Here is a 57,136-nt window from a genome sequence, read left to right as displayed (position 1 = left end):
CCGCCGCTGGCTCGCCCCGGTCACCTACCAGTCCTGGCCGGACGATCTGCTGCCCGCCGAACTCCGCGACAACAACCCACTCGGCATCCCCCGCCGCGTGGACGGCGTGCTCGGCACCCACTGAGACCCCGGCAGGCCTCCGTTCCCCCGAGACGGGGCCTGCCGTGTTTTTCTCGACCGGGTGAGCGGGAGGGGCCGCCACTAGAGTCACCGGGAACCGACTCGTCGACGTACCCGGAGAGGTCATGTACATCTCGCAGGTCACGCTGCGGAACATCAAGGGGTTCCACGGCGCCCGCGAAGTCGACCTCGACCTCACCGCACCCGGCTGGACCGTCATCGCAGGCCGCAACGGGTCCGGCAAGACCACTCTCTTGCGCGCCATCGCCCTGGCGATAGCCGGGCCGGGACTGGCGCGCACCCTGATGCCCGATTTCGACAACTGGGTTTCGATCGGAAGCGACCGAGGATCGGCATCGGTCGCCATCGCGGGAGCCCAGCCGGTGGATCACCTCGCGGACCCCCTCGGCCCTCCACGCGTTGCCGAGCTCCACTGGGGGGCGGGCTCGCTCCTGGTCGACTTGCAGAAGGGCGGGCCGTACAACGGTCCCTGGTTGCTCAAACCACGCGGATGGTTCTGCGCGGCGTACGGCCCGTTTCGACGTCTTGCCGGCGGCTCGAACGACGTTCAACGCCTCATGGGCAAGCCAGGCGTCCTGGCGAGGCTGACCAGCCTGTTCCACGAAGACGCCTCTCTGGCCGAAGGTGTCACCTGGCTCATCAGGCAGCACCTCCGCGAGCTTGAAGGGCACGCCGACGCGGCACTGCTCAAACGAGCCGCCTTGAACCTGCTCGGCGATGGCCTCCTGCCGGACCACTACCGGATCGACCGTGTCGATTCGGACGGGCTCTGGGTCTTCGGCGGCGAACACCACTTCCCGCTCAGGGAGATGAGCGACGGCTACCGCTCGGTGGTCGCGCTCGTCGTCGACCTGGTGAAGCAACTCCACGAGTGCTACGGCGAACTCACCACGAACGGCACGAGCGTCACCGCCCCCGGCGTGGTCATCATCGACGAGGTCGACGCCCACCTCCACGTCTCGTGGCAGAAGGCCATCGGTGGCTGGTTGAAGGCGCACTTCCCGAACATCCAGTTCATCGTCACCACCCACAGCCCGTACGTCTGCCAGGCCGCGGACCCCGGCGGCCTGATCCGCCTCCCCGGCCCCCAGGAGAACTCCGCACCGCAGGTGGTGGACGACGACCTGTACGAGCGAGTCGTCTACGGCAGCGGCGACGACGCTGTGCTCTCCGAACTGTTCGGCCTGGAAACGCCCTACTCGGACCAGGCCGTCAAACTCCGCTCGGAACTGGTGGACCTCGAAGTCGCGGTCATCTCGGGCACCGCCACCGAGGAGCAGACCCGTCGCTACGACGAACTGAAGGAAACCCTCACCAGTTCCCCGAGCGCACGTGCCCGTGAGGTGGAAGCCCGGCTGGGGCGAACCGAGACGTGATCCGGATCGTCCGCCCCTCGTTGAATCAAGAACTGGCCGATCGACTTCCACCGCTCACAGCCGAGATCGCCGCCGCCGCGAGAAGAGCTGAGACGGCTCGACTCGTGTGGAAGCGCACCTCGGTACGGCAGAACGTCCACGCGTCCCTGCGGCAAGTGCTCGCGGGCATGGCTCCCGGCATCGAGTGCTGCATGTACTGCGGTGACAGCCAGGGGGCGGACATCGACCACTTCGAGCCCCTGGCCCGCAATCCGCTGCGCACGTTCGACTGGCTCAACCACCTCCTGGCCTGCTCGACGTGCAACAGCCACAACAAGGGGTCGCGGTTCCCCCTCGACCTCGACGGAAGTCCGCTCCTGATCGACCCCACGACCGAGGACCCGTTCGACCACCTGCTGCTCACACCCACGCTCGGCGAATACCGCGGTCTGACCCCGAAGGGCAGCGCGACGATCGAGGTGTGCGCCCTCAACCGCCCCACCCTGACCAGGGGGCGCCAGCAGGCTCACCGCGTGGTGCTGATGTGCCTGAAGCAGTGGTCCGAAGCGTTCGAGCACGATCCAGGCGCCATGCGCGAAGCGGTCATCACCGTGCGCGAACAGCCCTTCGCCGACGTGTGCCAGTCGCTCCTGCGCCTGGCGCTGAGCCCCGGCGCGGCCAAGGTGATCGACGACCTGCACGTGCTGGACCTGCTGCGCAGGGCCGAACTGCGCCAAGCCCTACTGTCCTGACGCCTGCCGAGCCCGGTACGCCTTCTGCTGGCACGCCCGTGAGCAGTACTCCTTCGGCCGTCCGGTGGCCGGCTTCTCGACCGGCCGACCGCACGTGACGCAACCCGCCGCAGTTTCATCACGATCCGGGGTTTCATCACGCCCCTGGACGAGCACCGCGATGCCGTCCAGCACCCGCCGCAGCCCGAACTCGAAGTCGTCCACCATCCCGTCGTACCCGCCCGCCATCCACACGCGGGCCAGCGTCGGGTAGCGGTCCTCCGTCAGGTGGCCCCACAGCGAGACCCGCGAGCTCCACCACTCCTCCATGCTCACGCCGGTGGTGCGCTCCGCCTGCTGCGCCTCCGCGGCGCGGCGGGCGGCGCCCTCGACGTACTGGGAGACGAGGTTGGCGACGGCCATGGTCTCGCGGCCGCTGAGGCCGGTGCGCTCCAGCACCCGCAGCCGGGCCTCCAACTCGGCCATGTAGTGCGGCCCCGGCACGCTCCGCGTGGACGTGACCTGCACCATCCACGGGTGCCGCTGGTAGAGCTCCCAGTCCTGCCGGGCGGAGAACGTGAGTCCCTCGCGCCAGTCGAGGCCGCGGTCGGGCAGGACGATCTCGGCCGCGACGGCGTCCTGCATGAGGTCCAGCAGCTCGGCCTTGCCGGGCACGTACCGGTACAGCGACATGGTGGTGAAGCCGACCTTCTCCGCGACCCGCCGCATGGACAGCGCGGACAACCCCTCCTCGTCGGCGACCTCGACGGCCGCGGCGACGACGCCGTCCAAGGTCAGCGCGGGTTTGGGCCCGCGACCGGGCAGGGGCTTGTCGCCCCAGAGCAGCTCGACGCTGCGCTCGGGATCACCCGCTTCCAGGACCACCTCGACTCCTTCCACCTTGACACAGGGGCACCGAACTGTCTATACAGTACACAGGGTGTACGACATACACAGTTTAGGAGGTTGTCGTGAGCTCACCTGTTCTCTTCGCTGAAGGCCTCCGCAAGCGGTTCGGCGGGTACTACGCACTGGACGGATTCGACCTGTCGGTCCCAGCGGGAACGGTGTGCGGGCTGCTCGGCCCGAACGGCGCAGGGAAGACGACGGTGCTCCGCATCCTGTCCACCCTCATGCGACCCGACGGGGGCCGCGCCACGGTCAACGGATTCGACGTCGCACGACAAGCAGCGGAGGTCCGCAACCACATCGGCATGATCGGGCAGCAGTCCACCGTCGACGACATCCTCACCGGACGCGAGAACCTCGCGCTCTGGGGCAGGCTCTACCACCTGAGCGCGGCCAACGCGCGGCGTCGCGCGGACGAGCTGCTGGAGCAGTTCGGCCTCACGGCCGCTGGCAGCAAGCAGGTCAAGCACTACTCCGGCGGTATGCGCCGCCGACTGGACCTCGCGTCGAGTTTCATCACGGCGCCCAGCGTCATGTTCCTCGACGAACCGACAGCGGGCCTGGACCCCCGCAACCGCATCGAGATGTGGTCGGCCGTCCGCGCGCTGGCACTGGGCGGCACGACCGTGCTGCTCACGACCCAACTCCTGGACGAGGCGGACCAGCTCGCCGACCAGATCGTGCTGATGGACGGCGGTCGCGAGATCGCCAGCGGCACGCCGGACGAGCTGAAGGCCCGCACCGGCGGCGACTGGATCGACGTCACCGTCCGCAACATCGCCGAGATCCCGGCCGCGGCGGGCGTGATGGCGCGGACCGCTGGCGGCAGGCTCCAGACCACCCCCGCCGAGAACCGGGTCAGCGCGGCCGTCACCAACCGGCAGCACGCGCTCACCGACGTCACCCGAGCCCTGCACGCCGCGGGGATCGACGCGGAGGACGTCACGCTGCGCAGGGCGACCCTCGACGAGGTGTTCCTCCTGCTGACCGGCCAGGACCTCGAAGGGGAGGAAGCATCGTGAGCCTGACCCTGCCCCCCATCACCCCGGCGCCGATGCCGAGGGCGCCGCGCAGCGTCCTCCAACGGCTCCGGTGGCTCATCAGCGACTCGTGGAACGTCGCGTCCCGCGACCTCATCCACTGGATCCGGCAACCCGTCCGGCTCTTCAGCAGCGTCATGTACCCGGTCGTCTCGATCCTGATCTTCGGCTACGTGTTCGGCAACGCGGTCATGGTCGTCGGCGGCTGGAACTACCGGGAGTTCCTGATGCCCGGCCTGTTCGGGCAGAGCATCGTGCTCGGCGTCGGCGTCACGCTGGTGGCCATCGCCGAGGACACGAACCGGGGCGTCAACAACAGGTTCCGGACCATGCCGATGTCCCGAGCGGGGTACCTGGCGGGTCGCAGCATCGCGGACCTGCTGAACTCGACGCTCGACATCGTGGTGCTGATGCTGTGCGGCGTCGCGGTCGGCTGGACCTGGCACCTCGGGTTCGGCAACGTGCTCATCGCGTTCGGGCTGCTGATGCTGCTGCGGGTCGCGATGATCTGGCTGGGGATCTTCCTCGGGCTGATCATCAAGCCGGAGAACACCTCGGTCGTGTGGACGGTGCTGCTGCCGCTGACGATGTTCTCGGACACGTTCGTGTCGCCGCAGATGATGCCCGAGTGGCTGGGGACCATCTCCGAGTGGAACCCGCTGTCGGCCACGGTCGGCGCGATCCGGGAGCTGTTCGGGAACCCCGGCTGGCCGGGTGACTCGTGGGTGTCCACGCACCCGATGGTGATGGCCGTGGTGTGGCCGTTGGCGATCATCGCGGTGTTCTGGCCGCTGTCCGTCCGCCGGTACCGCAGCATGAGCTGACCTGCCCCGATCCCACCCCGTAGCCGTCGAACCGGTCCCGTGCCGGTTCGACGGCTACGGCCGTTCATCACCTGGTCAGGGTGTCGTGGGAACAAACCGGGCGAAATTGTCGGTGCTCCGACGCATCATGTGCGCATGGCAGACGCGATCGTGGCCGAAGGGCTGGTCAAGAAGTACGGGTCCGTCGTCGCACTGGACGGGCTCGACCTGGTGGTGCCCGAGGGCAGCATCATGGGGTTGCTCGGTCCCAACGGCGCGGGCAAGACGACAGCGGTGCGGGTGTTGACCACGCTGTTGGAGTTCGACTCGGGCCGCGCCGCCGTGGCGGGGCTCGACGTCGTGAAGGACGCGCGGGAGCTGCGGAAGCGGATCGGGCTGTCCGGTCAGTACGCGGCCGTCGACGAGACGCTGACGGGGTTCGAGAACCTGGACATGGTGGGGCGGCTGTACCACCTGGGGCGCCAGCCGAGCCGGGACCGGGCGCGGGAACTGCTGGAGCGCTTCGACCTCGTCGACGCCGCGGACCGGCAGGTGAAGGGGTACTCCGGCGGGATGCGGCGGCGCCTGGACCTCGCCGCGGCGCTGGTGGCCAAACCCGTGGTGCTGTTCCTGGACGAGCCGACGACCGGGCTGGACCCGCGCAGCAGGCTGGGCATGTGGGACGTGATCGAGGAACTGGTCGCGGGCGGCACGACGGTGCTGCTGACCACCCAGTACCTGGAGGAGGCCGACCGGCTGGCCGACCAGATCGCCGTGATCGACCACGGCCGGGTGATCGCCGAGGGCACGTCGGACCAGCTCAAGGCCCAGGTCGGCGGGGAGCGGCTGGAGCTGACCGTGGCCTCGGCCCGCGACGTGGCGGCGACCCGAGCCGCGCTCGGCCCGCTCGCCATCGCGGAGATCTCCGTGGACGAGCGGAGCCACCACGTGGTGGTGCCCGTGTCGGGTGGGGCGGACCTGCTCGTGGAGGCCGTGCGGCTGCTCGACGCCGACGCGGTCAAGGTGCTGGACATCGGCCTGCGACGGCCGACGTTGGACGACGTGTTCCTGACGTTGACCGGCCACTCGGCCGAGGACGAGAAGAGCGAAGAGGAGCGTGGGGCGTGAACGGGTTCGTCGAGGCGTTGGCGGACGGGGCGGTCGTCGCCAAGCGGAACCTGATCAAGGTGAAGCGGGTGCCGGACCTCATCGTGTTCGCGACCCTGTCGCCGATCATGTTCGTGCTGCTGTTCGCGTACGTGTTCGGCAGCGCCATCGAGATCCCCGGCATGAACTACCGGGAGTTCCTGATGGCCGGGATCTTCGCCCAGACCGTGGTGTTCGGGGCGACCATCACCGGCACCGGGCTGGCCGAGGACATGCAGAAGGGGATCATCGACCGGTTCCGGTCGCTGCCGATGGCCCGGTCCGCCGTGCTGATCGGCAGGACCACCAGCGACCTGCTCAACAACGTGATCGTCATCGTGGTGATGTCGGTGACGGGCCTGATCGTCGGGTGGCGGATCCACTCGTCGTTCCTGGAGGCGTTGGCGGGCTTCGGGGTGATGCTGCTGTTCGCCTACGCGATCTCGTGGGGGATGGCCGTGGTGGGGCTCGCCGTGCGGTCGCCGGAGGTCGTGAACAACGCCTCGTTCATCGTGATCTTCCCGTTGACGTTCATCGCCAACACGTTCGTGGGGACCACGAACCTGCCGGGGCCGTTGAAGGCCTTCGCCGAGTGGAACCCGATCTCGGCCGTCACGCAGGCCGCTCGGGAGCTGTTCGGCAACACCAGTCCCGGTTTCCCGGCGCCGGACGTGTGGCCGTTGCGGCACCCCGTGCTGGCGTCGGTGCTGTGGAGCCTGGTGATCCTGGCCGTGTTCATCCCGCTGGCGATCCGGCAGTACCGGAAGGCCGTGAGCCGCTGAGTGAGGGCAAAGTCGTTAGGCGGTAAGGAAATCACCACCTAGCCTTGGTCCATGGCACCCATCACGATCCCCGGCGACGGGGTGGACATTCGCTTGTGGACTCGACCTGAGGAGGTCGAGGAGCAGGCGATGCGGCAGTTGCGGAACATCTCCGCGCTGCCGTGGGCGGTCAAGCACGTCGCCGTGATGCCGGACGTGCACTACGGGCGCGGGGCGACCGTGGGGTCCGTCATCGCGCTCCGCGACGCCGTGTCGCCCGCCGCCGTCGGCGTCGACATCGGGTGCGGGATGACGGCCGTGCGGACGTCGTTGACGGCGTCGGACCTGCCGGACAGCCTGCGGTCCCTGCGGAACCGGATCGAGGCCGCCGTGCCCGTCGGGTTCCAGCAGCACGACGAGCCCGCGTTCGGCGACGGCGACGCAGGCGACTGGAAGGCGTTCTGGCGCGGCTTCGAGGACCTGACTCCCGCTGTGCACGCCCGTGCGGAGAAGGCGTTGCGGCAGATCGGGACGCTGGGCGGGGGCAACCACTTCCTCGAGGTGTGCCTGGACACCGACCAGCAGGTCTGGGTGATGCTGCACTCCGGGTCGCGCAACATCGGCAACGAGCTGGCGCAGCACCACATCTCGGTGGCGCGGAAGCTGGCGCACAACGCCGAGCTGCCCGATCCGGACCTCGCGGTGTTCCTGGCCGGGACGCCGGAGATGGCCGCCTACCGGCACGACCTGTACTGGGCGCAGGACTACGCGCGGCGGAACCGGTCGGTGATGCTGCGCCTGGTGTGCGACGTGCTGCGCGGCGAGTTCGAGCGGGTGCGGTTCGACGAGCCGATCAGTTGCCACCACAACTACGTCGCGGAGGAGACGCACTTCGGCGAGGACGTCCTGGTGACGCGCAAGGGCGCGATCCGGGCCGGGCTCGGCGAGTTGGGGATCATCCCCGGCTCGATGGGCACGGGCTCCTACGTCGTGCGCGGCTTGGGGAATCCCGAGTCGTTCCTGTCCGCGTCGCACGGCGCCGGGCGGAAGATGTCGCGGACCAAGGCGAAGAAGTTGTTCACCGCCAAGGATCTCGCCGAGCAGACGGCCGGGGTCGAGTGCCGGAAGGACGCCGGGGTGGTGGATGAGATCCCCGGTGCCTACAAGGACGTGGAGAAGGTCATCGCCTCCCAGTCGGACCTCGTCGAGGTCGTGGCGAAGCTGAAGCAGGTTGTTTGCGTGAAGGGCTGAACACGGTGCGCGACGGGCGCATCGACGACCTCAGTGGTCGTCGATGCGCCTTTTGCGTCAGCGGGTTGCTCCATCCGCAACAGGATGTTTATCCCTGTGGCACAAGGGAACCCAGCCTTCGTCTCACTCCCCCAGACCAAAGGAGGCTGCGATGTCCACCGGCGCCATCATCGGCATCGTCGTCGTGCTGGTCGTACTGGCTGTGATCGCAGTCCTGTTGAACAAGTACCTCCAGCGGAAGCGGCTCCAGGACAGGTTCGGCCCCGAGTACGACCGCGCGGTGCAGGGCAACGAGAACCGCACGGCCGCGGAACGTGAACTGGTCGAGCGCCAGAAGAAGCACGCGGAACTCGAACTCCGCGAGCTGAGCCCGCAGTCGCGGGAGAGCTACGGCCGCCACTGGACGCGCATCCAGGAGCAGTTCGTCGACGCGCCTGCCGGCGCCGTGGCCGAGGCCGACGTCCTCGTCACCGACCTGATGTCCGAGCGCGGCTATCCCACCGGAAGCTACGAGAAGCAGGCGGAGCTCCTCTCCGTCGAGCACTCGCGCACGCTGGAGCACTACCGCTCCGCGCACGAGATCTCGCAGCGCGACCAGTCCGGTGACGCGACGACCGAGGACCTCCGCAACGCGATGGTCCACTACCGCACCTTGTTCCAGGACTTGCTCGGCAGCACCGACGACCGGGCCCACGACGACCGGGCCCACAAGGCCTGACGAGAAGGAGCGAACGCCATGACGGAGCGCCAGGACCTGCGGCCCCTCAGCACGGAAGACCTGCTGCCCGAGCACGACCGCGACCGCACGACCCACACGGATGAGACCCGCGCGGACGACCAGCTCCGCGCCGACGGCTACCACGACTCGGCCGTCGACCGCGCGGACGACACGGCGGGCAGGCACGACGACGGGTTCCACGACTCCGCCACCGGCCGCGTGGACGAGACCGACCGTTCGGTGGTCTCCGACGAGTACGACGACGTCGAGACCGACGCCGACCGCAAGCACGACGGCACCGACCAGTACGACGAGCAGCCCGCCGCCCTGGAGGACGAGAGGCTCGTCGAGGACGAGACCCTGCACGACGAGACCGTCGTGGCGCACGACGAGCCGGCGCAGAAGAAGCCGACGGCGGACACCGACGACGGCGCGCTCGCCCTGTTCAGCTCCGAGGAGGTCGACCAGTTCCGCACCGAGTGGCGCGGGCTCCAGTCCGACTTCGTCGACAGCCCGCGCGACGCCGTGCAGCACGCCGACCAGTTGGTCGCGCAGGTGATGCAGAGCCTCGCCACCACGTTCGCGGACCACAAGAAGTCGCTCGAAGGCCAGTGGAGCCAGGGCGAGCAGGTGGAGACCGAGGAGCTGCGGGTGGCGCTGCGCCAGTACCGCGCCTTCTTCGACAAGCTGCTGACCGTCTGATCCGGGTTCTCGACCACACCCGTTGCGCGTTCGACCGACCACCGGACGCGCAGCGGGTTTTCCCGTGTCCGCGTCACCCCGGCAGTTCGCGGATCTCCATCTCCAGGACGTCGATCTCGTCGTTCACGGCCTCGTCCAGGAGGTCGTCCAGCAGGGCACCGCAATCGGTGTGGACGACCCCGAACGTGGGCACCTTCTCCCACCAGACGGCCGGGTTGTTCCAGAACGATCCTGACCCTTGGTCGACGCCCGCCAGGCAGCGCAACCGAGGGTGGTCCTCCGGCAGGTGGCGGACGTACTCGATGAACCTCGCCAACGCGGCCGGATGGCTCACGGGAACCACGCCGTGACCGCGCAGGCAGTCTTCGAGTTCGGCGAGGAACTCCGCTTTGAACGTCACGGCACACCTCTATCCGTCCGCTCCGCTGCGAACGCCGCGCCACTGCAACCCCACAACGGTACCTCCGCCGGGGACGGCGAAGCTCCTGCGAACGGGCGGTTGTCGGCCACGAGTCGGCAACGGCGGCCCTTCCACCGTCCTCAGTGGACGGGGTGGGTCACTTCTCGGCGGTCAGCCTGGCCACGAAGCTGAACCGGTCGCCCCGGTAGAGGGACCGGACGCGCTCGATGGGCTCACCCGCGGTGTCGTAGGAGACGCGGTGCAGCAGCAGCATCGGCAGCGCGGGGTTGTTGCCGACGAGCAGGGCCTCCCTCGGTGTCGCCAGCACCGTTTCCAGGCGTTCCTCGGCCTCGTCGAACACGACGCCGAAGCGGTCGGTCAGGCAGGAGTAGAGCGAGGTCGTCGCGTCGAACACGTCGAGCAGGTCGGGGAACCGGGCGACCGACAGGTAGGTCGACTCCAGCCCGATGCGCTCCTCGTCGGCCAGCAGCACCCGTTCCAGGTGCACGACCGGGGCGCCGAGGTCGAGCCTGAGGTCGTCCGACAGCACCTCGTCGGCGGGCAGCAGCTCACAGGTGATCACGTTGCGGGCGGGGTGGACGCCTTGGCGCAGCATGCCCTCGGTGTAGCTGACCAGCGACAACGGTTGCACGAGCTTCGGTGGGGCCACGAAGGTCCCGCTGCCTTGGCGACGCTGCAACTTGCCCTCCAGGACCAGTTCACCGACCGCCTGCCTGAGGGTCACCCGCGACACGGAGAAGCGTTCGGCCAGCTCGCGCTCGGAGGGCAGCGCGGCGCCGACCCCGAGCGCGTCGACCAGCCACAGCAGTTCGGTCTTCACGGCGTAGTAGCGGGGGATCCGACCGTGCTCGGGGATACCGGCACGAACCGGGCCGTCCGCCCGGTGAGGGGGGACGCGATGCATAGCAGTCACGACCAGTGAGCCTACGTCGCGCACAGTACGCATACGAGTGAAACCAGAGTGTGGACCGTCTCAGGAGGAGACCTTCGGCGGCTCGGGGATCACGTACCCTGACGGGCCGACGTTCCGCTCGATGACCTTCTTCCACTCACCGCTGTCGATCATCTTCCGCACCGCCTCGGTGATCTTCTTCTTGCCCTCGGCGTCACCCTTGCGGATCCCGATGCCGTACTCCTCCTTGCTGAACGGCTTGCCGACCACCCTGAGCAGCTCGGGGTTCTGGGCGGCGTACCCGGCGAGGATCACGTCGTCGGTGGTCATCGCGTCCGCGTTGTCCGCCAGGACGGCGGTCACGCAGTCGCTGAACTTCGGATACTCAACAAGTTTCACGTTTTTCGCGAACTCGGTCTTCACGTACTCCGCGGAGGTCGTTCCCTGAACCGAGCACAACCGCAGAGCAGCGTCGTTGTTCAGCGATTCGGGACCGCTGATCCGGCTGTCGTCCATTCGGACCAGCAGATCCTGCCCCGCCAGGAAGTACGGACCGACGAAGTCGATGACTTCCTTCCGCTTCTCCGTGATCGAGTAAGTGGAGAGCACCAGATCGACCTGGCCGGAGGTCAGCAACTTCTCGCGATTCGCGGGTTGCGCTTCCAACCAGGAGATTTTCGTCTCAGCGACGCCCAACTCGTTCGCGATGTAGCGCGCGACGTCGACGTCGATGCCCCGGAAAGATCCGTCCAGTCTTCGTACACCCAGTCCTGGCTGGTCAAATGAGACGCCGATGATCAAATCGTCCTTGCCTGCCACCGAGGTGGCGTCGCCGGAGGAACAGGAACCGACGAAAAGCAGCGCAGAACAGGCCGCGACCAGGCGCAACAGCAAAACCGGCACTATTCTTCCCCTCTACCGGGCAACTTCGGCGGATACACGGCGTCACGTGTCCGATAATCGAACGCGTGCGGCGTCTATGGCACGCCGTGCTGGGCGGGAATCTAGGCCGATAAATGTCCCGAGTCCAGGGCTGAACGCAAGAATGGGCGTCGGGATCGGTCCAGTAAAGAATCAACGAAAAGCTGGTCGGTGACGGTGGTGAAAAATATTGATTACCGTCCGACGCCCGGAGACCGCAATCGTCGGGGTCCGCTGTCGTGCCGGGACGGGGGAGGTCCGACGGTCATCCGGGCGCTGCTGACGAACGCCCCCGCGGCGGACGCGAGCACCGGTTCCAGCGCCAGCGACCGCACCTCCGGCAGGTCCTCCGCCAGCGCGGCCAGCCGGAGCACCAGGTCCTCCAGCGCCGCCAGGTCGGCCGGGACGTCGCCCCGGTACCCCGCGAGCAGCGGAGCCGCCTTCGGCGCGCGCACCAGTGCCGCGGCGTCGGTGTCGGTCAGCGGCACGGCCCGGTACGCGCGGTCCCCCAGCAGGTCGCTGACGAGTCCGGACAGCCCGAACGACAGCAGCGTGCCGAACGACGGGTCGTCCTGGAGGCCGACCGTGCAGGAGATGCCCTTGGGCGCCATGCGCTGCACGTACGCGCCCGAGTCCCCCGCCACCTCGGTGAGCGCGCCGTAGGCCGCCCGCACCGCCTCTTCGCCACCGAGGTCGAGCCGCACCCCGACCAGGTCGTAGCGGTGCCGCAGCCGGTCGTCGGTCGCCTTCATCGCGACCGGGTAGCCGAGTTCCCCGGCGGCGGCCACGGCCTCGTCCGCCGACGCCACGACCCGGAACGGCACCACGTCGATGCCGTAGCAGGCGAGCAGCCGCACGGCGCTCCCGTCGTCGACCTGGCCCGCGCCTTCGGCCAGCAGGGCCGTGACGAGCGCCGACGCCTTCTCGGTGTCGATGCCGTCCGGCCGGGTGAACGTGCCCTGGGGCGCGGAACGCCACCGCGCGTACCTCGTGGCGCGCGACAGGGCGAGCACCGCCCGTTCCGGGCTCGGGTAGGACGGCACCGACCCGCGGCCCGGCGCGCCACCCGGTCCGGGCACGGCCAGTTCGTCCGGCACGCCCTCGACCGCGAGGAACGTCGACGCGATCGGCTTGGCGCTGCCGGTCTCCACCACGACCTCGCGCAGGGCGCGGGCGTACGCCGTGCCGGGTACCGCGAGCGGCGGCACGAACACCACGACCAGCGCGTCGGTGTCCTCGCTCAGCAGCGCCTCGCGCACGGCGGCGGCGAACTCCTCGGGACCGGTCTGCGGGCCGATGTCGACCGGGTCGCCCGCCAGCTCCAGGCCCTGGGCCAGGGCGGTGTCAGCGGCGAGCAGGCCGATCGCGGTCGAGTTGCCCACCACCGCGACCCGCCTGCCAGCGGGCAACGGCTGGTGGGCCAGCAGCAGCGCGGTGTCGAAGAGCTGGGCCAGCGACTCGACCCGGATGACCCCGGCCTGCTCGAACAGCGCCTGCACGCTCGCCTCGTCCATCCTCACCGAGGTGGCGGCCAGCGCGGGCGTCATGGCGTGCCTGCCGGACTTCACCGCGACGATGGGCTTGGTCCGGCCGAGCCGCCTGGCGAGGCGGGCGAACTTGCGCGGGTTGCCGAACGACTCCAGGTAGAGCAGCACGACGTCGGTCGCCGGATCCGTCTCCCAGTACTGGAGCAGGTCGTTGCCGGACACGTCCGCCCGGTTGCCCGCCGACACGAACGTCGACAGGCCGAGTCCGCGTTCGGCGGCGTTCGCCAGGATCGCCGTGCCCAGCGCGCCGGACTGGCAGAAGAACCCGGTGCGGCCCCGTGCGGGCAGCCGCGGCGCGAGGGTGGCGTTGAGCCGGACCTTCGGGTCTGTGTTGAGCACGCCGAGCGCGTTCGGGCCGACCACCCGCATCCCGTGCGACCGCGCCTCGGCGGCCAGCCGCAGCTCGGCGCTGCGCCCGTCCGGGCCGGTCTCGCCGAAGCCGGACGACACCACCAGCAGCGCCTTGACGCCCTTGGCCAGGCACGCGTCCATGACCTCGTCGACCACCGCCGCGGGCACCGCGACCACGGCGAGGTCCACGTCGTCCGGGATGTCCAGCACGGAGGCGTAGGCCCGCACGCCGCGGACCGACCGGTGCTCGGCGTTCACCGGGTAGACCGGGCCGGTGAAGTCGGCGGACAGCAGGTTCGACAGGACCGCGTTGCCGATCTTCGTCGGGTCGGTGGACGCGCCGATCACCGCCACGGACCTGGGGTGCAGCAGGTTGTGCACGCTGCGCGCCTCCGCCGCCTGCTCCCGCGACCGCGCCACCTCGACCGACTGCTCGGTCGGGTCGATCGCGAACTCCAGGTGCAGCGAGCCCTCCTCGAACTCGCGGCTGACCACGTACCCGGCGTCGCGGAACACCCGCACCATCTGGCCGTTCTCCGCCAGCACCTCGGCGACGAACCGGCTCAGCCCGCGCTCGCGCGCCGCCGCGGCCAGGTGCTCCAGCAGGATCGACCCCAGTCCGCGCTTCTGGTGGCCGTCCTCCACGACGAACGCGATCTCCGCCGAGTCGCCCGAGTCCAGCCGGTCGAACCGGCCGACCGCGACGATGTCGTCGCCGAGCGACGCCACCAGCGCCACCCGGTCCCGGTGGTCGACCGTGCTGAAGTGCACGAGGTCCCGCTTGGGCATCCGCGGGTACGGGCCGAAGTAGCGGAAGTACCGCGTGCGCTCGGACAGCCTGCCGTGGAACGCCAGCAGCCGGTCGGCGTCGTCCGGCGTGATCGGCCGCAGGTGCACGGTGCCGCCGTCGGACAGCACGACGTCGGCCTCCCAGTGCTCCGGGAAGTCGTACGGGTCGACCTCGGCCATGTCCGCCACCGGTTCCTCTAGCCCTTCGGATGAGTCCAGGTACCCCGATACCAAGTCCTAGTACCCCGCGACGCCCGCCGCACGACCGGCAGGGGCGGTGGGCGGCGCGTCAGTCCCGGCGGTCGTCGGGGTCCAGGCCGTGCAGCGGGAACACCGCGCGGCGGGTGTTGAGGATCGACTGGTCCACCGGCGAGTCCGCGTCACCACTCCACGGCGTGTAGCCGGGGTCGGCGTCGTCGGTCATCGACGACGGCAGCGACCAGTTCGGCGCGAGCCGCGAGGCGTGCGACACCCAGCTCGCGGGCAGCGGCGCGTTCGGGTCCAGGTCGCGGTCGAGCACCGTCGCCAGCAGGTGCGTCCACGAGCGCGGCACGACCCGCAGCAGCTCGTAGCCACCACCGCCGAACGCCAGCCACTTGCCGTCCGCGTACGTCTCGGCCAGGTCCCGCAGCGCCCGGTAGATCGCCCGGTGCCCGTCGACCGACAGCGCCAGGTCGGCGAGCGGGTCCTCCTGGTGGCTGTCCACGCCGCACTGGGTCACCAGGATCTGCGGCCGGAACGCCCCGAGCAGCCCCGGCACGACCGCGTGGAACGCCCGCAGCCAGTTCCCGTCGCGGGTGCCGGGCGGCAGCGGCAGGTTGACCGCCGTGCCCTCCGCGCCCTCGCCGCCCAGCTCGGCGGGCCAGCCCGTGCCGGGCCACAGCGTCATCGGGTTCTGGTGCACCGAGATCGTCATGACCCTCGGGTCGTCGTAGAACGCGTTCTGCACGCCGTCGCCGTGGTGCACGTCGACGTCGACGTACGCGATCCGGTCGAAGCCGTTGTCGAGCAGCCAGGAGATGGCCACCGCGCAGTCGTTGTACACGCAGAAGCCCGCCGCGTGGTCGCGCATGGCGTGGTGCAGCCCGCCCGCGATGCTCACCGCCCGGTCCGACTCGCCGGACGCGATCCGCCGCGCCGCCTCCAGCGACCCGCCGACGATCAGCGCCGACGCCTCGTGCATCCGCTCGAACACCGGGTTGTCGCTGGTCCCGAGCCCGTGGCCGACGTCCCAGGCCGACGAGGGCGCTTCGCGCACCGCGTTGAGGTACGACGCCGTGTGCACCCGCTCGATGTCCGCGTCGGACGCCGCCTCGGGCGAGATGAGCCCAACCCCGTCGAGCACCCCGAGCCCCGTCGCGAGCCGGATCGTGAGGTCCAGCCGCACCGGGTTGAGCGGATGCTCCCCACCGAGGTCGTACCCGAGGAAGGACTGGTCCCAGACGACTGCGGCTGCCTTGCCCATGCGTCAGAACCTAACCCAACGCAACGGCGCGGGTAGATCCGCGATCACAGGTTGACCCGAGCACTCGAAAACGACCGCGAACCGCCCTTACAGTCCTCTCCGACGGCGCGAACCCACAACACCGCCATCGAGGATGGAACCGCGTCGGACGGAACGAGGTCAGACCCCCATGCACATGCGCCGAGTCACCGCGCTCACCGCCGTCCTCACCATGGCCCTGTCCCTCGGCCTCGCCGGATGCGCGCAGAAGATCAACGGCACCGCGGTCATGGCGGCGGACGCGAGCGTCGAGAAGCCCACCACGACCACCAAGGGCAAGCCGACGACGACCGCCAAGGCCCCGACCACCTCGGCGAAGCCCACGGAGACCAAGCCCGCGGGCAAGATCAAGATCACCACGAAGAAGAAGACCGAGTCGAACTGCGAGATCCTCTCCCCCGAGGAGGTCGCCGCGGCACTGGGCGCCAAGCCCGCCCCCACCCCCGGCTGCGTGCAGACCACGTCGGACCCGCTGGTCGTGATCCTGCTGATGGTCACCCTCTCCGACTACGACGGCACCGCCAGGGAGATCGAGGTCGCGGGCAACACCGCGTACGAGATCAAGGAAGGCAACGACTGCTCGGTCATGATCATGCTGACCGACGACCCCGAGGTGATCACCCCGGCCCTGCTCGCCTCGGTGACCCCGCTGGACGAGGTCGACACCTGCGGCTTGGCCCTCAAGCTCGCCACCGCGGCGTTCAACAAGATCCCCAACGCCTGACACCTCGCGGAACGCCCGGTCGAACGGCCACCGCCGAACGACCGGGCGCTCAGTTCGCGAAACTTCGCCGCGAGTTGAGCGCTGGAGGGTGTGAACAGCCGATTCCCGACGTGGGCCCAGCAGGCGAGCGTTCCCGAACTTCCGGGGTACGCCGCTGCGTTCACAGGCCCGGTGCGCGGACCAGAGCGGGTCTTACCGGGCCGAGGCGGGCAAGCAAGGCGGTGCGGGCTTGTGGCCACCGTGTGGTGGTGCGGTGGCCACAAGCCGGTGCTGCGGTTGGGGCGGCTGATCAGGTCGGGCTGGTGGGTCAGCCTGGTTCCGGGCCGGTGGCCGCTGGGCGGTTCGGGTCGGCCGACCAGTTGGACCAGGAGCCCGCGTACAGGGTGGCCGGGGTGTTCTTGCTGGTCAGGCCTGCCACTTCGAGGGCAAGGACGACGGAGGACGCGGTGACGCCGGAGCCGCAGTAGGCGCCGATCGGTGCGTCGGTGGTCACGCCCAGTGCGCGGAAGCGGTCGGCCAGTGCCTCGGCGGTCAGCCAGCGGCCGGTGGTGTCCACGTGCTCGGCGGACGGGGCGTTGAGCGCTCCCGGCACGTGGCCCGGCCTGGGGTCGACGGGTTCGGTCTCGCCGCGGTAGCGGGCGCTCGCCCTGGCGTCCAGCAGGACCCCGGTGCGGGCCAGCGCGGCCGCGCCGTCCGCGTCGGTGACCGGCATGCCGCCGGGGCGGACCTCGACGTCACCCGGCTCCGGCGTGGCGACGTCGGCGGTGACGGGCCTGGCCTCGGCGATCCAGGCGGCGTACCCGCCGTCCAGCACCGCGACCTCCTCGTGGCCCGCCCAGCGCAGCAGCCACCAGACGCGGGCGGCGACAGAGCCGTCACCACCGTCGTAGGCGACCACCGGCCTGCCCGCCCGGACGCCCGCGGCGCGCAGGACGCGCTCCAGAGCGGCCGGTTCCGGGAGCGGATGCCTGCCCCCTGGACCGGGTGGCGAGGAAAGTTCCTCGTCCAGGTCGGCGTATGCCGCACCGGGAATGTGCGCGACCTCGTAGTCTAGACGTCCGGGTGGTCCGCCGAGTCGCCAGCGAACATCGAGAACGACGGGTGGACGGTCACCGTTCAGTGCCGCGGCGAGGGCTTCGGTGCTGATCAAAGGATGCACGAGACCCATCCTGCACCGCCCCGCATCGGACCTCGGCACCACACGCGGCCTGTGGTGACCTCGGGTGCGACTAGCATTGACGACATACGAAGGGGAGCGGGCGTGAACGACCTCATCGACACCACGGAGATGTATCTCCGGACGATCTACGAGCTCGAGGAAGAGGGCGTCGTGCCCCTGCGGGCTCGCATCGCCGAGCGCCTCGGGCAGAGCGGTCCGACCGTGAGCCAGACCGTCGGCCGCATGGAGCGCGACGGGCTCGTCATCGTGGCGGGCGACCGGCACCTCGAGCTGACCGACCAGGGCCGCAACCTGGCCATCGCGGTCATGCGCAAGCACCGGCTGGCGGAGCGCCTCCTCGTCGACATCATCGGCCTGGAGTGGGAGCACGTGCACAGCGAGGCCTGCCGCTGGGAGCACGTGATGAGCGAGGCGGTCGAGCGCAAGCTCATCAAGCTGCTCGGCAACCCCACGACCTCGCCCTACGGCAACCCGATCCCCGGTCTGGACAAGCTGGGCGACGGCGAGCCCGCGCCCGCGGCCGAGTCCGACCTGATCCGCATCGACGAGGTCGCCCGCCGCGGCGGCGGCAAGGTCGAGGTGCGGCGGATCGCCGAGCACATCCAGCTCGACCCCGACCTGATGGCCGAGCTCAAGGACGCGGGCGTCGTGCCCGGCGGGACCGTCGAGGTCGACGGGCTCGCGGGCGCCAAGGTCATCAAGGTCCGCGGCAACGGCAGTTCGGCCACGCTCGACCCGTCCGTCGCGCACGCCGTCATGGTGCAGGCGCGGTGACGACAGCGGACCGAGCCGCCGCGGCGTTCCAGCAGGTGTACGACCGGGTGCCCACGGGCATCTGGTCCGCACCCGGCCGGGTGAACCTGATCGGCGAGCACACCGACTACAACGACGGCTTCGTGCTGCCGTTCGCCCTCCCCTACCGGATCGCCGTGGCCGCGGCCCCGCGCGAGGACGGCGTGCTCGCCGTCGGCACGCTGGGGGTGGACGGCAACGTCCAGCACGCGGACCCGTTCCCGATCGCCGACCTGGAACCCGGCCTCGTGTCGGGCTGGGCCGCCTACCCCTCCGGCGTCGCCTGGGTCCTGCGGTCGCAGGGCATCACCGGCGGCGCGGACCTGATGGTCGCGGGCGACGTGCCCGCGGGCGCGGGCCTGTCTTCGTCGCACGCGCTCGAATGCGCGGTGGCGCTGGCGCTCCTCGGCCTGGCGGGCCGGTCGCCCGACGGCGACGAGGCGTCCTCGCCGACCCGCCAGGAGATCGCCCGCTGGGTGCAGCGCTCCGAGAACGACTTCGTCGGCGCGCCGACCGGGCTGCTCGACCAGACCGCGTCGCTGTGCTGCGTCGAGGCGCACGCGCTGTTCCTCGACGTCCGGTCCGGCAAGTCCGAGCAGGTGCACTTCGACGCCGCCGCGGAGGGCCTCGAGGTGCTGGTGGTCGACACCCGCGCGAGCCACTCGCACACCGACGGCGGCTACGGCGCGCGCCGCGCGGGCTGCGAGCGGGCGGCCGAGATCCTCGGCGTGCCCGCGCTGCGCGACGTGGAGATCACCGAGCTGACCGAGACGCTCACCCGCCTCCCGGAGGACCTGCGGCCGCTCGTGCGGCACGTGGTCACCGAGAACGACCGGGTGCTGCAAACGGTCGACCTGCTGCGCGCCACCAGGTTGGGCGACATCGGCCCGCTGCTGAGCGCGTCGCACGCCAGCCTGCGCGACGACTACCGGGTCTCGTGCCTCGAACTCGACATCGCCGTCGACGCGGCGATGGCCGCGGGTGCGCTCGGCGCGCGGATGGTCGGCGGCGGCTTCGGCGGCTCCGCCATCGCGCTGGTGCCGGTCGACCTGCACTCCGCCGTGGAGAAGTCCGTCTACGCCGCGTTCGCCGAACGCTCCCTCCCCAAGCCGAGGCTGTTCACGGCCGTGCCCTCCGCGGGCGCGGGCCAGGACCGCTGACCCGCACTTCTCTCCCCCTCCTGACGAACGAAAGCGAGAACAACGGTGAAGCTGCTCGTGACGGGCGGTGCTGGGTACGTCGGCAGCGTGAACGCGGCTCGGCTGATCGAGTCGGGCCACGAGGTGGTCGTGCTCGACGACCTGTCCACGGGGCACGCCGACGCCGTTCCCGATGGCGCCCGGTTCGTGCGGGGCGACATCGACGACGTCATCGGCACCGTGCTGGCCGAGGGTTTCGACGGGGTGCTGCACTTCGCGGCCAAGTCGCTGGTCGGCGAATCGATGGTGGACCCGGCCAAGTACTGGCAGGGCAACGTCGTCACCTCGCTGCGGCTGCTGGACGCCATGCGCGAGCACGGCACCCCGCGACTGGTGTTCTCCTCCACCGCCGCCACCTACGGCGAGCCGGAGGAGGTCCCGATCTCCGAGACCGCGCCGACCCGCCCGACCAACACCTACGGCGCGTCGAAGCTGGCGATCGACCACGCCATCACCTCCTACGCCGCCGCGCACGGCCTGGCGGCGGTGAGCCTGCGGTACTTCAACGTCGCGGGCGCGCACGGCTCCATCGGCGAGCGGCACGCGGTCGAGACGCACCTCATCCCGCTGGTGCTCCAGGTCGCGCTCGGGCAGCGCGAGCAGATCCAGATCTTCGGCGAGGACTGGCCGACCGAGGACGGCACGTGCGTGCGCGACTACATCCACGTCACCGACCTCGCCGACGCCCACCTGCTGGCGTTGGAGCACGCCACCGCCGGTGAGCACCGGATCTACAACCTGGGCAACGGCACCGGTTTCTCGGTGAAGCAGGTCATCGACACCTGCCGCGAGGTCACCGGCCACGCCATCCCCGCCGCCATCGCGCCGCGCCGCGCGGGCGACCCCGCCGTGCTGGTCGCGTCCAGCGAGCGGGCCCGGACCGAACTCGGGTGGAAGCCCGAGCGCGCCGACCTGACCGGAATCGTGCGCGATGCCTGGGAATTCACCCGGTCCCGTCAGGAGGCATGAGCCCGGATGACAGACAGCCCCCGTTCGGCGACGGTCGCGGACTTCGCGGATCTCGCCGCCTTCAACGCCCTGCCCCGCGTCGGCTCTCCAGCGCTCTCGCCCGACGGCACCCGCCTGGTGGCCGTCGTGTCCGAGCTCTCGCCGGACGGCAAGAAGTGGCAGGGCGCGCTCTGGGAGATCGACCCCGGCGGCACGCGGCAGCCACGGCGGCTGACCAGCGCGGCGAAGGGCGAGTCCAGTCCCGAGTTCACGCCGGACGGGTCTGTCCTGTTCCTGTCCAGCCGTCCCGACGCCCAGTCCGACGACAAGGACAAGCAGGGCAAGGACAAGACGGCCCTGTGGCTGCTGCCGCCGACCGGTGAGGCCAGGGAGGTGTACCGCCCGGCGGGTGGTGTCGACGGCTTCGCCGTCGCCGCCGACACGGGCCACCTGCTGCTGTCGGCGTCCGCGCACCCCACCGCCGCGTTCGGCGAGGAGGACGCCGCCAAGCGCAAGGCCCGCGACGACTCCGGGGTCACCGCGATCCTGCACGAGGGCTACCCGATCCGGTACTGGGACTCCGACGTCGGCCCCGCCTACCGGCGCGCGCTCGCCACCGGCCCGGTCAGCGCCGACAGCGGGCGCGTCGAGACCGTTACCGATCTGGCCCCCGACGCCCGGAGCACGATCGAGGAGATCATCGCGATCAGCCCCGACGGCCGGTGGGCCATCTTCTCGGAGCAGGTCCCGGTCAGCCCCTCGTACGGCGACCGCTACAACCTGCGGCTGGCCGCGACCGACGGCAGCTCCAGCCGGGTGCTGGCCGACCAGCCCGACCACTCGTTCGGCAGCGCGGCCTTCACCCCGGACTCGGCGTCCGTGATCGCCGTCCGCGTCGTCGACTCGACGGCGGACAGCCCCTGGTACGGCACGCTGGTGCGGATCGACGTAGCGACCGGTGACATCACCGACCTCACGCCGGACTTCACCGAGGAGCCCGCCTCCCCCGTCGTCAGCCCCACCGGCGACGCCGTCTACTTCACCAGCAGCGACCACGGCCACCAGCCCGTGTGGCGGCTGGACCTGGCATCGGGCGCGATCACCCGGCTCACCGCGCGCGGTGGGTACACCGACGTCATCGTCAGCCCCGACGGCGCGACCGTGTACGCCATGGGCGGAGCCGTCGACCACCCGCCGACCCCGGTGCGCCTCGACGCCACCGCCGTCGACCAGGAGCCGGTGCGCCTGCCCGCCCCCGGCGCGGTCTCCTCCGTGCCGGGCACCCTGACCGAGATCGAGACCACCGTCGCCGACGGCCGCACCGTGCGCGCCTGGCTGGTGCTCCCCGAAGACGCCTCGGTCGACCGGCCCGCGCCGCTGCTGCTGTGGGTGCACGGCGGCCCGGTGATGAGCTGGAGCAACTGGAGCTGGCGCTGGAACCCGTGGCTGATGGCCGCGCGCGGCTACGCGGTCCTGCTGCCAGACCCGGCGCTGTCCACCGGCTACGGCCACGAGTTCGTCAAGGCGGGCTGGGGCCGTTGGGGCGCGGAGCCGTACACCGACCTGATGGCCATCACGGACGTCGCCGAACGCCGCGACGACATCGACGACAGCCGCACCGCCGCGATGGGCGGCTCGTTCGGCGGCTACATGGCCAACTGGATCGCCACGCAGACCACCAGGTTCCGCGCGATCGTCACCCACGCTTCGCTGTGGCACCTGGACGCGTTCACCGGCAGCACCGACGGCGGGTACTACTGGATCCGCGAGATGGGCGACCCGCTCACGCAGCCCGATCGCGTGAAGGCCAACTCGCCGCACCTGTACGTCGCGAACATCGAGACGCCGATGCTGGTGATCCACGGCGACAAGGACTACCGGGTGCCGATCGGCGAAGGCCAGCGGCTGTACTTCGACCTGCTGCGGCACGGCGTCAACGCCAAGTTCCTGTACTACCCGACCGAGAACCATTGGATCCTCACTCCCGGCAACAGCCGGATCTGGTACGAGACGATCTTCGCGTTCCTCGGTGAGCACGTTCTCGCCGAGGAGTGGGAGCGGCCGGAGCTGCTCTGAGAGCTGGTTGTGCACACCGCTGGGGTCGGACCGGGGACGGGTCCGACCCCAGCGGCGTTTCGGCGGTGACAGGGGAAGTGCGACCGCCGGTCTGGGGGGGGTGGGCTGGGGGGCTGGTAGGTGGGTGGGTTGAGGGCGCTGGAGGCGAGCCTCGGGCTCGCGAGGGTTAGAGCGGCGCCGGAGGCGCCGGTGGGTCGAGGTTTCAAGGGACGGGCTCAGTGCCGAGGCGGCTGAGGGCATGGGTGAGAGCCGCGTGGTCAGCGGTTGGGTATGACTGCGGGAACCTGGTCGTCAGCAGGGCATGGTCGATGGGTCGGGGCTACTGGAACGGTGGCGCGGGCAGCGGGTGGTTGCCGGAGCGCTGTGCGCCTAGCCGGTGGGCTGCGGCGCGGGCGATAAGTCAGAGCTGCCGGACAGCCGTGGCGCGGGTAGCGCGTGGCCGCTGGAGCGCTGTGTGCCAGGTCTGTGGATGGGTCAGGGCTGCCGGGTGACAGTGGTGTGGTTGCGGAGCACCATGTGGCACGCCGTGGAGCAGACCAGTCATGTGCGGCGCGGTCGGTCGGTCAGGGCCGCTGGTGATCGATGCCGACGCTGACACGTCGACAGCGGGAACTCCGCGAACCACAGCGGTGGTCTACGGCCCGCTGCGCGGGTGAGGCGGTGGCGCGGCCGGTCAGGGCCGCTGGTGAACGGTGTCGGCGCTGGAACGTCGCCGCCGAAACACCGCGCGCCACACCACGAACCACAGCGGTGGTCTGCGGCGCGCTGGGCAGGTGAAGTGGTGGCGCGGCCGGTCAGGGCCGCTGATGAACGGTGTCGGCGCTGGGACGTCGCCGCTGGAACACCGCGCGCCACACCGCGAACCAAAGCGGTGGTCTACGGCCCGCTGCGCGGGCGAGGCGGTGGCGGCCGGGGGTGCGGCGGGTGGGGGTGGGGGTCAGGGCCATTGGGGGGTGTCCGGGGTCCAGTCCGGGCGGGCTGAGGTCATGGCTATTCGTGCCAGTTGGTCTGGGGGTAGGGCGTGGTCCAGGGCTGAGCGGACGAGGGAGGCCAGGCGGTGGCTGGGGCAGGCTTCTTCTGCTCGGTCCAAGGCCACGGAGGCCAGGGCGCCGTCGCCGCGCAGGTAGGCGGAGAAGGCCAGGAGGGTGGCTGCCTGGGCCCGTTCCGGGATCGGGGTGGCTCTGGTGAGTTCGGTCCAGAGGTGTTCGGCGGCTGTCGCGTGGGGGCCGGTGGCGAAGACCAGGGCCGCGTCGCGGACCCAGAGGTCGGTGAGGGCCAGGGTCAGGGCGACGACGTCGGCGTCGGACATCCGCGTGGTGCGCGCGGAGGAGGTGGTGACGGCTCGGGTGATCAGGAGCAGGCCCTGGCGCGCGGCCTGTTCGCGGTCCTGGTCGTGCTCGGCGCGCAGCGCGGCCTCGTCGAGCAGGGCTTCACGCCTGGACAGGGCTTCCGGGGCGTCCGGTGTGAGAACGGCGGCGAGGTCGGCTCGGCTGGCGAACGTGACCATGCCCGCGGCGGCGCAGGCGGCGGCCAGTTCGCTGACCGCCGGGTCGGGGACCGCGCCCGTGCGCCCGGCGGGGCCGTACTCGATCCACTGGTCGCCCTCGGCGGTGCCGGACGCCCAGATCGCGCTCGTCAGCGGGACGGCGGCGGCCGCCAGCGTGAACTCCAGGCAGTCGACCAGGCTCTGGTGCGGCAGTGACGACGAGGTCGGGGCGCCGCCGCCCACGACGACCAGGACCACGGAACCCGCCTCGCCGCGGACGGGGGTCAGGAGCTGGTGGGCCAGTGCGCGTCGATGTCGGGGCGGGGGCAGGTCCACGCGGAGGCTCATGGTGACCTTGCTCGGGCGGTCGTCGCTGAGGACCAGCAGGACCAGCGAGTCGGCCGGGTGGTAGGCGAGCAGGTGCGGGACGGCGGCGATCAGGTCGGCGGGACCGTGCACCTCGACCTGGGGGGCCTGTGGTGAAGTTCTCATGCGTCGACCATGGCCCCGGAGGCGTTCGGGCGAAAGCGCGAACCGCTCCACTGTGGACAACCGGCCGGCCTGTGGACAACTCGGCGCCGTCGAAGCGGTTCTGTCGGTGGCGTGGTCTACCCTGCCGCGGCCGAGGGCCGGGGTGGAGCCCCAGGGGAGGAGGCTCCACCCCGGTGGCTCAGCCGATCGCCCGGCGCAGGGCGGCCTTGCCGCCCACCACGGGCAGGTCGAGGGTCGTGCGGCCCAGGTCGACCGACAGGCTCACCCCCGGTTGCGGGCGGAGCGTGTAGTCGTAGTCGCTCGACAGCACCACGAACTCCACGGTGTGGCCCGCGGCGAAGACGTAGTCCTTCGGCTCGAACTCCACCTCGACCTGGTACCGCTTGCCGGGCTTGATCGCCTCGGTCCGGCTGGGACGGGACCGGTTCTGCGGGTCCGTCCAGCCACGCGTGACGATCTTGCTCGTGCCGTCCGGGAAGCGGTCGACCAGCAGCGCCGTCACGTTGGCGGCGGGCTTGTCGAACGAGATGCCCAGGTCGACCGACGGCGTGCCGGACAGGCGCAGCGACGTGGCGAGCGCCGAGGTCGCGTAGGACAGGCGGTTCTCCGACGCCGGGGCGTTGACCAGCGTCTCGGCCAGGATCGCGGAGTTGTCCCGCAGGCTCTCGACCACGGACCTGCCCGACGACTTCGCCGACAGCCCGCCCTTCGCGGAGCCGCCCGCGGTCGGCCGCAGGGACGCGTCCGACGTGCCGGGCGCGGGCCAGTCGGCCTCGTCGGTCCAGGTCGTCCTGTCCTCGCGCTGGATCGTCGCCTTCGGCTCGCGCTGGACGCCGTTGTCGACGCCGTAGAGGTAGTGGCTGAACCAGCGGTTCAGGGTGCGCCGCCACTCGACCGACCGCAGCGTGTCCGGGTCGGTGTGGCCGGACTGGTGCCACCAGATCTTGTGCTCGACACCGTTGCGCCGCAACGCCTCGTACCACTGGACGACGTGCTTGCCCTTGACGTTCCAGTCGTTCAGCCCGTGCACGGCGAGCACCGCGGCGCGCACCTTGTTCGCGTCCTTGACGTAGTTCCGCTCGTCCCAGAACGCGCTGTAGTCGCCGGTGACCCGGTCCTGCTTCGCGGCGATCTCGGCGATGACCGGCTTGCAGATCTCCCGGTCCTCGCGGGTGTAGACGTACTCGGCCAGCACGTCCAGGTCCTCGCCCTGGAACGTGCCCGGCGCCACGACCGCGCCGTCGGCCCGGTAGTAGTCGTACCAGCTCGAGATGGCGGCGATCGGGACGATGGCCTCCAGGCCCCGCACGCCGGTCGCGGCGACCGCGTTGGGCAGGGTTCCGTTGTAGGACACGCCCATCATCGCGGTCTTGCCGGTCGTCCAGGTGGCCTTCACCGGGGTCCCGGCGCTGTCACGGGCGAACGCGCGGCCGTTGAGCCAGTCGACCACGGACTTGGAGCCGATGGTCTCGTTGCGGCCACCGGAGGTGGGGCAGCCGGTGGACTTGCCGGTGCCGAGCGACTCCGCGTAGACCACGGCGAAGCCGCGCGCGATGAAGTACCCCTCGTAGCGTGCGGACGTGATCGGCCCGGCGTTCGGCCCGACGGCCGCGGCGACGCGCTCGTCCGCCTGCGCGGAGAGCTGCTTGCCGTCACGCCGGTCGTAGTGCCCCTTGCCGTCCGGGACGTACAGCTCGACGTCGACGTTGTGGTTGGCCACGTCGTTGCCGCCGGAGAAGTACGGGCTGTTCATGTACACGACGGGCACCTTGAGGCCACGCGTGGTCGCGGTCGGCCGGACGACCTCCGCGTACACCTCGTCGGCCTTGCCGTCGCGGTCGCTGTCGACCGGCGCGCGGACGTACAGGCTCTCGCGCACCACGTCCTTCGGGTCGAACACCGGCTGCGCCTCGCCGTCGACGAAGACCGGGCCTTCCGGCGCGGCACTGGCGACGACCGGCGCGAGCGTCAACGGCAGCGACACCAGCGCTGCCACCAAGGCGACTCTTCGAGCAGCCCTCACGAGGACCCCCATCACGAAACTCCGAGCTGAACTGGCGGACACCGCACCCTTCCCGCTGCCCGCAAGACCTGTCAAGACCCTTATGTCCACAGTGGACGATGGAACGAGAACCGACGATCGGGTGGTTGACCAGCGCCAATCGGTGTGCCGTCCGAAGCCCCCGCGGCCAAGTGCAGCAACGGGAGCAACTCCGGCGGGCCACCACGCCCGAGCCGTCGAGGGCGAACCGGGGTACAAAGAGCCGCATGAGGCTGGTGATCCTTGGTGGCGGCGGGTTCCGCGTTCCGCTCGTCCACCGCGCGCTGCTGATGGACCGCTCGCCGGGGCGCGTGACCGAACTGGTGCTGCACGACGTGGACCGCGCCCGGCTGGACGCGATCGGGAAGGTGCTGGCCGAACGCTCGGCGGGTGTGCCGGACGCGCCGTCGATCACCGCGACCACGGACCTCGACGACGCCCTGCGCGGTGCGGACTTCGTGTTCTCCGCCATCCGGGTCGGCGGTCTCGCGGGCCGGGCGGCGGACGAGCTCGTGGCACGGCAGGAGGGCGTGCTGGGCCAGGAGACCGTCGGCGCGGGCGGCGTCTCCTACGCGCTGCGGACCGTCCCGGTGGCCGTGGACATCGCCCGCCGGATCGCCGCCGTCGCGCCCGAGGCGTGGGTCATCAACTTCACCAACCCCGCGGGTGTGGTCACCGAGGCGATGGCACGGCACCTGGGCGACCGGGTGATCGGCATCTGCGACTCCCCCGTCGGCCTCGGCCGCCGGGTCGCCCGCGCGCTGGACGTGGACCTCGACACGGCGTGGCCCGACTACGTGGGCCTCAACCACCTCGGCTGGCTGCGGAGCCTGCACGTCGACGGCGTGGACCTGCTGCCGCGCCTGCTGGCCGACACGGACAGGCTGGAGTCGTTCGAGGAGGGCAAGCTCTTCGGCGCCGATTGGCTGCGCACGCTCGGCGCGATCCCGAACGAGTACCTGCACTACTACTACTCCACCAGGGAGGCCGTCGCGTCCGGCGCCTCGCGCGGGGCGTTCCTCCTGGAGCAGCAGCGGAAGTTCTACGAGGCACCGAGCTTCGCGAGCTGGGACCGCACCCGGCTGGAGCGCGAGGCGACGTACATGGCCGAGACCCGCGACGACGAGCGCGACTCGGGCGACCTCGACGGCGGCGGTTACGAGCAGGTCGCGCTGGCCCTGATGCACGCCATCGCGAACGACTGGCGCACGACGCTGATCCTCAACGTCCCCAACGGTTCCACCCTGTCCGTCCTGGACGCGCGGGCCGTCATCGAGGTGCCGAGCACGGTCGACGCGACGGGTGCCCGGCCGCTCGTGGTGAGCCCGCTCGACGACCACGCCGCAGCTCTGGTCGGCACCGTCAAGGCGGTCGACCGGGCCGTCCTCGACGCGGCGGCGGGCGGCTCGAAGGCCGACGCCGTCAAGGCCTTCGCCCTGCACCCGCTGGTCGACTCGGTCGGCGTCGCGCGCAGGCTCCTCGACGGCTACCGCGCGCACCACCCGGAACTGGGCTACCTGAGCTGAAGCCGTCCCAGGGAGTCCGCGCGCCGGGTCGTCTCCGGCAGCCGGAAGTCCGTGCACAGCCGCAGGACCTCGGCGCACGCCCGGTCCAGGTCCAGCCGGTGCCCCACGGACACGAAGACCGGCTTCACGCCGGAACGGGTGCGCAGCGCGCGGCCGACGACCTCGTCCTCCAGCAGCAGGTCCGTGGCCGAGCCGCGGTCTTCACCGGGCATGGCGAACGGGCCCATCGGGGTCTTCGCCACGCCAACGCTCGGCAGGTCCACCACGACGCCGAGGTGGCAGGCGAGCCCGAAGCGGCGCGGGTGGGCGAGCCCCTGCCCGTCGCACACCAGCAGGTCCGGCGCGACCGAGAGCGCGTCGAGCGCCGTGAGCAGCGACGGCAGCTCGCGGAACGCGAAGAGCCCCGGCACGTACGGGAAGTCCGTGGTGCCGAGCACCACGACCTCGTCCAGCGTCTCCAGCGTTTCGGCGTCCAGCACGACGACGGCCGCGGCGAGCCGCTCGTCGTCGGCGTACCCGACGTCCAGGCCCGCGACCGTGCGGATCTCCAGGCCGGGGTCGGTGGTGGTGCGGACGAGCGGGCGGAGCCGTTCCTGGAGGGTGATCGCGTCTTCGGGGGTGCGGGGCCAGTCTGGTTCCACCGGGCTCAGTGATCCACTTCGGTGTGGTGGGCGGCGAGCAGGTCGTCGCCGAAGTCTCCTGCGTGCCTGCGCCACACCGAGTGCACGTGGTTCGCGCCGCCCTGGGTGTTGTCGTACTCCAGCAGCAGGTCGGGCGCCTGGATCCGGTAGTAGTGGCCTTCACCGGGCCGGGAGGAGCCCTCCCACGCGAAGTGCACGCGGTCGAGGTCGAGCCGGGCGAACTCCGCGGCGGCGAGGTCCGGCCGCAGGCGGTCGAGGTAGTAGCGGACGAGTCCGGCGAGCAGGTCGTGCGCCTCGCCGTTCAGGCTGCTCAGCGCGATGCCGACCGGGTCGAGGACGCCGCCGAGGCGGGGCTCGTTGCGGGTCCGCAGGTCGTCCGGGGCGTGGTCGGACACGACGGCGGTCAGCCGGTGCTCCGCGCCCATCCGGTCGAGCAACTGCCGGGGCAGTTCCTCCTCCAGGACCAGCGGGCGCAGGACCGTGAGGCCGCCGTACGTCGTGTGCGCCGGGTTCGCGCCGAGGAAGAACGGCGTCGCGGACACCTTCCCGTCGACCACGACGACGCTGACGGAGACGTGGTGGCCCTCGAACCGCCAGCCCCACGGGTCGGCGCCGGGGGTGCCGAAGAGGACCACCGAGTAGTCGGCCTGGTGGCGGTCCCGGTCACCGCCCTCGCGGTGGTCGAGCACGTCCTCCAGTGCCATGACCGTGGCGACCTGCGCGTAGGCGTGCTCGCTCAGCACCGAGGCGAGCAGGTGGTGCACGGCCTTCCGCTGGGCCCGGCCGAGGTCGCCGAGCAGCACCCCGGCGCGGGGGCCGGGCGTGTAGCTCCACCGGTGCCGGAGGTCGTCGTCGGTGATGGGTCGCAGCGCCGTCGCGCGCTGCCGCTCGTCCAGGGATTCGACGAGCGAACGGGCCGCTTCGGTGAGAACGTCGCTCATGGTCCACCGACTCTATCCGCACCCACCAACAGGTGATACAAATATTACGTAATGAGAATCTCACAAGATGACGATGACCTGGTCTGGCGCGCGTTGGCGAACCCCCTGCGCCGGGCGATCCTCGACGTCCTGCGCGCGGGCCCGCGGACCACCGGCGAGCTGGTCGAGGCGCTGGAGTCGGACCGGCACGTGGTCATGCAGCACCTGGGCGTGCTCCGCGAAGCCGACCTGGTGCTCGTCGAGCCGAAGGGGCGCAGCCGGGTCAACCACCTGAACCCGGTGCCGATCCAGCGGATCCACCGCCGCTGGGTCGCCGAGTTCGAACAGCCGTGGGCCGCCGCCCTCGTCGGCCTCAAGGACACCCTGGAACGGGCCGAGCCCGACGAGCAGGAAGGACACGACGTTGGCTGAGCGGGAACTCCTCCACAGCATCGTGATCACCGCACCCATCGGCGCGGTGTGGGCCGAGATCACCAAGCTCGACGGCAAGCAGCGGGCCATGATGGACGCGATCCTCGACTCCGCCCTGGAGCCCGGAGCTCCGCTGTACTACCGGTCCACCGACGGCAAGCGCGTGTTCGTCGTCGGCCGGGTGGTCGCGGTCGACCCGCCGCGGCTGCTGTCGCACACCCAGCGGCTGACCATGCGCGACGACCCGTGGACGCTCGTGACGTGGGAACTGGCCGAGGTCGACGGCGGCACCAGGGTCACGCTGCGCAACTCCGGCTGGCCCGAGGGCGTCGACAAGCTGCACAAGGTCGACAGCACCTGGAAGGGCATCCTCACGGCGCTCAAGCAGGTCCTGGAGAACGGTGACGTCGCGACGGGCCTGCGGGTCCAGTACGCGCTGATGCGCGCGTTCATGTGGGCCATGCCCGCGGGCACGAAGTCGGAGAACGTGCCGGAGCCCCCGGCGGTGCAGGCGGGCTGACCGCCGAAGGCCCCGACCGTCAGCCCTGCGCGATGTACGCCTGGAGCTGGTCGCGGCTGTCCTCGAGCTGGCTGATGTGGCTCTTCACCACGTCGCCGATGCTCACGATGCCGACGAGCCGACCGTCGTCGAGCACCGGGACGTGCCGGATGCGGCGTTCGGTCATCTGCACGGTCAGGCTGTCCACGGTGTCCTGCGGCGCGCACGAGAACACCAGCTTGGTCATGATCTCCGAGACGGGCGCGGACAGCAGCTCCGCACCCCGTTCGTGCAGCCTGCGGACGACGTCCCGCTCCGAGACGATCCCCGCGATGCCGTCCGGTCCGAGCACGACCATGGCACCCACGTTGTGCTCGGCCAGCCCGGCCAGCAGCTCACCCACCAGGGTTCTCGGTTCGACCGTCGCCACCGCCGAGCCCTTGGTCCGCAACACGTCAGCGATCTTCATGTGGCGCCTCCGATCCGAATGTGGACGGTGACTAACCTCACCCAGGCTAGTTCGGATCAGGGCGGAACGGGAGATCAGGACGCCCGATAGGACCACTTGGGCCGCCGATCCGGTCACCCGGATCGGCGGCACGGTCACTCAGCCGCCGCTGCGGCGATTGCTGAACGAGCGCTTCCCGACCACGTTGTTGTTGTGCATCTGGCCGGGGATCTTGCTGTTCTGCGACGCCTTCTTCGCGCTGCCCCGCCGGTCGCGGCGGTTCGGCACGAACTCGGGCTCGGGTTCGGCCTCGGGCGCGGGCGCCTCGATGGCCTCGTCGACGTCGCCAGCGTCGTTCTGGGGTGCCGGGGTCTCGGTCATCAGTGCCTCCTGTGGATTCGATCAGAGCGTAAGGGCGAGGCGCCCCGTGCTGTCACACGGGAGCCGTTGGCGGTTCCGCGGCGGTCACACCGGGTGAACGCCGTCGTGGAGAATGCGCGTGGTGAAGGTGCGCACTCGGGTGGAGACGGCGGCGAGCGCGATCCTCGCCAAGCGGAAGTTCGTGGCGCCGCTGGACGTGTTCACCGCGCTCGGGTGGCTGCCGGACAGGCAGCTCGACCGGTGGCGGCGCGGGCAGGTCGCGCAGCTCGGCGAGGTGCTGGCCGTGACGCCGGAGAAGGCGCGCGAAGCACTCGACGCGCTGCGGCGCTGGGCCGAGGCGCAGGGGTTGGCGGCGACCGAGGTGGAGTACCCGGCGGCGACGCTCGACCGGCGGCCGTTGCGCTTCGGGGAGCCGGAGAGCGCCTACCGGACGCACTGGATGGCGGCCGACCTGTCGGACACGCGGCGCAAGAGCCTCGTGGAGCGGCAGAACAAGGCTCCTGACCTCATGGTGGACGTGGCCGTGGGCGACTGGGAGTGCGCGGAGTGCCGCGGGACCGGTGACCTGCTGGTGAGCGATCCCGGTGGACCGCTGTGCCTCACGTGCGCGGATCTGGACCACCTCGTGTTCCTCGGTGCCGGTGACGCGACGGTGACCCGCCGGGCCAAGAAGGCCAGCGGGCTGTCCGCGGTCGTGCAGCGGTACGACCGGTCGCGCAAACGCTTCCAGCGCAAGGGGATCCTGGTCGAGCGGGCCGCGCTGGAGCAGGCGGAGGAGTCGTGCCTCGCGGACGAGGACGTGCGGCTGCGCCGTCGGGAGCGGGATCGTGAACGCCGCGCGGACTGGGACGTCGACTTCCAGGCCGCGCTGGCGGTGGAGATCCTGCGGCTGTTCCCCCGCTGCCCCGCGGAGCGCGCCGAGGCCATCGCCCAGCACGCCGGGACACGGGGCAGCGGCCGGGTCGGGCGGTCCGCCGCCGGACGGGCGCTGGACGAGCGGAAGACCACCCTGGCCGTGATCGCCTCGCTGCGGCACGAGGACACCGACTACGACCGGATGCTCATGTCCGGTGTGGACAGAGCCGTGGCGCGGGACCGCATCCGGGACGACATCGACCGGCTGTTGGCGGACTGGCGCGGGTGACGGGGGGAGCCGGTCCGCACCGACTCCCCCGGTTCGACTACCCGCGCCTGCGGACGGCGTACTGCCGCTGGTTGGACACCGACGCGGAGAACGCCCGCGGCGGGACCTGGGACTTCTTCCCCTTCGCCCGCCGGTCCCGCCTGCTGGTGGGAACGGCTTCCGGCGTGGTGGTCGGCGGAGTTGAAGGGCTGTCTGCGGTTGAAGAGCGCACAGTCATGAGCGCCTCCTCACTGTCGAGATGGCGTGCTGGGTCGGCGACCACGACGGGTCGCGCACGAGCCCGCGAGGGCTACCGGTGGGATGAGGTCACGCGCGGCTCGCGAACGACAGCGGCGGCGCGGAAGGGGTTCCTTATCACTTCACCCGACGACCGTAACAAGCCCTCGCGGGGGCACGCCACCCGTTTTCACGGGTAGGGCTTGAGCTCCGGCAGGTCCCCGGTCAGCGAGCCCACCGGGGTGCGACCGGCGGCCCACGCGGCGAGGTCGTTCCGCGCGCCCCGCACCTCGACCTCCTCGCCGCTCCCCCACGTCCACGTCCCCCCGTCGTCCGCGCGCAGGACGACCCGCACCCCCTCGGGCGCTCGGGCGGCGGTGAAGGTCAGCAGGTGGTCGGAGAACTCCGGCGACCACGTGGCGGGCGTGTAGCCGAGCCGCAGGTCCGTGCTGTGGATCTCGATCTCCCGCCAGTAGGCCTGGACCACCCCTACGAGCGTTCCGTCGCGGTAGACGACGGAGCGCTCCCAGTCGTCGGGACCGATCTTCGCGAGCGCCCGGTCGAACGCGCCGGAGGCGGCGACGGCGGCTTCGACCAGGTCCGCGGCCGGGTTGCCCGCGTTGGCGGCGATCCCGGCGTCACGCGCGGGCCTGCCGCCGTCGTAGACGTCGATCTTCCGGTCCTCCAGGGCGTAGTCGACCTGACGGGCCAGTGCCTTGCCGACTCCGGCGATGTGGGCGAGGACGTGGCCGCGCGACCAGCCGGGCAGCACCGAGTCCGCGCGCACCGCGTTGTCGGTCAAGCCGTGCAAGAGGCCGGGCAGGCGGGTGTTCGCGGCCCACACGGGGACCGGGTTCACGGACACAAGAGGTCTCCTAACGGGCTTCTACGGACTTGCCGTTAGAGAGCCTAGCCACCGGAGTCATATGGGAACAAGCCCACATCCCGTTAGAATCCGCCGGTGACACCCCACCCAACCCTCGCCTTCGTCGGAACTGTCCGGTACGACGTGGACGACCTCGCGTCACCAGCGGGGTTCGCCGACTGGCTCGGCCTGCACACCGACGCGCCTGCCTCGCTCGCGGCGGACGAGCAGGTCAGGGACCGCGTGGTGGCGTTGCGCAAAGCGGTCCGGAGCCTGTTCGCACGGGCGGTGGCCCCCGAACCGCCCAGCAAGGCCGACGCCGATCGGCTGCTGGACCCGCTGATCGCGCTCGCCCAGGTGAACGAGGCCGCCTGCGCCGTGCTGCGCGCGCCGGTGCTCGAGTGGCCCGCGGCGGGAGCACCGCGGCTGGTGGAGCGGCGGACGGACGTCGACGCGGCGACCAGGCTGGTCGCGGACCTGGCCCGCTCGGCGATCGAGTTCCTCGCGAGCGCCGAGCGGGAGCACCTGCGGGCCTGCCCGGCGCCGCGGTGCGTGAAGTACTTCGTGCGCGACCACCCCCGCCAGGCGTGGTGCAAGCCGTCGTGCGGGAACCGGGCTCGGGCCAGCCGGTACTACCACCGGCACCACTCGGACGAGTAAGGCCGTCAGTCCTGGTCGACCACCGTCACGGTGCCGAGCGCGCCGTCGACGGTGATCCGCTGCCCGGTGGTGATCCGGGTGACCGCGTCCGCAACGCCGACGACCGCGGGAATGCCGTACTCGCGGGCCACGACCGCGCCGTGCGAGTTCGCGCCGCCCATCTCCATGACCAGCCCGCCCGCGGTGAGGAACAACGGCGTCCAGCCGGGATCGGTGGACGGCGCCACCAGGATCTCGCCGGGTTCCAGGTGCGCGCCGACAGGGTCGAGCACGACCCGCGCGACCCCCGTCACCGAGCCCGCCGAGGCGGGGGTGCCGATCACCGCGCCCGGACCGACGACGACGTTCTGCGACGCCACGGCCTCCGGTTCCGTGCCGTCCGACAGCAGCACCCTCGGCACCCGACGGCGCCGCAACTCCCGGTCGTACGACTCGCGCCGGTCCGCCACGACCGCCCGGAAGTCCTTGCCCTCCACCGCGTCGCGCACGTCCCCGAAGTCGAGGAAGTACACGTCGTCCGCCGCGTCCAGCACGCCCTTGGCCGCCAGTTCGGCGCCGACCAGCCCGAGCTGCTCCCGCACGTGACCGAGCGCGACGACCAGGTAGTACTTCGGCATCTCCCGCAGCCCCGCCAGCAGCCGGGCCCGGCCGAGCGCGAACCTGACGAACCGTCCGCGCACGCGGCCCGCCCTCCGCGCCAAGCGGTCGATCGCGGCCTCGGCCTCCGCCGCGCCGCGGGCGAACTGGGCGTCCGGCGCGAGCTTCGGGTCGTCCAGGCGGAGGTAGTTCGCCAGGACGCCCAGGAGGTGCGTCGGGTCGTCCGACCAGCGCGGCAGGCCGAGGTCGATCTCGGCGACCGCGCGGTGGCCCCACTTCGCCATGAACTCCGCGAGGCCGGTCTGCGCGACCGCGGGCAGTCGGCCGTCCCGGTACCGCACGGCCAGGTCGCGCGCCAGCGTCCCGCTGATCGCCTTGCTCGACTCCTCGTCCGCGCGGATCGCGGAGGCGAGGTGCCACAGCTCAAGGTCCATCTCGGTCGTCACGTTGTGCGGCAGCCCGCGCAGCACGGCCTGGAGGTCGCCCGGCTCCAACCGCTTCCCGAGCACCTTCCCCGCCAGCCCGAGCAGCGCGAACCCCGGCAGCGCCATCGGGGCGATCAGGGGCAGCACCTGGATGGACCGCTCACCCAGCACCACTTCGCAGTGGTCGAGCCGTTCGGCCGCGGACGCCGAGTCCGGAATGGACAGCAGCGCGGCCTGGTCCGCGGCGATCCGCTCCATCCGCCGGTGCGCCGAGGCAGGGCTCCGCACCGCCTGCACGACGCGGAGCGGCACCCGGTACCGGGCCGCGACCTTCAGGAACCGCCGCAGGAACGGCCGCCACGACGGGTGCAGCACGGAGAACCGCGGGTCGTCGAACAGCCCGCGCAGCACCACCGCCGACCGCGCCTCCATCACGTCGAGCACGCGGGGCGCGATCACCTGCCCCGGCTTGCTGCGGAGGAACGTGGTCGCGTCGACGAACAGCCTTTGACCGGCCTCGCGGAACGGCCGCGCGCCGTCGACCCGGTGGGCGACGGGGAACCCGAACAGGTCGGACATCCCGGACGACAGCAGGCGGAACGCCGCCATCCCGGACGGCGTGATCGGCCGTTCGAGCCCTTGGGCGACGCTGAAGCAGAAGTACACCCGCGGGTCGTCGGCCGTCGCGTCGGCCGGCAGCGGGAACAGCGTGGTGATCGGTCGGGCCTGCGTCAGCCACAGCACGCCTTCGGCGTCGAGCGCCCACTCCGTGTCCTGCGGCGCGCCGTAGTGCGCCTCCACCCGTGACCCGAGTTCGGCCAGGTGACCGACCTGCTCGTCGGTGAGGCACGCGCCGTCCTGCGCGTGCTCGACCTGTTCCGTGCCACCGCCGGGCAGCGACCGGATCACCAGCCGCTTGTCCCCCAGCCTGCGTTCGAGGATCGCGCCGGTCTCGGTGTCGACGACGAAGTGGTCGGGGTTCACCGCGCCGGACACGACCGCCTCGCCGAGTCCGGGGCTGGCGTCGATGACGGCCTCCCGGCGCCTGCCGGTCACCGGGTTCGCGGTGAACAGCACCCCCGCCACGGCCGACTGCACCATCTCCTGCACCACGACCGCGAGCCGCACCACGTGGTGGTCGATGCCGTTGCTGTCCCGGTAGGCCACCGCCCGGTCGGTCCACAGCGACGCCCAGCACCGGCGCACCGCGTCGATCACCGCGTCCGGCCCCACCACGTTGAGGTAGGTGTCCTGCTGCCCCGCGAAGCTCGCGAACGGCAGGTCCTCGGCCGTCGCCGACGAGCGCACCGCCACCGGCACGTCCTCGCCGAGCCGGGCGTACTGGGCCAGCAGCGCGTCCCGGACGTCGTCCGGCATCGGCGCGGCCAGCAGCAGCTCCCGCGCCTTGACCGCTTCGACGTGCCCGGCAAGCAGGTCGTCCATGCCCGCCGCCTCGGCGACCCTCCGGTACGCCTCCGTGGTCACGCAGAACCCCGGCGGCACCGGCAGCCCGGCGGCGGTGAGTTCGCCCAGGTTCGCCGCCTTGCCACCGACCGCGGCGAGCATGCCCGCGTCGATGTCGGCGAAGTCGCGGATGAGGTCGGTGCTGGTGCCCACTGCGTCCATGACGGCGAGGTTACGAGCGTTCGGCGAGAAACTCAACACTTGATGAATTAAGCGCCGCAGACGTCACCCGACCGGACGATGATCAGCTTTTCCCGCCTGCCACCGCCGTTCGGACTCGTCGCGTTCTGGAGTGACTACCGGTAAACGCCGACGAGGGCGGCCCCGGATCGGGACCGCCCTCGTCAGGTTCGGGTGACTAGCTGCAACCGGACGTGCTGCCGCAGCCTTCGCACAGGTAGCACGAGCCCGCGGGGCGCATCTTGGTGCCGCAGGTCATGCAGAGCGGGGCGTCGGCGGTGGTGCCGAGGTGCAGTTCGAGCAGCTCGGTGGAGCTGCCGACGCGCGTGTCCTGCTTGCTGGGCTTGGCTTCCTTCGCGGGGCTGGCGTCCACGGAGGTCTGGAGGCCGACGATGTCCACGTCGGCGCCGCCGCCGTACTCGTTGGCGACCGTGGCGGTGCGCTCGTCGGCGGTGAAGATGCCGAGCTGCGAACGCTTCTCGTAGGGCAGGTAGTCCAGGGCCAGCCTGCGGAACAGGTAGTCCAGGACGCTGGTCGCGATGCGGACGTCGGGGTCGTCCGTCATGCCCGCGGGCTCGAAGCGGAGGTTCTGGAACTTCGAGATGTAGAACTCCAGCGGGATGCCGTACTGGAGGCCGACGGAGATGGACATGGAGAACGCGTCCATCACGCCCGCGAGGGTCGAGCCCTGCTTGCCGAGCTTGACGAAGATCTCGCCGAGGCCGTCGTCCGGGTACGAACCGGCGTGCAGGTAGCCCTCGGCGCCGCCGACGGTGAACGACACCGTCTGGCTGGGGCGCTTCTTCGGCAGGCGCTTGCGGACCGGGCGGTACTCGACGACGGTCTCGACCTTCGGCGCGGTCGACGCGGTCGCCTCGCCACCGGTGTTGGCGCCCTTGCCCGCGGACAGCGGCTGGCCGACCTTGCAGTTGTCGCGGTAGATCGCGAGGGCCTTGATGCCCATCTTCCAGCCCTGGAAGTAGATCTCCTCGACGTCCTCGACCGTCGCGTTCTCCGGCATGTTCACCGTCTTGGAGATCGCGCCGGAGATGAACGGCTGCACGGCCGCCATCATCCGCACGTGGCCCATGGGGGCGATGGACCGCTCGCCCATGGCGCAGTCGAAGACCTCGTAGTGCTCCGGGCGCAGGCTCGGCGCGTTCACGACGTTGCCGTGCTCGGCGATGTGCTCGACGATCGCCTCGACCTGCTCCTGCTGGTAGCCCAGGGCGGTCAGGGCGCGCGGCACCGTCTGGTTGACGATCTGCATGGAGCCGCCGCCGACGAGCTTCTTGAACTTGATCAGCGCGAGGTCGGGCTCGATGCCGGTGGTGTCGCAGTCCATCATCAGGCCGATGGTGCCGGTGGGCGCGAGCACGGAGGCCTGCGCGTTGCGCCACCCGTTGCGGCCACCGATCTCGATGGCCTCCTGCCACGCCCGCGTCGCGACCTTGTGCACGGAGCCGTCATTGCCACCCAGCGTGCGGATGGAGTCGTTGGCGGCGGCGTGCTTGCGGATGACGCGCTTGTGGGCGTCCTCGTTACGGGCGTAGCCCTCGTACGGGCCGACCATGCCCGCGAGCTCGGCGGAACGCCGGTAGGCGACACCGTTCATCAGCGAGGTGATGGCGGCGGCGAGCGAACGGCCGCCCTCGGAGTCGTACGCGTGGCCGGTCGCCATCAGCAGCGCGCCGAGGTTGGCGTAGCCGATGCCGAGCTGGCGGAACTTGCGGGTGGTCTCGCCGATGGGCTCGGTCGGGAAGTCCGCGAAGCAGATGGAGATGTCCATCGCGGTGATGACGATCTCGACGGCCTGGGCGAACGTGCCCGCGTCGAACGTGCCGTCCTCGCGCAGGAACTTCATCAGGTTCAGCGACGCCAGGTTGCAGCTCGAGTTGTCCAGGTGCATGTACTCCGAGCACGGGTTGGACGCGGTGATCCGGCCCGACTCGGGGCAGGTGTGCCAGTCGTTGATCGTGCCGTCGTACTGGATGCCGGGGTCGGCGCACTCCCACGCGGCCTTGGCGAGCTTGCGGAACAGGTCCTTCGCGTCGACCTTCTCGATCACCTCGCCGGTCTGGCGGGCGCGCAGGCCGAACTGGCCGCCGGACTCGACGGCGTTCATGAACTCGTCCGAGACGCGGATGGAGTTGTTGGCGTTCTGGTACTGCACGGACACGATGTCCTTGCCGCCCAGGTCCATGTCGAAGCCGCCGTCGCGGAGGACGCGGATCTTCTCCTCCTCGCGCGCCTTCGTCTCGATGAACTCCTCGACGTCCGGGTGGTCCACGTCGAGGACGACCATCTTGGCCGCGCGGCGGGTGGCGCCACCGGACTTGATGGTGCCCGCGGACGCGTCGGCGCCGCGCATGAACGAGACCGGGCCGGACGCGGTGCCGCCGGAGGACAGCAGCTCCTTGGAGGAGCGGATGCGGGACAGGTTCAGGCCCGCGCCGGACCCGCCCTTGAAGATCAGGCCCTCTTCGCGGTACCAGTTGAGGATCGACTCCATGGTGTCGTCGACCGCGAGGATGAAGCACGCGCTGACCTGCTGCGGCGAGCTGGTGCCGACGTTGAACCACACCGGGGAGTTGAAGCTGAACACCTGGTGCAACAGCATGTAGGTGAGCTCGTGCTCGAAGACCACCGAGTCGGCCTCGGTCGCGAAGTAGCCGTGCTTGACGCCCGCGGCCACGTACGTCTTCACGACGCGGTCGATGAGCTGGCGCAGGCTGGTCTCCCGCTGCGCGCTGCCGACGGCACCGCGGAAGTACTTGCTGGTCACGATGTTCGTGGAGTTGAGCGACCACGAGGCGGGGAACTCGACGCCGCGCTGCTCGAAGTTCACCGTGCCGTCGCGCCAGTTCGTCATCACGACGTCGCGGTGCTCCCAGGTCACCTCGTCGTACGGGTGCTTGCCCTCGGTCGTGTAGACCCGGCGCACCTTCAGCGCGGCGGCCCCGCGCTTGTCCCCACTGCCGTTGCGCGCGGCTGTCTTCTTGCCTGCGCCGCTGACGGTCTCCGTCATGCCCGGTGTCTCCCTATTGTGCTGAAACTGGGTTGCACGGCCACGTCCGGAATTCCCCGTCCGATGCGGTCAACGTGCGAATAACTGGAACTACGGACGCGGTTCGTCTTCCCGCGCCGTACGAAGATCGGAAATCTCCTTCTCGAAGTCCTCGACGGACGAGAAGGACCTGTAGACGCTCGCGAAACGCAGGTAGGCGACCTCGTCGAGCTCCCGTAAGGGCCCGAGGATCGCCAGGCCCACTTCGTGGCTGGGGATCTCGGCACTGCCGGTCGAGCGGATCGACTCCTCGACCTTCTGGGCGAGCAACTGGAACGCGTCCTCGTCCACGGGACGGCCCTGGCAGGCCCGGCGGACACCGTTGACGACCTTGTCCCGGCTGAACGGCTCCGTGACGCCGGAGCGCTTCACGACCGCGAGGACGGCTTCCTCCACGGTGGTGAACCTACGACTGCACGAGGAGCAGGACCGCCTGCGACGGATGACCTGGCCCTCGTCAGCCTCGCGGGAGTCGACCACGCGAGAATCCGAATGCCGGCAGAACGGACACCGCACCCCTGCTCACCCCTTCCCAGGGCAGCACCGTCCGCAGCAGCCACACTGGTCTGGTTACCCACAACCTGTGGACTACTTGAGCCGGTCTCACCACTAGATGTAGGGGTAAACCTATGTCAGAACACAACGTGATGGCAAACCGACGCGCCACACCCGTTTGGTGGAACAACCGGTCCACGACGCGGAGTAGGGGACGCTAGGGGGCGGGTTCGACAACGCCCTGGGGAACGATCAACGGCTGACCGGGGACGACGCGCGAATCCGCCATCCGGTTGAGTTCACGGATGCGCTCGACGACGGCGTCCGGGTCGCTGTTCGGAGCACTGCGCACGGCGATGTCGTGCAGCGACTCACCCACTTGGACGTACGCGATGCCCGTCGTCTCGGGAACGCTCGTCGCGCCCGACGCGTAGAGGTAGAGCAGCCCCACGCAGACCGCGGCGACCACCGCGAGCAAGCACATGGCGACCAGGCGTAGCACCGCTCCGCGCGCGGGCCGTTCGGGAGCGCACTCGACCACGTCCGCCGTAGCAGGCGCGGAGACCTGCCGAGCCCTCGACGCGGGCCTCCGGCCATCGCCGACCTCGAACCGCCGGAGCACCCTGGGACCTGGCCGGAGCCCCCGTCCGGGCGAGGCGTCCCGCACGTCGGGTTCGTCGACCAGTTCGAAGCCCGACCGGGTCCCAATGAGCACCGCCATGACGCCTCCATCGCAGGTCAACCGAACAAGATCGAACACAGGTTCGATCGAACGTCCGTGCGAATGTCTACCACTCCGGGCGGCAAATATCGACAACACGCCGGTGATTACTTCGAACAGGTGTTTGATCTGGACATGAACTGCGACTACCGTCGAAGTTCGAAGATCGACGGATATCCGGCCTGGGCGATCGGGACCGGTGAGGAGGAAGCACCGTGGTGCGCAAGACGACCGAGGACCAGGACACCGCGGCCGGTGACCCCGCCCTCACCCAGCAGACGGACATCGCGGGCAACGCGGGTCTCACGCTCCGCCAGCGCAAGGTGCTCGACGTCATCAGGGACTGGCTGGACCGCTTCGGCTACCCGCCCAGCGTCCGCGAGATCGGTGAGGCCGTCGGCCTGACGTCCACCTCGTCCGTGGCCCACCAGCTCCGCGCGCTCGAGCGCAAGGGCTTCCTGCGCCGCGACCCGAACCGGCCGCGCGCCGTCGGCGTGCTGCCGACCGAGATCGACGCGGGCATGGACCCGAGCCACAAGCCGACCCCCGCGTACGTGCCCATGGTGGGCCGGATCGCGGCCGGTGGGCCGATCCTGGCCGAGGAGTCGATCGAGGACGTGTTCCCGCTACCGCGCGAGATCGTGGGCGAGGGGGAGCTGTTCCTGCTGAAGGTCGTCGGGGATTCGATGGTCGACGCCGCCATCACCGATGGGGACTGGGTGGTGATTCGTCAGCAGCCCACCGCGGACAACGGGGACGTGGTGGCGGCGATGATCGACGGTGAGGCGACGGTGAAGACGTTCAAGCGGACGGCTGAGCACGTGTGGTTGATGCCGCACAACGCGGCGTATGAGCCCATTTTGGGTGATGAGGCGAGCATTCTGGGCAAGGTTGTGGCTGTGCTGCGTCGGCTGTAGTTGGGGTTGTTGGGCCGGGCCGGGCCGGGGGTGGGGTGGGCCGGGGGTGTGGGTAAGGGATTAAAAGCCGCCGGCTGGTCAGGGATTGGTTGGAAGGTGCCGTGCCGGGTGGGTTCGGTGCGGGTTTTCGGGCACTGCCGGCGTCGTGGCGGATGAGGTGCGGTGCGAGTTTCAGGCACTGCCGGCGTCGTGACGGTTAGTGTGCGGTGCGAGATTCAGGCACTGGCGGTGCCGTGATGGTGGTGCGGCGGTGCGGGTTTTAAGCCTTGCGGCGGGAGCGGCGTACGGAGGCGGCTATTAGGACCAGGGCTGCTGTGCCTAGGGCGATTGCTGGCCACAGTTCGGTTTTTTCTTGGGTGGGTAGTGGGGCTGCTGAGGCGTTGTCGCCTGTTTGGGCTGGTTGGGCTGTTGTGGATGGTGGTGCTGGTGTTGCCAGTGCTGCTGCGCCCGTGATCGTGGTGATGGTTGACTCTGTGCTCTTGCCGAATTCCGATGCTGAGAGCAGGGTGCCGTCGGGGTCGAAGGTTATTGCTTCGCCCTGTTCTTCGTTTGGTAGTGGGATTTGCACCGGTTCCGCGTCCAGGGCTTTGACTAGGTCGCCGTCTGTTATTGGGAACAGGTAGGCGTCTGTGTAGGTGCGTAGCGCTAGTACTTTGCCGTCGTGTGAGACGGCTCCGCCGGTGACTACTCGGGTGACCACGGAACTCTTCAGAGGGCCGCCTGGGGTATCCGTGCCCTTGATGTAGACCCTGGCGACCTGTTCCAGTGGTGCTGTGGTGCCCGGTACCAGTGGGGCTGTTGGGCGGTAGACCAGTGCTGAGCCGAGGGTTTCCTTGGTGATGATGTACGGGATTCCCTGCTGGTCCAGCAGTAGTGCTTCGGCGTCGTGCTTGCCGTCCGGGTAGGTGAGTCTGAAGAGTTCTGAAGTGCCGTCCTGGGAGACCGCGTGCAGTCCTACGGTTTCCCTGGACTTGCCGTTGTCGCCTGTGTCCGCCAGCCAGAGCCTGCCGTCCTGGCCCAGGGCCAGGTCTTCCACGTCGAACGGGTTGACCGGGGCGGTGATGGTGTCCTGGATCTCGCAGTCGCGGCCTATCACCTGGACGGCGATGGTGCCGTTGTCGCTGTCGTTGACCGCGTACAGGCGGTCGCCGTCCGAGGCCAGGCCGGAGAGTTCTTCCAGGCGTTGGTCGGTGACGGTGCAGAGCGGAACCGGAGCGGCCGGGTCCGCGGTGGCGGACCCGGCCGTGACGATCGTCAGAACTCCGACTAAGGCGAGAAGGCGCACGCTCAGGCGGGGCTTCCCACGGCGTACTGCTCCAGCAGGGCGGCCAGCGTCGGGTGGACGCGTGCGCTCAGCTCGGTGCCCTCCTCGGTGTGCTTCTCGGACAGCACCTCGCCCTCGCGGTGGATGCGGGCGACGATCTCGCCGCGCGCGTACGGCACGAGCGCCTCGACCGTCACCTCCGGGCGGGGGATCAACTGGGAGATGCGTTCCCGCAGCTCGGGGATGCCCTCGCCGCTGTGCGCCGACACGAACGCCGCGCCGGGGAACAGGTGGCGCAGGCGGGCGATCGTCAGGTCGCCCACCGCGTCGGTCTTGTTGACCACCAGCAGTTCGGCGGGCATCGGGTCGTCGCGCTTGCCGTTGATCTCGGCGATGACCTCGCGCACGGCCTTGACCTGCTTCTCCGGCATGCCGTCCGAGCCGTCGACCACGTGCACGAGCAGGTCGGCCTCGGCGACCTCCTCCAGCGTGGAGCGGAACGCCTCGACGAGCTGGTGCGGGAGGTGCCGGACGAACCCGACCGTGTCGGTCAGGGTGTACGGCAGGCCCTCCGGCGTCTCGCTGCGCCGGGTGGTCGGGTCGAGGGTCGCGAACAGCGCGTCCTCCACCAGCACACCGGCGCCGGTCAGCGCGTTGAGCAGGCTGGACTTGCCCGCGTTCGTGTACCCGGCGATGGCGACGCTCGGGACCTCGCCGGAGTGGCGGCGGCCGCGCTTGGTCTCGCGGGTGGTGCTCATCGCGGCGATCTCGCGGCGGAGCTTGGCGATGCGCGCCCGGATGCGGCGCCGGTCGGTCTCCAGCTTCGTCTCACCGGGACCGCGCGTGCCGACGCCACCGCCGCTGCCGCCCGCGCCACCACCCTGCCGGGACAGCGACTCACCCCAACCGCGCAGTCGCGGCATCATGTACTGGAGCTGGGCCAGCTCGACCTGCGCCTTGCCCTCGCGGGAGCTGGCGTGCTGGGCGAAGATGTCCAGGATCAGTGCGGTCCGGTCGACCACCTTGACCTTGAGCTTCTCCTCCAACTGCCGGAGCTGGCCCGGCGAGAGCTCACCGTCGGCGATGACCGTGTCCGCGCCGGACGAGATCACGACGTCGCGCAGCTCGGCGACCTTGCCCGAGCCGATGTAGGTGGCCGTGTCCGGCTTGTCGCGGCGCTGCACCAGCGCTTCGAGCACCTCGGAGCCCGCGGTCTCGGCGAGCAGCTTCAGCTCGGCCATCGACGCGTCGGAGTCCTGCACCGTGCCCTCGGTCCACACGCCGACGAGCACCACCCGCTCCAGGCGGAGCTGCCGGTACTCGACCTCGGTGATGTCCTCGAGTTCGGTGGAGAGCCCGGCGACGCGGCGCAGTGCCGCGCGGTCGGCCAGTGCGAGGTCGCCCGTGGACAGGTTCTCGTCCTCGTCGGCCCAGTCGGTGGTGTCGTTGTTCAGCGTGTTTTCCGTCATTTGCCCTTCATTGTCCCACGGAGCGCCCACACGGCCGAGTGGTTAACCACCGGGGTACAGGGCCAGGTAGATGGCCGTGCTCGGTGTGTCTGGATCGACCGGTCGGGCGGCTAGCTCCTCCATCAACGAATAGAGCCGGTCCTTTAGTTCCTCCGGATCGATCTTGACCACCAACCTGGTCTGCTCCAGCGCGTCGGGCCCGACGTCCGCGACCTCGCCGAGGAACGCCTGGAGCATCGCCTCCGCGAGCCTCTCGTCGATCCCGGCGTCGTCCAGGCGCCAGGACAGCCCCGTGGACCGGTACGGGATCTCCTTGGCGCCCCGGTTGCCGGAACGGGCGGGTTGGGCCTCCAGGAAGCCGGTGGCCACGAGCTTGCGCACGTGGTGCAGCGTCGTGGCGGGGTCCTTGGCGAGCTTCTCGGCGATCTCCTTGTTGGTGAGCGCCTCCAGGTGGGTGATCCGGATGATCCGCAGCCGCACGGCCGAAGCCAGCGCGGCGGCCTCCTCGGGGGTCGCTTTACGCATCTGCACGTCCACAGAATAAGTGATTGACTCTTTCCAATCACTTCCGCGACACTCCCACCATGGCTCTCTGGACGCACCGGGACTTCCGGCTCCTCTGGGTTGGCGACACCGTCAGCCAGTTCGGCTCCTCGATCGAGCGCACCGTCCTCCCCCTGCTCGCCGCGACCACGCTGGCCGCCACGCCGTGGGAGATGGGCGTGCTCAACGCGGCGGGCACGGCCGCGTTCCTGCTGATCGGACTGCCCGCGGGCGTCTGGGCGGACCGGTTGCGCCGACGGCCGCTGATGATCACGACGGACCTGCTGCGCGCCGGACTGCTGCTGTCCGTGCCGCTCGCCTGGTGGTTGGGCGTGCTGACGCTGTCGCAGCTCGTCGTGGTCGCGCTGCTGGTCGGGGTGTGCACGGTCTTCTTCGACGTCGCCTACCAGTCGTACCTGCCGTCGCTGATCGGCCGGGAGCACCTGGTCGAGGGCAATTCGAAGCTCCAAGCGAGCCAATCCGTCGCCGAGGTGTCGGGGCCCGCGCTCGCCGGTGGCATCGCCCAGTGGATCGGCGCCGCGAACGGCGTCCTCGCCACCGGGCTCGGCTACCTGAGTTCAGCGCTGTTCCTGTGGCGGATCAAGACCGTCGAACCCGCTCCCCTGCCGCACACGGGCCGCAAGCTGCGCACCGACATCGCGGAAGGCCTGCGGTTCGTGTTCGACAACAGGTCGCTGCGGGCCATCGTGAGCTGCACCGGCACGTCGAACTTCTTCTCCGGCCTAGAAATGGCCGTCCTGATCCTGTTCCTGATCCGCGAGGTCGGGCTGACCGCGGGCGTGGTCGGGCTGCTGCTCAGCGCGGGTGGCGTGGGCGGCGTGCTCGGCGCGGTCACGGCGAACTGGTGGAACCAGCGGCTCGGCCGGACGCGGGCGATCTGGCTGCCGATGCTGTTCACCCAGCCGTTCGGCCTCCTGCTGCCGCTGACCGCGAACGACTGGCGCGTCGGGCTCTCCATGGTGGGCATGGCGATCACGGCCTACGGCGTGATCATCTACAACGTCAGCCAGGTCAGCTTCCGGCAGACGCTGTGCCCCGACCACCTGCTCGGCCGGATGAACGCGAGCATCCGGTTCCTGGTGTGGGGCACGATCCCGCTCGGCGGCCTCATCGGCGGTGTGCTGGGCGGCTGGGCGGGCGTGCGCACGACGCTCTGGATCGCCATGGTCGGGCAGATTCTCGCCGTCGTCTGGATTCTGCTCTCGCCCCTGCGGACGACCCGTGACGAAGCGGCTACCGTTTCCGACCATGGCTGACACGACCGTTCTCCTCGACGGACTCCACTTCGGCGAAGCGCCCCGGCACGGCCCGGACGGCAAGTTCTACTTCTCGGACTTCTACGAGAAGGCCGTCTTCACCGTCGACCTCGACTCCGGGGAGAAGCAGGTCGTCTGCTCGCTGCCCGGCCAGCCCTCCGGCCTCGGCTGGCTGCCGGACGGCAGGCTGCTCGTGGTGTCCATGAAGGACCGGACGGTCCGCAGGCTGGAGCCGAACGGGGTGCTCGCGCTGCACGCGGACCTGTTCGACATCGCCACCTTCCACACCAACGACATGCTGGTCGACGCGCGTGGCCGCGCCTACGTGGGCAACTTCGGCTTCGACCTGCACCAGAAGATCACCGACGACGGCATCGAGTCGCTCCTCGACCCGTCGTACGACCCGCCGGGCACGCCGCTCGCGCTCGTGGAGCCGGACGGCACGACCCGCGTGGCCGCCGAGGACCTGAAGTTCCCGAACGGCACGGTGCTGCTGCCCAACGGCACGCTGCTCGTCGCGGAGACGCTCGCGTACCGGCTGACCGCGTTCGACGTGGCCGAGGACGGCTCGCTGAGCAACCGGCGGGTGTGGGCCGACCTGCGCGAGCACGTCATCGCGCCGGACGGGATCTGCGTCGACGCCGAGGGTGGCGTCTGGGTGGCGACGGCCCTGCAACCGGCGGTCGTGCGGATCGTCGAGGGCGGCGCCATCACCGACCGCGTCGAGACCACCCAGATCAGCTTCGCCGTCGGGCTGGTCGGCAACACGCTGATCGTCTGCACCGCGCCGACGTCCGACCCCGACGTGGTGGGCAAGGAGCACGTCGGCCGTCTGGAGACCGTGCAGGTGAAGGTCGGCGACCGCTAGAGCGAATCCCACCAGGCCTGGTCGAGCTCGCCGCGCGCGACGAGCACGGCCGGGCCGGTGAGGGTGCTGCGGCCCTCGCCGATCTCGACGGCCACCCGGCCCCCGAGGACGTCCACGGTGGCCTGTCCGGTCGTGCGGCCCTCGCCGTGCAGCCAGGACGCCACGGCGGCGACCGTGCCGGTGCCGCACGACCGCGTCTCCCCCACGCCGCGCTCGTGCACGCGCATCCGCAGCACGCCGTCGCGCAGGACGTTGACGAACTCCAGGTTGACGCCGTTCGGGAACACCGCCGGGTCGAAGTGGGGCTGTTCGGTCAGGTCGAGGGTCGCGATGTGCACGTCCGTCACGCACGCCAGGTGCGGGTTGCCCACGTCGACCGCCACGCCCGCGAAGTCCGCCCCGGTGGTCTTGGTGGTGGACGTGCCGGTGATCCGGACGGGGCCCATCTCCACCGTGACGCTGCCGTCGGGGTGCACGACGACGGGCTTCTCCCCGCCGCGGGTGCCGACGACGAACTCGCCCTCGGGCACGAGACCCGCGTCGACGAGGTAGTGCGCGAACACCCGGACGCCGTTGCCGCACATCTCCGCGATCGAGCCGTCGGCGTTGCGGTAGTCCATGAACCAGGGACCCACCTCGGGCCTCACGACGCGCAGCACGCCGTCCGCGCCCAGGCCCCGCTGCCGGTCGCAGAGCGCTCGCACGCGCGCCTCGGTCAGGTCCAGCACGCCGTCCGGGTCGGGCAGCAGCACGAAGTCGTTCTCGGTGCCGTGCCCCTTGAGGAATTCCACTCCGCCCACGCGCACCAGGTTACTGGGCCAGCAGGGTCAGCACTTCCCCGACCAGGTCTGGGCCTGCCGCGTCAAACCAGGTGATCCGCTGGTCCCGGCGGAACCAGGAGCGCTGCCTGCGGACGAACCGGCGGGTGGCCCTCGCCGTCTCCTCCGCGGCGGCCTCCAGGTCGTGCTCGCCGTCGAACGCGGCCAGCACCTGCTGGTAGCCGAGCGCGCGCGCCGCCGTGCGACCGTCGCGCAGACCAACGGCCTCCAGCTTCCGCACCTCGTCGACCAGGCCCGCCTCGAACATCCGCCGCACCCTCAGGTCGACGCGCTCGTCCAGCTCGGCCACCTCGCGGTCGACGCCGACGAGCACCGTGCCGTAGAGGGCCGGGCCGGGCTTGGGCAGGTTCGCCGAGAACGGCTGCCCGGTCAGCTCGATGACCTCCAGCGCGCGCACGACGCGGCGGACGTTGCCGGGCAGGATCGCGAGCGCAGCGGCCGGGTCCAGCTCGGCCAGCCGGGCGTGCAGCGCGGGACCGCCGACGACGGCCAGTTCCCGCTCCAGCCGCGCGCGGACCGCGTCGTCGGTGCCGGGGAACTTCAGGTCGTCCAGCACGGCCTGCACGTACAGGCCGGATCCGCCGACGAGCACCGGCGTCGTGCCCTTGGCCAGCAGCTCCTCGACGAGGGCGCGGGTGTGCCGCTGGTAGGCGGCGACGGAGGCGGTCTCGGTCACGTCCAGCACGTCGAGCAGGTGGTGCGGGACGCCGTGCCGCTCGGCCTCGGTGATCTTCGCCGTGCCGATGTCCATGCCCCGGTAGAGCTGCATCGCGTCGGCGTTGACCACCTCGCCGCCGAGTTCGAGCGCGAGGCGGACGGCGAGGTCGGACTTGCCGGTGGCGGTGGGGCCGACGACGGCGACGGGGACGGTCACGCCCCAGTTTCCCAGACGGCCGAGTGGTACCCGACGCCGTAGGGCACGAGCAGCTCGGAACGGGTGCACCGCCACGGCCCGGTCGCTTCGGCCAGGCCCGCGAGCACCTGCCACGCCGCCCGGCCGTCCGCGCCCAGCTCCGCCGCGAGCGCGGGGTCCAGTCCGCGCAGCGCTTCCGGGTCCGCGGCGGCCAGCGCCGCGCGCACCCCCTCGTCGAACGGCCCGGCGCGGTCGTCGGGACGGCCGACGGAGGCGTCACCGTGCCGGTGCGACCCCGTGCCGAGGACGAGGACGGCCGCGCCCGCTCGGGCGGCGAGTTCCCCGCCCAGCGCGAAGCACTCGGCGGGCGGCAGGTCCGGGTGAACCAATTCCACCCGAACGGTCATCGCTCCCGCAGCGCCCCGCAACCACCCGGCGACGAGCGCGGGCAACGGCAGGGCGAGGTCCGAAGTGGACTCGACGGCCGACAGGGCCACCGGAACATCTACGCCGTATCCCCGGAACGTCCCGGAGATGTCCGGGCCGATCGTCCTCCGACCGGACGGATCACCCGCGATCACCACCCAGTGGGGCGAGCTGTCCACCAGCTCCCGCGCCGCCGCGAGGCACGCCGCACGCAACGGTTCGGTCTCGTCCACGGCCCCGCCGACCAGCTCGGGCACCAGGAGAGGCGGGTGCGGCAGCACCGCCAGACGTCGGATCACACCGGGTGACGCTACCCATCTTCGACACCGCAGTACCGAGCTGAGCTCTGACCTGTTTGAATGCGCGCGGGGTACTGGAGACGATGAGACGGTCCAGGTACTCGGTGCTGGGCCCCGCCGGTGGCGGGGCGCCCGTGGTTGGCACGGGCACCACGAAGTGGGCAGGCGAGGAGGAAGCCGGCGATGACGGAGCACGAGACGACACCGGAGACCACTGGTGACAGTGGCGGCACGACAACGGTGATCGAGGGAACGAAGCAGGAGAGCGCCCCGGTGGCCGCTCCGCCGGTCCCCGTGGCGTCGGACCACCCTGACCGCTGGGGACGCGTGGACGCGGACGGCACCGTCTACGTCAAGACGGCCGACGGCGAGCGGGTCGTCGGGTCCTGGCAGGCGGGCGAGCCCGAGGAGGGCCTCGCGCACTTCGCGCGCCGGTTCGACGACCTGCGCACCGAGGTGGAGCTGCTCGTGGCGCGGCTGTCCTCCGGGGCGGGCGACCCGAAGCACGCGCTCACGAGCGCGAAGCACGTGCGGGAGACGCTGAAGGACGCCGCGGTCGTCGGCGACCTGGAGGCGCTGGCCAAGCGCGTCGACCACGTGCTGGCCAAGGCCGAGGAAGGCCTGGAGAAGGCCAAGACGGCCAAGGAGGCCGCGCGCACCCAGTCCGTGGCGCGCAAGCAGGAACTGGTCGAAGAGGCCGAGACGCTCGCCAACGAGTCGACCCAGTGGAAGACCACCGGCGACCGGCTGCGGCAGATCCTCGACGAGTGGAAGACCATCCGCGGCGTCGACCGCAAGACCGACGAGCAGTTGTGGCGGCGGTTCTCCAAGGCGCGCGACGCGTTCAACCGCCGTCGCGGCTCGCACTTCGCGGACCTCGACCGCCAGCGCGGCGTGGCGAAGAACCGCAAGCAGGAACTGGTCGAAGAGGCCGAGAAGCTCATCCAGTCCGACGACTGGGGCCCCACGGCGGGTCGCTACAAGGACCTCATGGTCGAGTGGAAGGCCGCGGGACGGGCTCCCAAGGAGGCCGACGACGTGCTCTGGCAGCGCTTCCGCGCCGCCCAGGACGCGTTCTTCGCCCGCCGATCCGAGGCCTTCAACGAGCGCGACGCGGAGTTCGGCACGAACGCGCAGCTCAAGGAAGCGCTGCTGGCCGAGGCGGAGGCGATCGACCCGTCCGGCGACCTGGAGGCCGCCAGGAACCAGCTCTACAAGATCCAGGAGCGCTGGGACGCGATCGGGAAGGTCCCCCGCGAGCGGGTCCGCGACCTGGAGGGGAAGCTGCGCGCGATCGAGGAGAAGGTCCGCGGGGCTGTCGACGCGCAGTGGCGCAGGTCGGATCCCGAGGCCGAGGCCAGGGTGGCGCAGTTCCGGGAGCGGGTGGAGCAGTTCGAGGCTCAGGCTGAGAAGGCTCGGTCGGCTGGGGACAAGCGGCGGGCTGAGCAGGCTGAGGCGCAGGCCAAGCAGTGGCGGGAGTGGTTGTCTGCTGCTGAGGCGGCTGTGGCTACTCGGTAGGTTTTTTGTGGACGGGCGCCCCTTGCTGGTTGGGGGGCGCCCGTTTTTTCGTTGTGCCCACCCCGCTCGCGCAATTATCTCTACTTCCCGTTTTCTTTGTCAAGGCGGGAAAGATGCCTTGACAAAGAAAACGGGAAGTGAGGGCGCTGGGGATCGGGGCGGGCGGGGGGTTCTGGCACTACGAGAGGTGGCAGTGCCGTCGTGGTCAATTTCTAGAGCAAAAGATGACACAGGCAGACCAAGCCGGGACGCCACAAACCGCACCCGACGACCTACCCGAGCCGCGACCTGCGCCTTAAACCGGACCACCGCACCACCGCACGTTTACGGGTCTTTTGCATTCCCCCGCCGCCGCCCCGATCCCCAGCGCCCTCATGGCTTTCCCGCTTTGTCAAGGCATCTTTCCCGCCTTGACAAAGCGGGAAAGCCATGGAGACAATTGCGCGAGCGGGGTGGCAAAAGACCCCCACCAACCCGACCCTCAACCCACCAACCCTCAAAGCCCCGACCGAGAAGCCGCCAACCGAAGCCACATCACCAACAACACAACCACCGCCACCACAGCAACAATCAGCCCAACCCCCGGCCCGGGCCCAGGCGCGTGACTAGTAGTCGTCTGCTGCGTCCAAATAGACAAAACCCCGGAAACCGAAGCCACAAAACACCCCAACGCACAAAACCACACCAACGCCCACCGACGCAGGATCAAACTCAACGCCGACAACAAAACCCCAGCGATCACCGAAGCAAACGCGAACATCTTCGGCAACGCCCCCACGACCTCCCCGTCGGGGATCTCGCCGAGCAGGATCTCCCACCCCCGCGCCGCGCCCGCCCAAGGCAACAACTGGGCCACGAGCAGCGCGAACACCGCCACCGCGATCACCAACGCCCCGGTACCGGGATCGACGCGCTTGGCCGCCGAGACACCCACCTGGTCGATCTCGTCCCTCAACCGGGACAGATCATCGGACTCACCGGTCACTGGACGCCGCACCCGGCCACCACCGGCAGCGGCGCGGGAGCCCCGAACGAGGGCAGGCCCAACGCCGTGCCGGGCGTCTTGGGCTTGATACCGGCCTCGGACTGGTCCCCGGCCTTGGTGCGCCGATGGCTGATCAACGGGCCGTCGGCGACCACGTAGTGCGGCGCGCCGTAGGTCACGACGGTCTCCACGACATCACCGGGCCGCACCGACGCGTCGCCGGGCGTGAAGTGCACCAGACGGCCGTCGCGGGCGCGTCCGCTGAGTCGCAGGGTCTCGGCGTCCCGCTTGCCCTCGCCGGTGGCGACCAGCACCTCGATCTTGCGGCCGACCTGCTCCTGGTTCAGCTCCAGCGCCATGGCCTCCTGGAGCTCGATCAGCCGGTCGAAGCGCTCCTGCACGACCTTCTTCGGCAACTGGTCCGGCAGCGACGCGGCGGGCGTGCCAGGGCGCTTGGAGTACTGGAACGTGAACGCGTTGGTGAACCGCGACCGGCGGACGACGTCGAGGGTCGCCTGGAAGTCCTCCTCGGTCTCGCCGGGGAAGCCGACGATGATGTCGGTGGTGATGGCCGCGTCCGGCATCGCCTCGCGCACCTTGTCCAGGATCGACAAGTACTTGGCCGAGCGGTACGAGCGGCGCATCTCCTTGAGCAGCCGGTCGGAGCCGGACTGGAGCGGCATGTGCAGCGAGTGGCACACGTTCGGCGTCTCGGCCATCGCCGCGATCACGTCGTCGGTGAAGTCCTTCGGGTGCGGCGACGTGAACCGCACGCGCTCCAGGCCCTCGATCGCGCCCGTCGCGCGCAGCAGCTTGCCGAACGCGAGCCGGTCGCCGAACTCGACGCCGTAGGAGTTGACGTTCTGGCCGAGCAGCGTCACCTCCAGCACGCCCTGGTCCACCAGCGCCTGGACCTCGGCGAGCACGTCGCCGGGGCGGCGGTCCTTCTCCTTGCCGCGCAGCGACGGGACGATGCAGAACGTGCACGTGTTGTTGCAGCCCACCGACACCGACACCCAGCCCGAGTACGCCGAGTCGCGCTTCGCGGGCAGGGTCGACGGGAAGGTCTCCAGGGAGTCGAGCAGCTCGACCTGGGCCTCCTGGTTGTGCCGGGCGCGTTCGAGCAGCACCGGCAGCGACCCCAGGTTGTGGGTGCCGAAGACGACGTCCACCCACGGCGCGCGGCGGACGATCTCCTTCTGGTCCTTCTGGGCCAGGCAGCCGCCGACGGCGATCTGCATGTCCGGGTTCGCGGTCTTGGCGGGCGCGAGGTGCCCCAGCGTCCCGTACAGCTTGTTGTCGGCGTTCTCCCGGACCGCGCAGGTGTTGAACACGACCACGTCCGGCGCGTCGTCCCCGGTGGCGGGCGCGTAGCCGGCGTCCTCCAGCAGGCCCGCGAGGCGCTCGGAGTCGTGCACGTTCATCTGGCACCCGAACGTGCGAATCTGGTAACTGCGGGTCACTGCGGCCATCCTTCCGTCGGGTTCAGGGTAGAGCGCGAACGTGACACGATGCGCAGGTGGCGGGAACAGGGCGGCGGGTACACGCGGCCGGGGCCGTGTTGGCCCTGGCCGCCATGGCGTTGAGCGCGTGCGGGAACGACCTGGCGGCGCTCAAGCTGACCATGGCGTCGGGCGTCGAGAAGGGCGTCTACAACCGGTTGAGCGCGGCGCTGGCCGACGCGTGGACCGAGCAGCTCGGCATCGAGCACCCGCAGGTCGCGGCGACCAAGGGCTCGGTCGACAACCTCCAGCGGCTGCGCGCCGGGCTCGCCGACGTCGGGTTCTCGCAGGCCGACGCGGCGGAGCGGGCCGCGGTCGACGAGCCGGGCAAGCGCAAGCTGTACGCGCTGGCCCGGATGCACGACGACTACCTCCAGGTGGTGGTCCGGGACGACCTCGTGGTGACCCGGCTCGTGGACCTGAAGGGCCTGCGGGTGTCGATCGGGTCGGAGACGTCGGGCGTGCGGCTGATCGCCGACCGGCTGCTGGCGTCGGCGGGGATCTCGCCGGACACCGACCTGCGGGTCCAGCACCTCGACCTGAACGAGGCGAGCGAGGCGATGCTCGCGGGCTCGCTGGACGCGTTCATCTGGTCGGGCGGCCTGCCGACGCAGCAGGTCACGCAGCTCGCCCAGTCGGTGAAGGTGAAGATGCTCGACCTGAGCGACGTGCTGCCCGAGCTGCGCAGGCAGTTCCCGGTGTACGGCTCGGCGACGCTGCCCGCGTCGGCCTACAGCCAGCCGGACAAGCCGGGCAAGGCCGTGACCACGCTGGTCGTCCGCAACTTCCTGCTGGTGAACGACCTCATGAGCGACGAGGCGGCCGAAGCGCTGGTGGGCGGCCTGTTCAAGGCGCAGCCCCGGCTGGAGGCGGCGAGTCCCGCCGCCCGCTCCATCGAGATCCGCGCCGCCATCGAGACCACGCCGCTCCCCCTGCACCCCGGAGCGCTCCGCTACTACCGGGGCTCCAAGGTCTAGTCGACCGCCGGGATCGTCACGATCACGGCGAGACCGCCGTCCTCGGGGCTCTCCAGCACGACCTCGCCGTCGACGCGCTCGACGACGCGCCGCACGATCGACAGGCCGAGGCCGGAGCCGGACACGTTCTGGTGGGCCTGGCTGCGCCAGAACCGGTCGGTCGCGCGGTCCAGCTCGTCCGGTTCCAGGCCGGGGCCCTGGTCGCGGACCGAGATCTTCACCCAGCCGTCGCGGCGGCGGACGTCCACGTGCACGAGGGTGTCCTCGCGGGTGAACTTGAACGCGTTGTCGAGCAGCGCGTCGAGGATCGCCTCGACCCCGCGCGGCGGCGCGAGCGCCGTGCCGCCGGGTTCGCCGTCCAGGACGAGGTGCACGTTCTTGGCCACGGCGGCGGGCTGCCACGCCGACAGCCGTCCGGCGACGGCGCGGTCGACGTCGACCACGACCGGGTCGACGGAGCTGGACTCGGCGCGCGCCATCGACAGCAGCTCGTCCAGGATGCGGTTGAGCCGGTCGGCCTCGGCCAGCGCGGCGACCTGGTGCACCTCGGCTTCGGCGTCGACGTGACCCTCCAGGTTGGACAGTCGGAGCTTCAGCGCCGTCAGCGGGTTGCGGAGCTGGTGCGACGCGTCCGCGACGAACGCGCGCTGCGCGGCGAGCGCGTCGCCGACGTTCGCGGCCATCTGGTCGAACGACCGGCTGAGCTGCCGCAGCTCGGGCGGCCCGCTCGAACTGCCGACGGGGGTCACGGGACGGCCGGACACGACGGCGGCCAGCAGCTTGCCCGTCGCGTCGTCGAGCCGCTGCACCGGCCGCAGCGTCCACCTGACCAGCGGCAGCGCCGCGAGCACGCCCAGCGCGAGCACGAGCGCGCTGCCGGTGAGCAGCACGCTCCACCAGATCAGCACCTGGCTCCGGGACTTGTCGGTCGGCGAGAACGTGACGACCGCGCCGCGCACCTCACCGCCGATGAGCACCGGTTCGGCCAGCACGAGCTGCTCCCGGTCCCACGGCATCAGCACCGGCGGTGCCGACGGCAGGCGTCCGACCAGCGCGCCCGCGATCATGTCCGGCACGCCCTCGCCGGTCACGTCGACGTCCTCGCTCGACGTGGCCAGCACGTTGCGGTCGCGGTCCAGCAGGACGACGGCGATGCCGTAGACCTCCTCGTACCGCCGCATCGCCGGTTCCAGCAGCTTCGGCTGGCCGTCGATCAGCGTCTGCTGGGCGACGGAGGCGAACCGGCTCGTGTCGGTGAGCCGGTCGAGGAACAGCTCCTGCTGCTCGGCGGCGGCCACACCCCTCCCCAGCGGGAGGCCGAGGCCGAGCAGCACCAGCACGACCAGCGCCAGCACGATGCCGAGGAGCCGCGACCGCACGTCAGCGGCCCGAACCGGGGGTGCCGAGCCGGTAGCCGACGCCGCGCACGGTCTCCAGCAGGTCCGACCGGCCGAGCTTGGTCCGCAGGGTGGCGACGTGGACGTCGAGCGTCCGGTTCGCGCCCGACCAGGTGCGGCCCCAGATCTCGGCGAGGATGCGCTCACGGGTGCAGACCGCGCCGCCCGCGGCCACGACCAGCGCCAACACCTGGAACTCCTTGCGCGAGAGCGCCACGACCGAGCCCGCGACGGTCACCTCGTGCCTGGCCAGGTCGACGCGCACGTCGCCGACGGTGAACACCTCGGACCCGGTGCCGCCGACGCCCACCGGGTCGCCGCGCCGCCTGCGCACCGCGTGCACGCGCGCCACCAGCTCCCCCACGTCGTAGGGCTTCACCAGGTAGTCGTCCGCGCCCGCG

54 protein-coding genes (2 of these 54 cut by a window edge) are annotated in these 57,136 nt (G+C 70.5%); 25 read left to right on the top strand and 29 right to left on the bottom strand.

Annotated features, from left to right (window positions below; translation table 11 throughout):
- The 3 genes from NZH93_RS07155 to NZH93_RS07145 all read left to right on the top strand — a co-directional run.
- Positions 1-124: the end of an aldehyde dehydrogenase (NADP(+)) gene (locus NZH93_RS07155; RefSeq protein ID WP_259622109.1), read on the top strand. 1,382 nt of this gene lie to the left of the window's left edge; 124 of the gene's 1,506 nt are visible here — the last part of the coding sequence; its start codon lies off the left edge, out of view; its stop codon occupies positions 122-124.
- Between the two features lie 121 nt (positions 125-245).
- On the top strand, positions 246-1,517 hold the full coding sequence (locus NZH93_RS07150; RefSeq protein ID WP_259622108.1) for an AAA family ATPase: 1,272 nt from the start codon (positions 246-248) through the stop codon (positions 1,515-1,517).
- Positions 1,514-2,248, top strand: a complete 735-nt coding sequence (locus tag NZH93_RS07145) for an HNH endonuclease (RefSeq protein ID WP_259622107.1) — start codon at positions 1,514-1,516, stop codon at positions 2,246-2,248. The genes NZH93_RS07150 and NZH93_RS07145 overlap by 4 nt, the downstream gene beginning before the upstream one ends.
- On the opposite strand, the gene NZH93_RS07140 is transcribed toward NZH93_RS07145, so the two are convergent.
- Positions 2,237-3,112, bottom strand: a complete 876-nt coding sequence (locus NZH93_RS07140; RefSeq protein WP_259622106.1) for a TetR/AcrR family transcriptional regulator — start codon at positions 3,110-3,112, stop codon at positions 2,237-2,239. The genes NZH93_RS07145 and NZH93_RS07140 overlap by 12 nt on opposite strands.
- 86 nt (positions 3,113-3,198) lie before the next feature.
- Here NZH93_RS07140 and NZH93_RS07135 point away from each other — a divergent pair, with 86 nt between their 5' ends.
- From NZH93_RS07135 to NZH93_RS07105, 7 genes are all read left to right on the top strand, one after another.
- A complete protein-coding gene (locus NZH93_RS07135; protein WP_259622105.1) occupies positions 3,199-4,158 on the top strand; it encodes an ATP-binding cassette domain-containing protein in 960 nt (319 codons plus the stop codon).
- Entirely contained in the window at positions 4,155-5,000 is an 846-nt protein-coding gene (locus tag NZH93_RS07130) for an ABC transporter permease (protein ID WP_259622104.1), read from the top strand. Before NZH93_RS07135 ends, NZH93_RS07130 begins: the two co-directional genes overlap by 4 nt.
- A 135-nt stretch (positions 5,001-5,135) precedes the next feature.
- On the top strand, positions 5,136-6,107 hold the full coding sequence (locus NZH93_RS07125) for an ATP-binding cassette domain-containing protein (protein WP_276022798.1): 972 nt from the start codon (positions 5,136-5,138) through the stop codon (positions 6,105-6,107).
- Positions 6,104-6,907, top strand: a complete 804-nt coding sequence (locus NZH93_RS07120) for an ABC transporter permease (RefSeq protein WP_259622102.1) — start codon at positions 6,104-6,106, stop codon at positions 6,905-6,907. The genes NZH93_RS07125 and NZH93_RS07120 overlap by 4 nt, the downstream gene beginning before the upstream one ends.
- Positions 6,908-6,958: 51 nt before the next feature.
- Positions 6,959-8,137 carry an RtcB family protein gene (locus NZH93_RS07115; protein ID WP_259622101.1) on the top strand — a complete coding sequence of 393 codons (1,179 nt, stop codon included), beginning with the start codon at positions 6,959-6,961 and terminating at the stop codon, positions 8,135-8,137.
- Between the two features lie 151 nt (positions 8,138-8,288).
- A complete protein-coding gene (locus tag NZH93_RS07110) occupies positions 8,289-8,855 on the top strand; it encodes a hypothetical protein (protein ID WP_259622100.1) in 567 nt (188 codons plus the stop codon).
- A gap of 18 nt (positions 8,856-8,873) precedes the next feature.
- On the top strand, positions 8,874-9,557 hold the full coding sequence (locus NZH93_RS07105; RefSeq protein ID WP_259622099.1) for a hypothetical protein: 684 nt from the start codon (positions 8,874-8,876) through the stop codon (positions 9,555-9,557).
- A 73-nt stretch (positions 9,558-9,630) separates the two neighbouring features.
- Here NZH93_RS07105 and NZH93_RS07100 read toward each other — a convergent pair whose 3' ends face one another.
- The 5 genes from NZH93_RS07100 to NZH93_RS07080 all read right to left on the bottom strand — a co-directional run bounded on the left by NZH93_RS07100 (position 9,631) and on the right by NZH93_RS07080 (position 15,943).
- Entirely contained in the window at positions 9,631-9,957 is a 327-nt protein-coding gene (locus NZH93_RS07100; protein WP_259622098.1) for a hypothetical protein, read from the bottom strand.
- 157 nt (positions 9,958-10,114) lie between these two features.
- A complete protein-coding gene (locus NZH93_RS07095) occupies positions 10,115-10,882 on the bottom strand; it encodes a GntR family transcriptional regulator (protein ID WP_259622183.1) in 768 nt (255 codons plus the stop codon).
- Positions 10,883-10,951: 69 nt separating this feature from the next.
- Positions 10,952-11,773, bottom strand: a complete 822-nt coding sequence (locus NZH93_RS07090; protein ID WP_259622097.1) for a glutamate ABC transporter substrate-binding protein — start codon at positions 11,771-11,773, stop codon at positions 10,952-10,954.
- Between the two features lie 212 nt (positions 11,774-11,985).
- Complete coding sequence (locus NZH93_RS07085; RefSeq protein WP_259622182.1) at positions 11,986-14,658, bottom strand: bifunctional acetate--CoA ligase family protein/GNAT family N-acetyltransferase; 2,673 nt, start codon at positions 14,656-14,658, stop codon at positions 11,986-11,988.
- A 109-nt stretch (positions 14,659-14,767) separates the two neighbouring features.
- A complete protein-coding gene (locus NZH93_RS07080; protein ID WP_259622096.1) occupies positions 14,768-15,943 on the bottom strand; it encodes an acetoin utilization protein AcuC in 1,176 nt (391 codons plus the stop codon).
- A 169-nt stretch (positions 15,944-16,112) separates the two neighbouring features.
- On the opposite strand from NZH93_RS07080, the gene NZH93_RS07075 reads away from it, so the two are divergent.
- Positions 16,113-16,706 carry a DUF3558 family protein gene (locus NZH93_RS07075; RefSeq protein ID WP_259622095.1) on the top strand — a complete coding sequence of 198 codons (594 nt, stop codon included), beginning with the start codon at positions 16,113-16,115 and terminating at the stop codon, positions 16,704-16,706.
- A gap of 307 nt (positions 16,707-17,013) precedes the next feature.
- On the opposite strand, the gene NZH93_RS07070 is transcribed toward NZH93_RS07075, so the two are convergent.
- Complete coding sequence (locus NZH93_RS07070) at positions 17,014-17,865, bottom strand: sulfurtransferase (RefSeq protein WP_259622094.1); 852 nt, start codon at positions 17,863-17,865, stop codon at positions 17,014-17,016.
- A gap of 102 nt (positions 17,866-17,967) precedes the next feature.
- On the opposite strand from NZH93_RS07070, the gene NZH93_RS07065 reads away from it, so the two are divergent.
- Genes NZH93_RS07065 through NZH93_RS07050 form a run of 4 tightly spaced genes read left to right on the top strand, consistent with a single transcriptional unit; the run spans position 17,968 to position 22,901 of the window.
- Positions 17,968-18,660 carry an iron-dependent transcriptional repressor DtxR gene (locus NZH93_RS07065; protein ID WP_259622093.1) on the top strand — a complete coding sequence of 231 codons (693 nt, stop codon included), beginning with the start codon at positions 17,968-17,970 and terminating at the stop codon, positions 18,658-18,660.
- Positions 18,657-19,838, top strand: a complete 1,182-nt coding sequence (gene galK / locus NZH93_RS07060; protein WP_259622092.1) for a galactokinase — start codon at positions 18,657-18,659, stop codon at positions 19,836-19,838. Before NZH93_RS07065 ends, galK begins: the two co-directional genes overlap by 4 nt.
- 45 nt (positions 19,839-19,883) lie before the next feature.
- Positions 19,884-20,846, top strand: coding sequence for a UDP-glucose 4-epimerase GalE (gene galE / locus NZH93_RS07055; protein WP_259622091.1), 963 nt, complete (start codon positions 19,884-19,886; stop codon positions 20,844-20,846).
- Between the two features lie 6 nt (positions 20,847-20,852).
- The gene (locus tag NZH93_RS07050) at positions 20,853-22,901 is read left to right on the top strand and encodes a S9 family peptidase (RefSeq protein ID WP_259622090.1); all 2,049 of its coding nucleotides are present in this window, start codon (positions 20,853-20,855) and stop codon (positions 22,899-22,901) included.
- A gap of 937 nt (positions 22,902-23,838) precedes the next feature.
- On the opposite strand, the gene NZH93_RS07045 is transcribed toward NZH93_RS07050, so the two are convergent.
- Together NZH93_RS07045 and NZH93_RS07040 are read right to left on the bottom strand one after the other, a co-directional pair.
- Positions 23,839-24,879, bottom strand: coding sequence for a DUF4192 domain-containing protein (locus NZH93_RS07045; protein ID WP_259622089.1), 1,041 nt, complete (start codon positions 24,877-24,879; stop codon positions 23,839-23,841).
- A gap of 178 nt (positions 24,880-25,057) precedes the next feature.
- The gene (locus NZH93_RS07040; RefSeq protein ID WP_259622088.1) at positions 25,058-26,914 is read right to left on the bottom strand and encodes a Xaa-Pro dipeptidyl-peptidase; all 1,857 of its coding nucleotides are present in this window, start codon (positions 26,912-26,914) and stop codon (positions 25,058-25,060) included.
- 233 nt (positions 26,915-27,147) lie between these two features.
- Here NZH93_RS07040 and NZH93_RS07035 point away from each other — a divergent pair, with 233 nt between their 5' ends.
- On the top strand, positions 27,148-28,446 hold the full coding sequence (locus tag NZH93_RS07035; protein WP_259622087.1) for a 6-phospho-beta-glucosidase: 1,299 nt from the start codon (positions 27,148-27,150) through the stop codon (positions 28,444-28,446).
- Here NZH93_RS07035 and NZH93_RS07030 read toward each other — a convergent pair.
- Positions 28,434-29,087: an endonuclease V gene (locus NZH93_RS07030; RefSeq protein WP_259622086.1), complete on the bottom strand. Its 654-nt coding sequence runs from the start codon at positions 29,085-29,087 to the stop codon at positions 28,434-28,436. The two genes, NZH93_RS07035 and NZH93_RS07030, sit on opposite strands and share 13 nt — an antisense overlap.
- A 5-nt stretch (positions 29,088-29,092) precedes the next feature.
- Complete coding sequence (locus NZH93_RS07025; protein ID WP_259622085.1) at positions 29,093-30,028, bottom strand: DUF3500 domain-containing protein; 936 nt, start codon at positions 30,026-30,028, stop codon at positions 29,093-29,095.
- Between the two features lie 51 nt (positions 30,029-30,079).
- On the opposite strand from NZH93_RS07025, the gene NZH93_RS07020 reads away from it, so the two are divergent.
- Together NZH93_RS07020 and NZH93_RS07015 are read left to right on the top strand one after the other, a co-directional pair.
- Positions 30,080-30,439: an ArsR/SmtB family transcription factor gene (locus NZH93_RS07020; RefSeq protein WP_259622084.1), complete on the top strand. Its 360-nt coding sequence runs from the start codon at positions 30,080-30,082 to the stop codon at positions 30,437-30,439.
- Positions 30,432-30,959 carry an SRPBCC domain-containing protein gene (locus NZH93_RS07015; RefSeq protein WP_259622083.1) on the top strand — a complete coding sequence of 176 codons (528 nt, stop codon included), beginning with the start codon at positions 30,432-30,434 and terminating at the stop codon, positions 30,957-30,959. The genes NZH93_RS07020 and NZH93_RS07015 overlap by 8 nt, the downstream gene beginning before the upstream one ends.
- 19 nt (positions 30,960-30,978) lie before the next feature.
- Here NZH93_RS07015 and NZH93_RS07010 read toward each other — a convergent pair whose 3' ends face one another.
- Positions 30,979-31,407 (bottom strand): CBS domain-containing protein, encoded by a 429-nt coding sequence (locus tag NZH93_RS07010; protein ID WP_259622082.1) that lies wholly within the window; start codon positions 31,405-31,407, stop codon positions 30,979-30,981.
- A gap of 138 nt (positions 31,408-31,545) precedes the next feature.
- On the bottom strand, positions 31,546-31,767 hold the full coding sequence (locus tag NZH93_RS07005; protein ID WP_259622081.1) for a hypothetical protein: 222 nt from the start codon (positions 31,765-31,767) through the stop codon (positions 31,546-31,548).
- A gap of 121 nt (positions 31,768-31,888) precedes the next feature.
- On the opposite strand from NZH93_RS07005, the gene NZH93_RS07000 reads away from it, so the two are divergent.
- A complete protein-coding gene (locus NZH93_RS07000; protein WP_259622080.1) occupies positions 31,889-32,911 on the top strand; it encodes a DUF2293 domain-containing protein in 1,023 nt (340 codons plus the stop codon).
- A 37-nt stretch (positions 32,912-32,948) separates the two neighbouring features.
- Here NZH93_RS07000 and NZH93_RS06995 read toward each other — a convergent pair whose 3' ends face one another.
- Both NZH93_RS06995 and NZH93_RS06990 read right to left on the bottom strand, forming a co-directional pair.
- Positions 32,949-33,128: a hypothetical protein gene (locus NZH93_RS06995; protein WP_259622079.1), complete on the bottom strand. Its 180-nt coding sequence runs from the start codon at positions 33,126-33,128 to the stop codon at positions 32,949-32,951.
- 189 nt (positions 33,129-33,317) lie between these two features.
- A complete protein-coding gene (locus tag NZH93_RS06990) occupies positions 33,318-33,992 on the bottom strand; it encodes a maleylpyruvate isomerase family mycothiol-dependent enzyme (RefSeq protein ID WP_259622078.1) in 675 nt (224 codons plus the stop codon).
- A gap of 96 nt (positions 33,993-34,088) precedes the next feature.
- Here NZH93_RS06990 and NZH93_RS06985 point away from each other — a divergent pair, with 96 nt between their 5' ends.
- On the top strand, positions 34,089-34,652 hold the full coding sequence (locus NZH93_RS06985) for a CGNR zinc finger domain-containing protein (RefSeq protein WP_259622077.1): 564 nt from the start codon (positions 34,089-34,091) through the stop codon (positions 34,650-34,652).
- A gap of 5 nt (positions 34,653-34,657) precedes the next feature.
- On the opposite strand, the gene NZH93_RS06980 is transcribed toward NZH93_RS06985, so the two are convergent.
- The 4 genes from NZH93_RS06980 to NZH93_RS06965 form a co-directional block, all read right to left on the bottom strand.
- Positions 34,658-37,300 carry a PEP/pyruvate-binding domain-containing protein gene (locus tag NZH93_RS06980; protein ID WP_259622076.1) on the bottom strand — a complete coding sequence of 881 codons (2,643 nt, stop codon included), beginning with the start codon at positions 37,298-37,300 and terminating at the stop codon, positions 34,658-34,660.
- Positions 37,301-37,496: 196 nt separating this feature from the next.
- Positions 37,497-40,346, bottom strand: coding sequence for a vitamin B12-dependent ribonucleotide reductase (locus NZH93_RS06975; RefSeq protein ID WP_259622075.1), 2,850 nt, complete (start codon positions 40,344-40,346; stop codon positions 37,497-37,499).
- A 90-nt stretch (positions 40,347-40,436) separates the two neighbouring features.
- Entirely contained in the window at positions 40,437-40,901 is a 465-nt protein-coding gene (nrdR, locus tag NZH93_RS06970; protein WP_259622074.1) for a transcriptional regulator NrdR, read from the bottom strand.
- Between the two features lie 196 nt (positions 40,902-41,097).
- Positions 41,098-41,601 carry a LysM peptidoglycan-binding domain-containing protein gene (locus NZH93_RS06965; RefSeq protein WP_259622073.1) on the bottom strand — a complete coding sequence of 168 codons (504 nt, stop codon included), beginning with the start codon at positions 41,599-41,601 and terminating at the stop codon, positions 41,098-41,100.
- Between the two features lie 215 nt (positions 41,602-41,816).
- Here NZH93_RS06965 and lexA point away from each other — a divergent pair, with 215 nt between their 5' ends.
- Positions 41,817-42,518: a transcriptional repressor LexA gene (gene lexA, locus NZH93_RS06960; RefSeq protein ID WP_372506581.1), complete on the top strand. Its 702-nt coding sequence runs from the start codon at positions 41,817-41,819 to the stop codon at positions 42,516-42,518.
- 259 nt (positions 42,519-42,777) lie between these two features.
- Here the strand turns inward: lexA and NZH93_RS06955 are convergent, their stop codons facing one another.
- From NZH93_RS06955 to NZH93_RS06945, 3 genes are read right to left on the bottom strand one after another with little or no spacing between them, the layout of a single operon-like run.
- The gene (locus tag NZH93_RS06955) at positions 42,778-43,803 is read right to left on the bottom strand and encodes a hypothetical protein (protein ID WP_259622072.1); all 1,026 of its coding nucleotides are present in this window, start codon (positions 43,801-43,803) and stop codon (positions 42,778-42,780) included.
- A 2-nt stretch (positions 43,804-43,805) separates the two neighbouring features.
- Positions 43,806-45,251: a GTPase HflX gene (gene hflX, locus NZH93_RS06950; RefSeq protein WP_259622071.1), complete on the bottom strand. Its 1,446-nt coding sequence runs from the start codon at positions 45,249-45,251 to the stop codon at positions 43,806-43,808.
- 42 nt (positions 45,252-45,293) lie between these two features.
- On the bottom strand, positions 45,294-45,776 hold the full coding sequence (locus tag NZH93_RS06945; RefSeq protein ID WP_259622180.1) for an ArsR/SmtB family transcription factor: 483 nt from the start codon (positions 45,774-45,776) through the stop codon (positions 45,294-45,296).
- A gap of 59 nt (positions 45,777-45,835) precedes the next feature.
- Between NZH93_RS06945 and NZH93_RS06940 the strand changes: the two genes are divergently transcribed.
- Positions 45,836-47,071 carry an MFS transporter gene (locus NZH93_RS06940; RefSeq protein WP_259622070.1) on the top strand — a complete coding sequence of 412 codons (1,236 nt, stop codon included), beginning with the start codon at positions 45,836-45,838 and terminating at the stop codon, positions 47,069-47,071.
- Entirely contained in the window at positions 47,064-47,939 is an 876-nt protein-coding gene (locus NZH93_RS06935) for an SMP-30/gluconolactonase/LRE family protein (protein WP_259622069.1), read from the top strand. The genes NZH93_RS06940 and NZH93_RS06935 overlap by 8 nt, the downstream gene beginning before the upstream one ends.
- Here NZH93_RS06935 and dapF read toward each other — a convergent pair.
- From dapF to NZH93_RS06920, 3 genes are read right to left on the bottom strand one after another with little or no spacing between them, the layout of a single operon-like run.
- Positions 47,936-48,739, bottom strand: coding sequence for a diaminopimelate epimerase (gene dapF / locus NZH93_RS06930; RefSeq protein ID WP_259622068.1), 804 nt, complete (start codon positions 48,737-48,739; stop codon positions 47,936-47,938). The two genes, NZH93_RS06935 and dapF, sit on opposite strands and share 4 nt — an antisense overlap.
- A 10-nt stretch (positions 48,740-48,749) precedes the next feature.
- The gene (miaA, locus tag NZH93_RS06925) at positions 48,750-49,652 is read right to left on the bottom strand and encodes a tRNA (adenosine(37)-N6)-dimethylallyltransferase MiaA (RefSeq protein ID WP_259622067.1); all 903 of its coding nucleotides are present in this window, start codon (positions 49,650-49,652) and stop codon (positions 48,750-48,752) included.
- Positions 49,649-50,356 carry a class III extradiol ring-cleavage dioxygenase family protein gene (locus tag NZH93_RS06920; protein ID WP_259622066.1) on the bottom strand — a complete coding sequence of 236 codons (708 nt, stop codon included), beginning with the start codon at positions 50,354-50,356 and terminating at the stop codon, positions 49,649-49,651. The genes miaA and NZH93_RS06920 overlap by 4 nt, the downstream gene beginning before the upstream one ends.
- Positions 50,357-50,539: 183 nt before the next feature.
- Here NZH93_RS06920 and NZH93_RS06915 point away from each other — a divergent pair, with 183 nt between their 5' ends.
- Complete coding sequence (locus NZH93_RS06915; RefSeq protein ID WP_259622065.1) at positions 50,540-51,874, top strand: DUF349 domain-containing protein; 1,335 nt, start codon at positions 50,540-50,542, stop codon at positions 51,872-51,874.
- A gap of 496 nt (positions 51,875-52,370) precedes the next feature.
- Here NZH93_RS06915 and NZH93_RS06910 read toward each other — a convergent pair whose 3' ends face one another.
- Both NZH93_RS06910 and miaB read right to left on the bottom strand, forming a co-directional pair.
- Positions 52,371-52,859 carry an Rv2732c family membrane protein gene (locus tag NZH93_RS06910; RefSeq protein WP_259622064.1) on the bottom strand — a complete coding sequence of 163 codons (489 nt, stop codon included), beginning with the start codon at positions 52,857-52,859 and terminating at the stop codon, positions 52,371-52,373.
- Positions 52,856-54,322 (bottom strand): tRNA (N6-isopentenyl adenosine(37)-C2)-methylthiotransferase MiaB, encoded by a 1,467-nt coding sequence (gene miaB / locus NZH93_RS06905; protein WP_259622063.1) that lies wholly within the window; start codon positions 54,320-54,322, stop codon positions 52,856-52,858. Before miaB ends, NZH93_RS06910 begins: the two co-directional genes overlap by 4 nt.
- A 56-nt stretch (positions 54,323-54,378) precedes the next feature.
- Between miaB and NZH93_RS06900 the strand changes: the two genes are divergently transcribed.
- On the top strand, positions 54,379-55,338 hold the full coding sequence (locus NZH93_RS06900) for a TAXI family TRAP transporter solute-binding subunit (protein ID WP_259622062.1): 960 nt from the start codon (positions 54,379-54,381) through the stop codon (positions 55,336-55,338).
- Here NZH93_RS06900 and NZH93_RS06895 read toward each other — a convergent pair.
- A complete protein-coding gene (locus NZH93_RS06895; protein ID WP_259622061.1) occupies positions 55,335-56,717 on the bottom strand; it encodes a sensor histidine kinase in 1,383 nt (460 codons plus the stop codon). The genes NZH93_RS06900 and NZH93_RS06895 overlap by 4 nt on opposite strands.
- Before the next feature lies 1 nt (position 56,718).
- Positions 56,719-57,136: the 3' portion of a response regulator transcription factor gene (locus NZH93_RS06890; RefSeq protein ID WP_259622060.1), read on the bottom strand. The gene runs 266 nt beyond the window's last position; the window shows 418 of its 684 coding nt (coding positions 267-684); the start codon falls outside the window, past its right edge; it ends in the stop codon at positions 56,719-56,721.

It is taken from the genome of Umezawaea endophytica (genome assembly GCF_025061645.1).
GTDB classification, from domain to species: domain Bacteria; phylum Actinomycetota; class Actinomycetes; order Mycobacteriales; family Pseudonocardiaceae; genus Umezawaea; species Umezawaea endophytica.
This window is presented reverse-complemented; position numbering and strand designations above follow the sequence as displayed.

Excerpts from the sequence above, each read along its gene's own strand:
- NZH93_RS07010 (WP_259622082.1), bottom strand. The coding sequence starts at position 31,407 with ATGAAGATCGCTGACGTGTTGCGGACCAAGGGCTCGGCGGTGGCGACG.
- hflX (WP_259622071.1), bottom strand. The coding sequence starts at position 45,251 with ATGACGGAAAACACGCTGAACAACGACACCACCGACTGGGCCGACGAG.
- NZH93_RS07025 (WP_259622085.1), bottom strand. The coding sequence starts at position 30,028 with ATGAGCGACGTTCTCACCGAAGCGGCCCGTTCGCTCGTCGAATCCCTG.
- NZH93_RS06915 (WP_259622065.1), top strand. The coding sequence starts at position 50,540 with ATGACGGAGCACGAGACGACACCGGAGACCACTGGTGACAGTGGCGGC.
- NZH93_RS06980 (WP_259622076.1), bottom strand. The coding sequence starts at position 37,300 with ATGGACGCAGTGGGCACCAGCACCGACCTCATCCGCGACTTCGCCGAC.
- NZH93_RS06975 (WP_259622075.1), bottom strand. The coding sequence starts at position 40,346 with ATGACGGAGACCGTCAGCGGCGCAGGCAAGAAGACAGCCGCGCGCAAC.
- NZH93_RS07125 (WP_276022798.1), top strand. The coding sequence starts at position 5,136 with ATGGCAGACGCGATCGTGGCCGAAGGGCTGGTCAAGAAGTACGGGTCC.
- NZH93_RS07040 (WP_259622088.1), bottom strand. The coding sequence starts at position 26,914 with ATGGGGGTCCTCGTGAGGGCTGCTCGAAGAGTCGCCTTGGTGGCAGCG.
- NZH93_RS07150 (WP_259622108.1), top strand. The coding sequence starts at position 246 with ATGTACATCTCGCAGGTCACGCTGCGGAACATCAAGGGGTTCCACGGC.
- NZH93_RS06945 (WP_259622180.1), bottom strand. The coding sequence starts at position 45,776 with ATGCGTAAAGCGACCCCCGAGGAGGCCGCCGCGCTGGCTTCGGCCGTG.
- NZH93_RS07110 (WP_259622100.1), top strand. The coding sequence starts at position 8,289 with ATGTCCACCGGCGCCATCATCGGCATCGTCGTCGTGCTGGTCGTACTG.
- NZH93_RS06940 (WP_259622070.1), top strand. The coding sequence starts at position 45,836 with ATGGCTCTCTGGACGCACCGGGACTTCCGGCTCCTCTGGGTTGGCGAC.
- NZH93_RS07105 (WP_259622099.1), top strand. The coding sequence starts at position 8,874 with ATGACGGAGCGCCAGGACCTGCGGCCCCTCAGCACGGAAGACCTGCTG.
- NZH93_RS07020 (WP_259622084.1), top strand. The coding sequence starts at position 30,080 with ATGAGAATCTCACAAGATGACGATGACCTGGTCTGGCGCGCGTTGGCG.
- NZH93_RS06935 (WP_259622069.1), top strand. The coding sequence starts at position 47,064 with ATGGCTGACACGACCGTTCTCCTCGACGGACTCCACTTCGGCGAAGCG.
- NZH93_RS07005 (WP_259622081.1), bottom strand. The coding sequence starts at position 31,767 with ATGACCGAGACCCCGGCACCCCAGAACGACGCTGGCGACGTCGACGAG.
- NZH93_RS07095 (WP_259622183.1), bottom strand. The coding sequence starts at position 10,882 with ATGCATCGCGTCCCCCCTCACCGGGCGGACGGCCCGGTTCGTGCCGGT.
- NZH93_RS07035 (WP_259622087.1), top strand. The coding sequence starts at position 27,148 with ATGAGGCTGGTGATCCTTGGTGGCGGCGGGTTCCGCGTTCCGCTCGTC.
- NZH93_RS06995 (WP_259622079.1), bottom strand. The coding sequence starts at position 33,128 with ATGACTGTGCGCTCTTCAACCGCAGACAGCCCTTCAACTCCGCCGACC.
- NZH93_RS07045 (WP_259622089.1), bottom strand. The coding sequence starts at position 24,879 with ATGAGAACTTCACCACAGGCCCCCCAGGTCGAGGTGCACGGTCCCGCC.
- NZH93_RS07075 (WP_259622095.1), top strand. The coding sequence starts at position 16,113 with ATGCACATGCGCCGAGTCACCGCGCTCACCGCCGTCCTCACCATGGCC.
- NZH93_RS07080 (WP_259622096.1), bottom strand. The coding sequence starts at position 15,943 with ATGGGCAAGGCAGCCGCAGTCGTCTGGGACCAGTCCTTCCTCGGGTAC.
- NZH93_RS07115 (WP_259622101.1), top strand. The coding sequence starts at position 6,959 with ATGGCACCCATCACGATCCCCGGCGACGGGGTGGACATTCGCTTGTGG.
- NZH93_RS07085 (WP_259622182.1), bottom strand. The coding sequence starts at position 14,658 with ATGGCCGAGGTCGACCCGTACGACTTCCCGGAGCACTGGGAGGCCGAC.
- NZH93_RS07050 (WP_259622090.1), top strand. The coding sequence starts at position 20,853 with ATGACAGACAGCCCCCGTTCGGCGACGGTCGCGGACTTCGCGGATCTC.
- NZH93_RS06965 (WP_259622073.1), bottom strand. The coding sequence starts at position 41,601 with ATGGCGGTGCTCATTGGGACCCGGTCGGGCTTCGAACTGGTCGACGAA.